55 protein-coding genes, 1 tRNA gene and 1 pseudogene (2 of these 57 cut by a window edge) are annotated in these 55,426 nt (G+C 68.0%); 35 read left to right on the top strand and 22 right to left on the bottom strand.

The genetic code is table 11. The annotated features are described in order from the left end of the window. From ATK74_RS06840 to rsrA, 3 genes are all read left to right on the top strand, one after another. Positions 1-302, top strand: the 3' end of a protein-coding gene (locus tag ATK74_RS06840) for an SOS response-associated peptidase (protein WP_098460335.1). The gene continues 394 nt to the left of window position 1, outside the view; 302 of the gene's 696 nt are visible here — the last part of the coding sequence; its start codon lies off the left edge, out of view; it ends in the stop codon at positions 300-302. A 106-nt stretch (positions 303-408) separates the two neighbouring features. Further along, positions 409-1,035, top strand: a complete 627-nt coding sequence (locus tag ATK74_RS06835) for a sigma-70 family RNA polymerase sigma factor (protein WP_098460334.1) — start codon at positions 409-411, stop codon at positions 1,033-1,035. Beyond that, positions 1,028-1,288 carry a mycothiol system anti-sigma-R factor gene (gene rsrA / locus ATK74_RS06830; RefSeq protein WP_098460333.1) on the top strand — a complete coding sequence of 87 codons (261 nt, stop codon included), beginning with the start codon at positions 1,028-1,030 and terminating at the stop codon, positions 1,286-1,288. The genes ATK74_RS06835 and rsrA overlap by 8 nt, the downstream gene beginning before the upstream one ends. A 77-nt stretch (positions 1,289-1,365) precedes the next feature. On the opposite strand, the gene ATK74_RS15735 is transcribed toward rsrA, so the two are convergent. Then, on the bottom strand, positions 1,366-1,440 hold the full coding sequence (locus ATK74_RS15735; RefSeq protein WP_425440112.1) for a 50S ribosomal protein bL37: 75 nt from the start codon (positions 1,438-1,440) through the stop codon (positions 1,366-1,368). 104 nt (positions 1,441-1,544) lie between these two features. Here ATK74_RS15735 and ATK74_RS06825 point away from each other — a divergent pair, with 104 nt between their 5' ends. Next, complete coding sequence (locus ATK74_RS06825; protein WP_098460332.1) at positions 1,545-2,996, top strand: sensor histidine kinase; 1,452 nt, start codon at positions 1,545-1,547, stop codon at positions 2,994-2,996. Between the two features lie 3 nt (positions 2,997-2,999). Here the strand turns inward: ATK74_RS06825 and ATK74_RS06820 are convergent, their stop codons facing one another. The 3 genes from ATK74_RS06820 to ATK74_RS06810 form a co-directional block, all read right to left on the bottom strand. After that, a complete protein-coding gene (locus ATK74_RS06820; RefSeq protein WP_098460331.1) occupies positions 3,000-3,251 on the bottom strand; it encodes a WhiB family transcriptional regulator in 252 nt (83 codons plus the stop codon). 193 nt (positions 3,252-3,444) lie between these two features. Next, the gene (locus ATK74_RS06815; RefSeq protein WP_098460330.1) at positions 3,445-7,155 is read right to left on the bottom strand and encodes a multifunctional oxoglutarate decarboxylase/oxoglutarate dehydrogenase thiamine pyrophosphate-binding subunit/dihydrolipoyllysine-residue succinyltransferase subunit; all 3,711 of its coding nucleotides are present in this window, start codon (positions 7,153-7,155) and stop codon (positions 3,445-3,447) included. 137 nt (positions 7,156-7,292) lie between these two features. Further along, positions 7,293-7,364 (bottom strand) — tRNA-Arg (locus ATK74_RS06810). Between the two features lie 163 nt (positions 7,365-7,527). On the opposite strand from ATK74_RS06810, the gene lysA reads away from it, so the two are divergent. From lysA to ATK74_RS06780, 6 genes are all read left to right on the top strand, one after another. Then, a complete protein-coding gene (gene lysA / locus ATK74_RS06805; protein ID WP_098460329.1) occupies positions 7,528-8,946 on the top strand; it encodes a diaminopimelate decarboxylase in 1,419 nt (472 codons plus the stop codon). Continuing rightward, positions 8,943-10,238 (top strand): homoserine dehydrogenase, encoded by a 1,296-nt coding sequence (locus tag ATK74_RS06800; protein ID WP_098460328.1) that lies wholly within the window; start codon positions 8,943-8,945, stop codon positions 10,236-10,238. Before lysA ends, ATK74_RS06800 begins: the two co-directional genes overlap by 4 nt. After that, the gene (gene thrH, locus ATK74_RS06795) at positions 10,238-10,837 is read left to right on the top strand and encodes a bifunctional phosphoserine phosphatase/homoserine phosphotransferase ThrH (RefSeq protein WP_098460327.1); all 600 of its coding nucleotides are present in this window, start codon (positions 10,238-10,240) and stop codon (positions 10,835-10,837) included. The genes ATK74_RS06800 and thrH overlap by 1 nt, the downstream gene beginning before the upstream one ends. 302 nt (positions 10,838-11,139) lie before the next feature. Continuing rightward, a complete protein-coding gene (gene rho / locus ATK74_RS06790) occupies positions 11,140-12,852 on the top strand; it encodes a transcription termination factor Rho (RefSeq protein WP_098462089.1) in 1,713 nt (570 codons plus the stop codon). Positions 12,853-12,920: 68 nt separating this feature from the next. Next, on the top strand, positions 12,921-13,445 hold the full coding sequence (locus tag ATK74_RS06785) for an RNA polymerase sigma factor (RefSeq protein ID WP_098460326.1): 525 nt from the start codon (positions 12,921-12,923) through the stop codon (positions 13,443-13,445). After that, on the top strand, positions 13,442-14,020 hold the full coding sequence (locus tag ATK74_RS06780) for a hypothetical protein (RefSeq protein WP_098460325.1): 579 nt from the start codon (positions 13,442-13,444) through the stop codon (positions 14,018-14,020). Before ATK74_RS06785 ends, ATK74_RS06780 begins: the two co-directional genes overlap by 4 nt. 7 nt (positions 14,021-14,027) lie before the next feature. On the opposite strand, the gene ATK74_RS06775 is transcribed toward ATK74_RS06780, so the two are convergent. After that, positions 14,028-15,290 (bottom strand): GNAT family N-acetyltransferase, encoded by a 1,263-nt coding sequence (locus tag ATK74_RS06775; protein WP_211283303.1) that lies wholly within the window; start codon positions 15,288-15,290, stop codon positions 14,028-14,030. 347 nt (positions 15,291-15,637) lie between these two features. On the opposite strand from ATK74_RS06775, the gene rpmE reads away from it, so the two are divergent. The 16 genes and pseudogenes from rpmE to ATK74_RS06695 all read left to right on the top strand — a co-directional run bounded on the left by rpmE (position 15,638) and on the right by ATK74_RS06695 (position 27,638). Next, complete coding sequence (gene rpmE, locus ATK74_RS06770; protein WP_098460323.1) at positions 15,638-15,847, top strand: 50S ribosomal protein L31; 210 nt, start codon at positions 15,638-15,640, stop codon at positions 15,845-15,847. A gap of 75 nt (positions 15,848-15,922) precedes the next feature. Continuing rightward, positions 15,923-16,996 carry a peptide chain release factor 1 gene (gene prfA, locus ATK74_RS06765; protein WP_098460322.1) on the top strand — a complete coding sequence of 358 codons (1,074 nt, stop codon included), beginning with the start codon at positions 15,923-15,925 and terminating at the stop codon, positions 16,994-16,996. Then, a complete protein-coding gene (gene prmC, locus ATK74_RS06760; RefSeq protein ID WP_098460321.1) occupies positions 16,993-17,832 on the top strand; it encodes a peptide chain release factor N(5)-glutamine methyltransferase in 840 nt (279 codons plus the stop codon). The genes prfA and prmC overlap by 4 nt, the downstream gene beginning before the upstream one ends. A 5-nt stretch (positions 17,833-17,837) precedes the next feature. Continuing rightward, entirely contained in the window at positions 17,838-18,473 is a 636-nt protein-coding gene (locus tag ATK74_RS06755) for an L-threonylcarbamoyladenylate synthase (RefSeq protein ID WP_098460320.1), read from the top strand. Between the two features lie 2 nt (positions 18,474-18,475). Next, on the top strand, positions 18,476-19,585 hold the full coding sequence (locus tag ATK74_RS06750; RefSeq protein ID WP_098460319.1) for an MraY family glycosyltransferase: 1,110 nt from the start codon (positions 18,476-18,478) through the stop codon (positions 19,583-19,585). Further along, positions 19,572-20,030: a hypothetical protein gene (locus ATK74_RS06745; RefSeq protein ID WP_143483582.1), complete on the top strand. Its 459-nt coding sequence runs from the start codon at positions 19,572-19,574 to the stop codon at positions 20,028-20,030. The genes ATK74_RS06750 and ATK74_RS06745 overlap by 14 nt, the downstream gene beginning before the upstream one ends. 58 nt (positions 20,031-20,088) lie before the next feature. Beyond that, positions 20,089-20,283: an AtpZ/AtpI family protein gene (locus ATK74_RS06740; protein WP_098460317.1), complete on the top strand. Its 195-nt coding sequence runs from the start codon at positions 20,089-20,091 to the stop codon at positions 20,281-20,283. A gap of 29 nt (positions 20,284-20,312) precedes the next feature. Continuing rightward, complete coding sequence (atpB, locus tag ATK74_RS06735; RefSeq protein ID WP_098462087.1) at positions 20,313-21,104, top strand: F0F1 ATP synthase subunit A; 792 nt, start codon at positions 20,313-20,315, stop codon at positions 21,102-21,104. A 33-nt stretch (positions 21,105-21,137) separates the two neighbouring features. Next, positions 21,138-21,365, top strand: a complete 228-nt coding sequence (atpE, locus tag ATK74_RS06730; RefSeq protein ID WP_098460316.1) for an ATP synthase F0 subunit C — start codon at positions 21,138-21,140, stop codon at positions 21,363-21,365. A gap of 23 nt (positions 21,366-21,388) precedes the next feature. Then, on the top strand, positions 21,389-21,931 hold the full coding sequence (locus ATK74_RS06725) for a F0F1 ATP synthase subunit B (RefSeq protein WP_425440111.1): 543 nt from the start codon (positions 21,389-21,391) through the stop codon (positions 21,929-21,931). Next, positions 21,928-22,725 carry a F0F1 ATP synthase subunit delta gene (locus ATK74_RS06720; RefSeq protein ID WP_098460314.1) on the top strand — a complete coding sequence of 266 codons (798 nt, stop codon included), beginning with the start codon at positions 21,928-21,930 and terminating at the stop codon, positions 22,723-22,725. The genes ATK74_RS06725 and ATK74_RS06720 overlap by 4 nt, the downstream gene beginning before the upstream one ends. Positions 22,726-22,749: 24 nt before the next feature. Next, a pseudogene (gene atpA / locus ATK74_RS06715) lies at positions 22,750-24,238 on the top strand (F0F1 ATP synthase subunit alpha); the annotation flags it as partial. A gap of 158 nt (positions 24,239-24,396) precedes the next feature. Continuing rightward, the gene (locus tag ATK74_RS06710; RefSeq protein ID WP_098460312.1) at positions 24,397-25,305 is read left to right on the top strand and encodes a F0F1 ATP synthase subunit gamma; all 909 of its coding nucleotides are present in this window, start codon (positions 24,397-24,399) and stop codon (positions 25,303-25,305) included. 13 nt (positions 25,306-25,318) lie between these two features. Next, positions 25,319-26,770, top strand: a complete 1,452-nt coding sequence (gene atpD / locus ATK74_RS06705; RefSeq protein ID WP_098460311.1) for a F0F1 ATP synthase subunit beta — start codon at positions 25,319-25,321, stop codon at positions 26,768-26,770. A gap of 1 nt (position 26,771) precedes the next feature. Next, positions 26,772-27,179 carry an ATP synthase F1 subunit epsilon gene (gene atpC / locus ATK74_RS06700; RefSeq protein WP_098460310.1) on the top strand — a complete coding sequence of 136 codons (408 nt, stop codon included), beginning with the start codon at positions 26,772-26,774 and terminating at the stop codon, positions 27,177-27,179. An 18-nt stretch (positions 27,180-27,197) separates the two neighbouring features. Further along, positions 27,198-27,638 (top strand): DUF2550 domain-containing protein, encoded by a 441-nt coding sequence (locus ATK74_RS06695; RefSeq protein ID WP_098460309.1) that lies wholly within the window; start codon positions 27,198-27,200, stop codon positions 27,636-27,638. Here the strand turns inward: ATK74_RS06695 and ATK74_RS06690 are convergent. After that, positions 27,595-28,260, bottom strand: coding sequence for a cob(I)yrinic acid a,c-diamide adenosyltransferase (locus tag ATK74_RS06690; RefSeq protein WP_098460308.1), 666 nt, complete (start codon positions 28,258-28,260; stop codon positions 27,595-27,597). The genes ATK74_RS06695 and ATK74_RS06690 overlap by 44 nt on opposite strands. 62 nt (positions 28,261-28,322) lie before the next feature. Here ATK74_RS06690 and ATK74_RS06685 point away from each other — a divergent pair, with 62 nt between their 5' ends. After that, positions 28,323-29,000: a peptidylprolyl isomerase gene (locus ATK74_RS06685; RefSeq protein WP_245840794.1), complete on the top strand. Its 678-nt coding sequence runs from the start codon at positions 28,323-28,325 to the stop codon at positions 28,998-29,000. Here ATK74_RS06685 and ATK74_RS06680 read toward each other — a convergent pair. After that, positions 28,987-29,778: an alpha/beta fold hydrolase gene (locus tag ATK74_RS06680; protein ID WP_098460307.1), complete on the bottom strand. Its 792-nt coding sequence runs from the start codon at positions 29,776-29,778 to the stop codon at positions 28,987-28,989. The genes ATK74_RS06685 and ATK74_RS06680 overlap by 14 nt on opposite strands. Next, complete coding sequence (locus tag ATK74_RS06675; protein ID WP_098460306.1) at positions 29,778-30,053, bottom strand: hypothetical protein; 276 nt, start codon at positions 30,051-30,053, stop codon at positions 29,778-29,780. Before ATK74_RS06675 ends, ATK74_RS06680 begins: the two co-directional genes overlap by 1 nt. Before the next feature lie 61 nt (positions 30,054-30,114). Here ATK74_RS06675 and nucS point away from each other — a divergent pair, with 61 nt between their 5' ends. Beyond that, positions 30,115-30,819, top strand: a complete 705-nt coding sequence (gene nucS / locus ATK74_RS06670; RefSeq protein WP_098460305.1) for an endonuclease NucS — start codon at positions 30,115-30,117, stop codon at positions 30,817-30,819. Between the two features lie 3 nt (positions 30,820-30,822). Here the strand turns inward: nucS and ATK74_RS06665 are convergent, their stop codons facing one another. From ATK74_RS06665 to pgm, 4 genes are all read right to left on the bottom strand, one after another. Beyond that, a complete protein-coding gene (locus tag ATK74_RS06665; RefSeq protein ID WP_098460304.1) occupies positions 30,823-32,049 on the bottom strand; it encodes an AI-2E family transporter in 1,227 nt (408 codons plus the stop codon). Next, complete coding sequence (locus ATK74_RS06660) at positions 32,046-33,182, bottom strand: DivIVA domain-containing protein (protein ID WP_169923765.1); 1,137 nt, start codon at positions 33,180-33,182, stop codon at positions 32,046-32,048. The genes ATK74_RS06665 and ATK74_RS06660 overlap by 4 nt, the downstream gene beginning before the upstream one ends. Before the next feature lie 85 nt (positions 33,183-33,267). Further along, positions 33,268-33,708 carry a methylmalonyl-CoA epimerase gene (gene mce / locus ATK74_RS06655; RefSeq protein WP_098460302.1) on the bottom strand — a complete coding sequence of 147 codons (441 nt, stop codon included), beginning with the start codon at positions 33,706-33,708 and terminating at the stop codon, positions 33,268-33,270. Positions 33,709-33,730: 22 nt separating this feature from the next. Then, a complete protein-coding gene (pgm, locus tag ATK74_RS06650) occupies positions 33,731-35,359 on the bottom strand; it encodes a phosphoglucomutase (alpha-D-glucose-1,6-bisphosphate-dependent) (RefSeq protein WP_098460301.1) in 1,629 nt (542 codons plus the stop codon). 86 nt (positions 35,360-35,445) lie between these two features. Here pgm and ATK74_RS06645 point away from each other — a divergent pair, with 86 nt between their 5' ends. Continuing rightward, positions 35,446-36,333 (top strand): tetratricopeptide repeat protein, encoded by an 888-nt coding sequence (locus ATK74_RS06645; protein ID WP_143483581.1) that lies wholly within the window; start codon positions 35,446-35,448, stop codon positions 36,331-36,333. Here ATK74_RS06645 and ATK74_RS06640 read toward each other — a convergent pair. From ATK74_RS06640 to ATK74_RS06605, 8 genes are all read right to left on the bottom strand, one after another. Then, the gene (locus tag ATK74_RS06640; protein ID WP_098460299.1) at positions 36,330-36,911 is read right to left on the bottom strand and encodes a DJ-1/PfpI family protein; all 582 of its coding nucleotides are present in this window, start codon (positions 36,909-36,911) and stop codon (positions 36,330-36,332) included. The genes ATK74_RS06645 and ATK74_RS06640 overlap by 4 nt on opposite strands. 12 nt (positions 36,912-36,923) lie before the next feature. Next, positions 36,924-39,338, bottom strand: coding sequence for an MFS transporter (locus ATK74_RS06635; RefSeq protein WP_098460298.1), 2,415 nt, complete (start codon positions 39,336-39,338; stop codon positions 36,924-36,926). A gap of 171 nt (positions 39,339-39,509) precedes the next feature. Then, entirely contained in the window at positions 39,510-41,402 is a 1,893-nt protein-coding gene (gene glgB, locus ATK74_RS06630) for a 1,4-alpha-glucan branching protein GlgB (RefSeq protein WP_098460297.1), read from the bottom strand. Then, positions 41,402-42,718 (bottom strand): phosphotransferase, encoded by a 1,317-nt coding sequence (locus ATK74_RS06625; protein ID WP_098460296.1) that lies wholly within the window; start codon positions 42,716-42,718, stop codon positions 41,402-41,404. Before ATK74_RS06625 ends, glgB begins: the two co-directional genes overlap by 1 nt. Next, positions 42,702-44,762, bottom strand: a complete 2,061-nt coding sequence (locus tag ATK74_RS06620; protein WP_098460295.1) for an alpha-1,4-glucan--maltose-1-phosphate maltosyltransferase — start codon at positions 44,760-44,762, stop codon at positions 42,702-42,704. The genes ATK74_RS06625 and ATK74_RS06620 overlap by 17 nt, the downstream gene beginning before the upstream one ends. A gap of 106 nt (positions 44,763-44,868) precedes the next feature. After that, the gene (locus ATK74_RS06615; RefSeq protein WP_098462083.1) at positions 44,869-45,135 is read right to left on the bottom strand and encodes a cytochrome C oxidase subunit IV family protein; all 267 of its coding nucleotides are present in this window, start codon (positions 45,133-45,135) and stop codon (positions 44,869-44,871) included. A 2-nt stretch (positions 45,136-45,137) separates the two neighbouring features. Then, a complete protein-coding gene (locus ATK74_RS06610; RefSeq protein WP_169923764.1) occupies positions 45,138-45,767 on the bottom strand; it encodes a cytochrome c oxidase subunit 3 in 630 nt (209 codons plus the stop codon). Beyond that, complete coding sequence (locus ATK74_RS06605) at positions 45,754-46,539, bottom strand: hypothetical protein (RefSeq protein WP_098460293.1); 786 nt, start codon at positions 46,537-46,539, stop codon at positions 45,754-45,756. Before ATK74_RS06605 ends, ATK74_RS06610 begins: the two co-directional genes overlap by 14 nt. A 90-nt stretch (positions 46,540-46,629) precedes the next feature. On the opposite strand from ATK74_RS06605, the gene ATK74_RS06600 reads away from it, so the two are divergent. After that, the gene (locus ATK74_RS06600; protein WP_098460292.1) at positions 46,630-47,193 is read left to right on the top strand and encodes a TetR/AcrR family transcriptional regulator; all 564 of its coding nucleotides are present in this window, start codon (positions 46,630-46,632) and stop codon (positions 47,191-47,193) included. Between the two features lie 58 nt (positions 47,194-47,251). Here the strand turns inward: ATK74_RS06600 and glgX are convergent, their stop codons facing one another. Beyond that, positions 47,252-49,354, bottom strand: coding sequence for a glycogen debranching protein GlgX (gene glgX / locus ATK74_RS06595; protein WP_098460291.1), 2,103 nt, complete (start codon positions 49,352-49,354; stop codon positions 47,252-47,254). Between the two features lie 105 nt (positions 49,355-49,459). Between glgX and ATK74_RS06590 the strand changes: the two genes are divergently transcribed. Genes ATK74_RS06590 through ATK74_RS06570 form a run of 5 tightly spaced genes read left to right on the top strand, consistent with a single transcriptional unit; the run spans position 49,460 to position 55,025 of the window. After that, complete coding sequence (locus ATK74_RS06590) at positions 49,460-50,584, top strand: cysteine desulfurase family protein (protein ID WP_098460290.1); 1,125 nt, start codon at positions 49,460-49,462, stop codon at positions 50,582-50,584. A 37-nt stretch (positions 50,585-50,621) separates the two neighbouring features. Then, on the top strand, positions 50,622-51,698 hold the full coding sequence (gene mnmA, locus ATK74_RS06585; protein ID WP_098460289.1) for a tRNA 2-thiouridine(34) synthase MnmA: 1,077 nt from the start codon (positions 50,622-50,624) through the stop codon (positions 51,696-51,698). Then, positions 51,698-52,717, top strand: a complete 1,020-nt coding sequence (locus tag ATK74_RS06580) for a uroporphyrinogen decarboxylase/cobalamine-independent methonine synthase family protein (RefSeq protein ID WP_098460288.1) — start codon at positions 51,698-51,700, stop codon at positions 52,715-52,717. Before mnmA ends, ATK74_RS06580 begins: the two co-directional genes overlap by 1 nt. A gap of 37 nt (positions 52,718-52,754) precedes the next feature. Then, a complete protein-coding gene (gene ligA / locus ATK74_RS06575) occupies positions 52,755-54,809 on the top strand; it encodes an NAD-dependent DNA ligase LigA (RefSeq protein ID WP_098460287.1) in 2,055 nt (684 codons plus the stop codon). 9 nt (positions 54,810-54,818) lie between these two features. After that, the gene (locus ATK74_RS06570; protein WP_098460286.1) at positions 54,819-55,025 is read left to right on the top strand and encodes a hypothetical protein; all 207 of its coding nucleotides are present in this window, start codon (positions 54,819-54,821) and stop codon (positions 55,023-55,025) included. A gap of 20 nt (positions 55,026-55,045) precedes the next feature. On the opposite strand, the gene ATK74_RS06565 is transcribed toward ATK74_RS06570, so the two are convergent. After that, positions 55,046-55,426, bottom strand: the 3' portion of a protein-coding gene (locus ATK74_RS06565) for an ACT domain-containing protein (RefSeq protein WP_098460285.1). 258 nt of this gene lie beyond the right edge of the window; only the last 381 of its 639 coding nucleotides appear in the window; its start codon lies beyond the right edge, outside the window; its stop codon occupies positions 55,046-55,048.

The following is a 55,426-nucleotide window of genomic DNA, read 5'->3' as shown; positions in this document are numbered from 1 at the left end:
GTGAGCTGCTGGTGATGGCCGGTCTCTATGAGTTCTGGAAGGCCCCGGACGCTAGCTGGCTGGTCACCGCCACGGTGCTCACCACCAGTGCCACCGACGAACTGGGACGCCTGCACGACCGGATGCCGATGGCGGTGGCCCGGGAGAACTGGACGCCCTGGCTGGACCCCGCCTTCGACGGCGAGCCGCGAGCTCTGCTGGACGTCCCGGTGGCGGCGATGCGCTACTACCCGGTCTCCCGGCTGGTGAACCAGGTGGCCAACAACGGCCCCGAGCTGATCGAGCCGCAGGAAGCGGAATAGGTGAGCCCCGATTCGACGTTTTGCAGAGGTGATCACAACAGCAGCTGAGCGTGGCGTCGGTACTGGCACCTTGAGCCGTCCGGGCCACCCGCTAGGCTCGTTCGTGATGAACCTGCCGACCTTGCACGATGAAGACGTGGCGGTGCCCGTCTTCCAAGAGACCGACGCCGAGTTGTCCGCGCGGTTTGAGGCTGAGGCGTTGCCTTTCCTCGACCAGCTCTACGGTGCTGCGCTGCGGATGACCCGCAACCCCGCCGACGCCGAGGATGTCGTTCAGGAGGCCTACGCCAAGGCGTACGCCTCGTTCCGTCAGTTCACGCCGGGCACCAACCTCAAGGCCTGGCTGTACCGGATTCTGACCAACACCTTCATCAACACCTACCGCAAGCGTCAGCGGCAGCCGCAGACCTCCGGCCAGGAGGTCGAGGACTGGCAGCTGGCCCGCGCCGAGTCGCACACCTCTGAGGGACTGCGCTCGGCCGAGATGGAGGCGCTGGACCGGATGCCGCATTCGGCGGTGACCGAGGCAATGAACGCGCTGCCGGCCGACTTCCGGCTGGCCGTCTACCTGGCCGACGTCGAGGGTTTCTCCTACAAGGAGATCGCCGAGATCATGGGCACCCCGATCGGCACGGTGATGTCCCGGCTGAACCGCGGACGCACCCAGCTGCGCAACCGGCTGGCCGACTTCGCCGTCGAGCAGGGCCTGATCGTTCGGAGCGGTGATGAGTGAGCACCAGCACGACCTGCACGACTGCAGCTCGGTGATCGAACAGGTCTACGCCTTCCACGACAACGAGCTCAGCGCCGAAGAGGCCGACGAGATCCGTGAGCACCTGATGGCCTGCGAGCCCTGCCTGGACCGGTTCCAGGTCGAAGAGGCCATGCGGGTGCTGATCCGCCGCTGCTGCCGCGAGGATCTGGCCCCGGACGGCCTGCGGGTCCGACTCCAGGCCAAGTTCAGTGTCGAGCAGGACGTCGACTGAGCCCACACCTCAGCCCGGAAACAGCAACGAGCCCCCGCCATGAAGGCGAGGGCTCGAGTTGTTCGAACAGGCGAGCGTCAGGCGTTGGGGCGCTTGCCGTGGTTGGCGCTGTTCTTCCTGCGGGAACGGCGCTTGCGGCCACCCTTACCCATCTCGGTCTCCTCGATCGTATCGGCTTGCGGCGTCGGACGACGCGGGGACCCATTCTGCCAGTCGCCGGAGCAGCGGTCCAACTTGGGTAAGTAGGGTGGTCTCCATGCGTAACCGCGATCGGGTGATGGCCGAGCATTGTGACCTCACGGAAGTCGACCGGGCCTGGCTCGATCAGCTGATCGACGAGTGGTCATTGCTGGCCGATCTCGCCTTCGCGGATCTCATCTTGTGGGTCCCCGGCGTGGACGACAACATCTTCTGGGCCTGCGGCCAGGTGCGTCCGACCACCGGCCCGACCTCGCTGGAAGACGACGTGGTCGGCGAGGACATCAGCTACGACCCCGAGCACCTGGTCACCGAGGCCTACCTGTCCGGCGAGATCTGCCACACCAGCGGCAACAAGCTGCACGCCGGCATTCCGGTGGACGTGACCGCGATCCCGATCATGGACGACGAGCGCTGTGTGGCCGTCGTGGAGATGCACACCAACCAGATGGGCGTCCGCGCCCCCGGAGCGCTCGAGGACGCCTATCTGGAGGCCGCCCAGGTGCTGATCGGGATGGTGCACCACCATCAGTTCCCACTCGGCGGTGACCGCCGGGTGCCGTGGGTGTCGCCCCGGGTCGGGGACGGCATGCTGCGAGTCAATGCCAACGGGATGATCTCCTACGCCAGCCCGAACGCCATGAGCGCCTATCGGCGGCTCGGCCTGACCAGCGACCTGTACGGTGAGGACTTCGTCTCGGTGACCAAGTCGCTGCTGAAGGAGCGCGGTCCGGTGGAGCGTCCGCTGGCCGCCAGCCTGGCCGGACGTGGCTCGGCCGAGGTCGATCTGGAGTCGTCCACGGCGAACGTCCGGCTGCGGGTGCTGCCGCTGATCCACGAGGACCGGCCCGACGGGTTGCTGGTGCTGTGCCGCGACACCACTGAACTGCGTTCCCGGGAACGTCAGCTGGTCACCAAGGACGCCACCATCCGGGAGATCCACCATCGGGTGAAGAACAACCTGCAGACTGTGGCGGCGCTGTTGCGCCTGCAGGCCCGGCGAATCTCCTCACCGGAGGCGAAGGGTGCCCTCGACGACGCCATGAAGCGGGTCGCGGCCATCGCCGTGGTGCACGAGATCCTCAGCCAGGACTTCGACTCCACAGTCTTCTTCGACGACGTCGCCGATCGGCTGCTGCGAATGGTGGGGGACGTGGCCGCGACCGGCGGCAAGGTGCGGATGGTGCGCCAGGGGTCGTTCGGCTCGGTTCCGGCCGATGTGGCCACCAGCCTGTCGCTGGTGCTCACCGAGGTCTGTCAGAACGCCGTCGAGCACGGTCTGAAGGACACCTCCGGAGAGGTGTACGTCCGTCCGCGGCAGGAGGACGGGATGCTGATCGTCGAGGTCGAGAACCATGGCGAGCCGCTGCCGCCGGACTTCACGATCGCCGGCTCGAACAGCCTGGGCCTGTCGATCGTCAGCACACTGGTGGCTGACCTGAAGGGTGAGTTCAGCCTGGCCTCGGACGCGGAGCGCACCGTGGCAACGGTGCGGGTGCCGCTGAGCTGAGTCTTAGTTGTTGCGGACCCGCATCCGGGCCGCACGGCGCTTCATGGCGCGGCGCTCATCCTCGCTGAGGCCACCCCAGACGCCATGGTCCTGGCCTGCGTCCAGGGCCCACTGCAGGCAGGCTTCACGTACGTCGCAGCGACGGCAGACCTTCTTGGCCTCCGCAATCTGCATCAGTGCCGGGCCGGTGTTACCGATCGGGAAGAACAGCTCCGGATCCTCGGTCAGGCAGGCTGCGCGATGGCGCCAGTCCATGAACTACCCACTCCTCATACTTGGTGAAGCCGCGAGTTGCGAGCAAACGCACTCAGGCGCGCCATCCATTCGGCCCGCGTCACAGCCTGACAACTTTAGCGTGCCCAGACAAGATACGCACGGGTTTTGCACGCCTTGCCATCAATAAGACCCGGTGACGAACTGATTCACAAGGCCAGATGGGCACTTGACACTACTCGGTAAGGGCTCGATCGAGCAGTTCGGCCTCCTGCGCCTGGTGCGCCTTGACCGATCCGACCGACGGCGCGGACGCTGCCGGCCGGGTCACCCCCTGCAGTTTCAGCTGGTAGCCGGGGATGACATCGGCGATGGCCTGCGGCAGATGCAGCTGCAGGAACCACCATGCGCCCTGGTTCTCCGGCTCGTCCTGAACCCACCGGATGTCGCTGACCTGAGGGTACTTGGCCAGTTCGGCAGCCAGTTCGGCGGTCGGCAACGGGTAGAGCCGCTCCAGCGACAGAATCGCCACCTGCTCGTCCAGTCCGGCGCGTTCCCGGGCGGCGATCAGTTCCCAGCGGATCTTGCCCGAGCAGAGCAGGACTCGGCGGACCTTGCTGGGATCGGTGATGGTCGGGTCGCCCTGAGCCGGACGCCACTTGCCCTGGGTGAACTCTTCCACCGGCGAGACGGCCATCTTGTGTCGCAGCATCGACTTCGGAGTGGCCACCACCACCGGACGGTGCCAGTTCACGTAGGCGTGGGTGCGCAGCAGGTGGAAGTAGCTGGCCGGGGTGGACGGGTGGCAGACCGCCAGTGCGCCTTCGGAGCACAAGGTGAGCCACCGCTCGATCCGGGCCGACGAGTGGTCGGGGCCCTGGCCTTCGTAGCCGTGGGGGAGCAGCAGCACCACGCCGGACTTCTGGGTCCACTTGGCGTTGCCGGCCGCGATGAACTCGTCGGCGATGGTCTGGGCACCGTTGGCGAAGTCGCCGAACTGCGCTTCCCACAGCACCATGGCATCCGGTGCGGCCACCGAGTAGCCGTACTCGAAGCCCATCCCGGCGTACTCGCTGAGCAGGGAGTCGAAGATGTGGAAGGCGCCCTGCTGTTCGCTGAGGTGCTTCAGCGGCACGTAGGTCTCGGCGGTCACCCGATCCACCACCGCGGCGAAGCGCTGGCTGAAGGTGCCCCGCCGGGTGTCCTGGCCGACCAGTCGGACCGGACGTCCCTCCATCACCAGCGAGCCCAGAGCGAGCAACTCGGCCGTGGCCCAGTCGATCGGGCCGGTCCGAATGGCCTCGGCCCGGCGCTCCAGCTGCGGCAGCACCTTGGGGTGCACGGTGAAGCCCTCGGGGAAGCGCAGGTGGGCGGCGGCGATCGCCTCCATCTGCTCGGAGGTGATCGCGGTGCCCTGATCCTTGCCCAGCTTGGCCGGGTAGTACGGGGTCTTCGGCTCCTCGGCTGGAGTGGTGGCCGCCTCGCGGACCTCCTTGAAGACACCCTCGAGCCGCTCGCGGAACCGGGCCAAGACCTGGTCGGCATCGTCGGTGGTGATGTCGCCACGGCCGATCAGCGCCTCGGTGTAGAGCTTGCGGACGCTGCGCTTCTGCTCGATCAGGTCGTACATCTGGGGCTGGGTGAAGCTCGGGTCGTCGCCCTCGTTGTGGCCGCGGCGGCGGTAGCAGACCAGGTCGACCACGACATCGCGTCCGAACCGCTGGCGGTAGTCGAAGGCGACCTGGGCCACCCGGGCGACGGCCTCGGGATCGTCCCCGTTGACGTGGAAGACCGGGATCTGGAAGCCCTTGGCCACGTCGGTGGAGTAGACGCTGGACCGGGAGTCCATGGGTGCCGTGGTGAATCCGACCTGGTTGTTGACCACCAGGTGGATCGTGCCGCCGGTCTTGAAGGCGCGCAGCTGGCTCATCTGCAGGGTCTCGTAGACCACGCCCTGTCCGGAGAAGGACGCGTCGCCGTGCAGCAGGACGGCCATCACCGGCCAGTCCGGACGCTTGCCGATCCGATCGATCTTGGCCCGGACGATGCCCTCGACCACCGGGTTCACCGCCTCCAGATGGGACGGGTTCGCGGCCACAGAGGTCTTGATCACCTTGCCGCTGGCTGCGGTGAACTCGCCCTCAGCGCCCAGGTGGTACTTCACGTCGCCGCTGCCGGTCTGCAGCCGGGGATCGTAGTTGCCCTGGAACTCGCGGAAGATCTGCGCGTAGGACTTGCCGACGATGTTGGCCAGCACGTTCAGCCGGCCGCGGTGCGGCATCCCGATGACGACCTCTTCGACGTTGTCGTCAGCGGCCCGCTCGCAGAGTTCGTCGAGGAACACGATGGCCGACTCGCCGCCTTCGAGGGAGAACCGCTTCTGGCCCACGAACTTGGTCTGCAGGAAAGTTTCGAACACCTCGGCCTCGTTCAGCCGGTCGAGGATGCGCAGGTGCTCCTCCTTCGGCCAGGCCTGGAAGGGCCGCTCGAACCGCTCCTGGATCCAGGTGCGCTGGGTGTTGTCGGAGATGTGCATGTACTCGAGGCCGACGGTGCGGCAGTAGGAGTCGCGCAGTCGGACCAGAATCTCGCGCAGCGGGATCACCTGGCCGGTGAGTCCGCCGAAGCCGCCCACCGGGAACTCGCGATCCAGATCCCAGAGGGTGAGCCCGTGGAACTCCAAGGTCAGCTCGGGGTGGGTCCGCTGCCGGTACTCCAGCGGATCGATGTCGGCCATGTAGTGGCCGAGGTTGCGGTAGGCCGAGATCAGCGAGAAGACCCGAGCGCTGCGTGGGATCGAGCCCAGCTTCTCGTCGCTGATGTCGCTGGCCCAGCGGATCGGGGTGTAGGGGACCCGCAGCGAGTCGAAGATCTCGTCGTAGAAGTCGTGCTTGCCGATCAGCAGCTCGTGGATCCGCTTGAGGAACTCCCCGGACTGAGCGCCCTGGATCACCCGATGGTCATAGGTCGAGGTGAGCGTGGTCACCTTCGACACGGCCAGCTGGTTGATCCGGGCCGCGCTGGCGCCCTGGAACTCCGGCGGGTAGTCGATCGAGCCGACTCCCAGGATCACGCCTTGTCCGGACATCAGTCGCGGCACCGAGTGGTTGGTGCCCAGACCGCCGGGGTTGGTCAGCGAGGCGGTGGTGCCGGCGAAGTCGTCCACGCCGAGTGCGCCCTCGCGGGCCTTGGCGACCAGCCGCTCGTAGGCGGCCCAGAACCCGGCGAAGTCCAGGTCCTCGCAGTGCTTGATGTTGGGGACGAGCAGCTGCCGGGTGCCATCGGGACGCTTGGAGTCGATGGCCAGGCCTAGGTTGATCGTCGCCGGGGTGACCAGGAACGGCTTGGACTCGATCAGCTCGTAGGAGTTGTTCATCTCCGGGAACGCCTTCAGCGCCTGCACCATGGCCCAGCCGATCAGGTGGGTGAAGGAGACCTTGCCTCCGGTGCTGCGGGACAGGTGGGAGTTGATCATCTCCCGCTGGTCGATCACCAGCTTCATGGGCACGTCACGGACGCTGGTGGCGGTCGGCACGGTCAGCGACACGTCCATGTTGGCCGCAGTCCGGGCCGGGGCGCCGCGCAGCGGAGTCTTGGTCGACTCGGTGGCGGTCTTGGCGACCGGCTGCGGGCTGCGCGGGCGGTCAGCCGACACGCCGCGACCTGAGCCGGGGCCTTCAGGGCTGGTGTGGCCGGTCGCCTCCGGCGTCGGTTCGGCGGTCAGCGGACGGCTGGGAGCCGGGCTGGCCTGCTCGACGACCGGGCTGGCCGGTGCCGCCGCGGCCGAGCTGGTCGGGCCCTCGGCGGCGAAGAAGGCCGCCCAGGCCGGTTCGACGGAGGTGGGATTGGCTCGGTACTGATCGCGCAACTCCTCGATCAGCCAATCGTTGGCCCCGAATTCATCGCCCGTGGCGGACGGCGCGGACTTTCGCGGCGCTTGAGTCACTTTCGTTATCTCCTATGGCGGCATCGATGCACTTCCGCTCGATGGTACTCACCAGGTACCTACTGACGGGGGTGCCAGAGGGGGTAATTGGAATAGGAAAGGGCTAAGCAGTTTGGCCAAGGCCGGCGCCACAAGGGCGCCCCCGGCGCGATTCGAACGCGCGCTCCCGCCTCCGGAGGGCGGTGCTCTATCCCCTGAGCTACGGGGGCCCGGCCCCAAAGGGCCGAAGGTGACTGTAGCAAACCCCGGCCCCAGAAGCCGCATCGTCGATCAGGGCGTCGACTCGACGGCTCAGAACGCGGGCGCGGGCAGGCCGTCCAGATCCGACCGCGCAGCCGGTGCGGGGGCCCCCGATCTGGCACAGTTGCGGCCATGACCCACATGCACGTTGCCGGCGCGATCCACGCCGACGTCGCCTCACCGGCCCCGGTGTGGCTGACGCGGCCTGACGACGTCAACGAGCTGACTACCAAGCTGTGGAGCAGCAACACCAAGCGCGAAGAAGACGGGGTCATTTCGATCGCCGGAGTACGGGTCACCGACCTGGCCGAACAGGTCGGGACGCCGGTCTACGTCCTCGACGAGGACGACTTCCGCACCCGCGCCCGGACCTGGCGGGAAGCCTTCGCCGGTTGGACGGTCTACTACGCCAGCAAGGCGTTCATTTCCACCGTGGTGGCCCGCTGGCTGGCCGAAGAAGGCCTCAGCGTCGACGTTGCGTCGCTGGGCGAACTGACCGTTGCTCTGCGCGGCGGCGTCGATCCGGCCCGGATCGCGCATCACGGCAACAACAAGTCCGATGCCGAGCTGCGGGTCTCGCTGACCAGCGGCGTCGGCCGGATCGTGGTGGATTCCTCCGACGAGATCACTCGGCTGGAGCGGCTGTGCGCCGAACTCGGCGTCACTGCGAAGGTGATGGTCCGAGTCACCACCGGCGTCGAGGCGCACACCCACGAGTACATCGCCACCGCCCACGAGGATCAGAAGTTCGGCTTCTCGATCGGCGGCGGCCAGGCGCTGGTGGCGCTGTTCCGCTGCCAGAACAGTCCTCACCTGGACCTGGTCGGCGTGCACTCGCACATCGGCAGCCAGATCTTCGACACCAACGGCTTCGAAGTGGCTGCTCGGCGCACCCTGAAGCTGTTCGCCCAGTTCCGGGAGGCGACCGGCCAGGAGCTGCCCGAGCTGGATCTGGGTGGTGGCTTCGGCATCGCCTACACCAAGGAGGACACTCCGTCCTCGGCGGCCGACCTGGCTGCCGGGCTACGCGAGATCGTCCGTCATGAGTGCGCCGGCTATGGGTTGAACGTCCCGCGGCTGTCGATCGAGCCGGGCCGCGCCCTGATCGGTCCGGCCGGGACGGCGCTGTACCGGGTCGGCACCGTGAAGCCGGTCGAGCTGGGCTCGGGCTTCAGTCGGCGCTACCTGTCGGTGGACGGCGGAATGAGCGACAACATCCGTCCGGCGCTCTACGCGGCCGAGTACTCCGCGGCGCTGGCCAATCGAGTCTCCGACGCCGAGCCGGTGATCTCCCGGGTGGTCGGCGTGCACTGCGAGGGCGGCGACATCCTGGTCCGCAACGAGTTCCTGCCCGGTGACACCGGGGTCGGGGATCTGCTCGCTGTGCCGGCCTCCGGCGCCTACAGCCGGGCCATGGCCAGCAACTACAATCACACGCCGAGGCCGCCGGTGGTTGCGGTGAACCACGGTCGGATCACCACCATCCTGCGCCGCGAGACGCTGGACGATCTGCTCGCGCTGGATGCCGGGCTGGAGAAGAGCGAGTCATGACGAGGTCGGAGTCGGCGCCACTGAAGGTGGCGTTGCTGGGTTGTGGAGTCGTCGGCTCCCAGGTGGCCCGCCAGCTGATCGAGCAGGCCGAGGACCTGCGAGCCCGAATTGGCCGTCCGCTGGAGCTGGTCGGGATCGCGGTGCGCCGCCTGGAGATCGAGCGGCCCGGGATCGATCGGGCGCTGCTGACCGATGACGCCTTCGCACTGGCCTCGCGCCCGGACGTCGATCTGGTGATCGAGCTTCTGGGCGGCATCGAACCGGCCCGCAGCCTGATCCTGGCCGCGATCGCCGCCGGTTCTTCGGTGATCACCGCCAACAAGGCCCTGCTGGCCGAAGACGGTGCGACCATCTACAGCGCGGCCGAGGACGCCGGCGTCGACCTCTACTACGAGGCCGCGGTGGCCGGCGCGATTCCGATCGTCCGTCCGTTGCGCGAGTCGCTGGTCGGTGACGAGGTCACCGCCGTGGTCGGCATCGTCAACGGCACCACGAACTTCATCCTCGATCAGATGCACACCGAGGGCACCGACTTCAGCACCGCTCTGGTGCAGGCTCAGCAGCTCGGCCTTGCCGAGGCCGATCCGACCGCGGACGTGGAGGGCTTCGACGCCGCGTCCAAGGCTGCGATCCTGGCCAGCCTGGCCTTCCACACCCGGGTGCGGCTCTCCGACGTCGATCGGGAGGGGATCACCGGGGTCACGGCGGCCGACATCGCTGCCGCCAAGGAGCGCGGCTGCGTGATCAAGCTGCTGGCCCGCTGCTCGCTGAGTGCGGACGGCTCGATTGCGCTCGGGGTGCACCCGACCATGGTGGCCAAGGCCCACCCGCTGGCCTCGATCCCGGGTGCCTACAACGCGATCTTCATCGAGTCGCGCAATGCCGGACAGCTGATGTTCATGGGACCGGGCGCCGGCGGTTCGCCAACCGCGTCCGCCGTGCTGGGTGACCTGGTCACCGCGGCCCGGAACCGGGTCCGCGGCGGACTCGGCCCGGGGGAGTCGCACTACTCCGAGCGCGGGATCACCCCGGCCGGGGAAATCAGCTCGCGCTACTACGTCTCGATGACCGTCCACGACGAACCCGGCGTGCTGGCGGCCGTGGCCACCAGCTTCGCCGAGCATGGGGTGTCGTTGCAGGCGGTCCGTCAGGAGAGTCAGGGCGCCGAGGCGCGTCTTGGGGTGACCACGCACCTGGCCAAGCACCACCAGGTGATCGAGGCCATCGCCGAACTGGACCGAATGCCGGAGGTCCACGCCGGCATCTCGTTGATGCGGGTGGAGGGCGCCTGATGAAGTTGGCCTGCCTGGACCTGGAAGGGGTCCTTGTCCCCGAAATCTGGATCCGGGTGGCCGAAGCCACAGGCATCGAAGAACTGCGGCTGACAACGCGGGACGTGTCCGATTACGACGTGCTCATGAAGCACCGGATCACCACGCTCGAGCAGCACGGGATCGGGCTGTCGCTGATCCAGCAGGTGATCGCCGAGATGGGGCCGATGCCCGGGGCCGCGGAGTTCCTCGACCAGCTGCGCAGCAGCTTCCAGGTGGTCATCCTCTCCGACACCTTCTATGAGTTCGCCATGCCGCTGATGGCGCAACTGGGATACCCGACGCTGTTCTGCCATCGGCTGCTGGTGGAGAACGACCGGCTGGTCGGCTACCAGCTGCGCCAGCCCGACTCGAAGCGGGCTGCGGTCAAGGCCTTCCACGGGCTGAACTTCCAGGTGGTCGCCTCGGGTGATTCCTACAACGACACCGCCATGCTGGCCGAGGCCGATGCCGGGATCCTCTTCCGGCCGCCGGCCAATGTGATCGCCGAGTTCCCGCAGTTCCCGGTCACCACCGAGTACACCGGCTTGCTGGAAGCGTTCACGAGCGCGCTGAGCTGATCCTGCTCGGGTTTACTGCCACGCCGGAAAGTCGGTGCTACAGTTTTGTATGCGCCAGTCGGCGCCGCCCCCAGATCGGGCAGGACGAACGCAGTCAACTTACGCGTTACGTCGAGAGATCCCAGCCGTGAGATCCGATCAACTGGCATTTCAGATCTGGCAGTCAATCCCCGTAGCTCAGCTATGAGCAAGGCCGAGCCCGTTCAGACGTAACGGAGCCCTGCCGATCCGAAAGGACTTCCGTGACCGACACCGTCGACGCCACGACCACCGCGCCCCGCAAGCGTTCGGGGCTGGACAGCATGCTGCTGCCCGAACTCAAGCAGCTTGGCGCCTCGCTCGGCGTCAAGGGCGCCAACGCCATGCGCAAGGGCGACCTGGTCGCCGCCATCAAGACCGCTCAGTCCGGTTCCCGTCCAGCGTCGGACGAGGCCAGGAGCGAGCAGCCGCGTACCGAGTCCAGCCGCTCTGGCTCCCGTCGCCGTTCCTCGGCCAAGACCGAAGAGTCGGCCGGAGAGCAGGTCACGGCGCCCGCCGTTGAGCCGGCCCGGACGGCTCCGTCCGCCGAGCCCGAGCGCAACGCGTCCGCCGGTGACGTCGACGACGTCGCTTCCCGGCTGGAGGCACTCAAGTCCGGCGGTGAGGGCGGCGGACGCAACCGTCGCCGTCGCGACAGTGGTGACGACGAGCAGCGCTCGGCCGAGCCGCAGCGCCAGCCCCAGCTGCCCAGCAACGACAGCGACGACCTCGGTGGCGGTGGACGCCGCAGCCGCCGGCGCCGCAATCGCGATCGTCAGCAGAACAACCGTCGCCGTCCCGGCAGCGGTGGCGGCGGGCTGCCCGGCCTGGACCGGATGGAAGCCGACCCGGTGGTCAACGAGGACGATGTCCTGCTTGAGATCTCCGGCATCCTCGACGTGCTCGACAACTACGCGTTCGTCCGCACCACCGGCTACCTGCCCGGCCCGAACGACGCCTATGTCTCGCTGTCTATGGTCAAGAAGTGGGGCCTGCGCAAGGGCGACATCGTGGCCGGAGCGATCAAGGCCCCCAAGGAGGGCGAGCGGCGCGAGAAGTTCAACCCTCTGGTCCGGATCGACGCCATCAACGCCGACGCCCCGGAGAAGGCCAAGGACCGTCCCGAGTTCCAGAAGCTGACCCCGCTGTACCCGCAGGAGCGGTTCCGCATGGAGACCACTCCGCTGAACATGACCGGCCGGATCATCGACCTGGTCTCGCCGATCGGCAAGGGCCAGCGCGGTCTGATCGTCTCCCCGCCCAAGGCCGGCAAGACCTTGGTGATGCAGGCCATCGCCAACGCCATCACCGCCAACAACCCCGAGGTGCACCTGATGGTCGTCCTGGTGGACGAGCGTCCCGAGGAGGTCACCGACTTCCAGCGGACCACCTCCGGCGAAGTGATCGCCTCCACCTTCGACCGTCCGGCCGATGACCACACCACGATCGCCGAACTGGCCATCGAGCGGGCCAAGCGCCTGGTCGAGCTGGGCCGCGACGTGGTCGTCCTGCTGGACGGCATCACCCGCCTGGGCCGCGCCTACAACCTGGCTGCCCCTGCGTCAGGACGCATCCTGTCCGGTGGTGTCGACTCCGCAGCCCTCTACCCGCCGAAGAAGTTCTTCGGTGCGGCCCGCAACATCGAGGACGGCGGCTCGCTGACCATCTTGGCCACGGCGCTGATCGAGACCGGTTCGAAGATGGACGAGGTGATCTTCGAGGAGTTCAAGGGCACCGGCAACATGGAGTTGCGGCTGCGTCGTGAGCTCGCCGACAAGCGGATCTTCCCGGCCATCGACCCGGTGGCCTCCGGCACCCGGCGCGAGGAACTGCTGCTGGGCCGCGAAGAGCTGGCGATCATCTGGAAGCTGCGCCGCGTGCTCAGCGCTCAGGAGCCGCAGGCCGGCCTGGAGATGCTGCTCAACCGGATGCGCAAGACCCAGAGCAACCGCGAGTTCCTGATGGTGATCTCCAAGACCACTCCGAACCCGGAGTAGTCGACCAAGACGGGGTTGTCCGGCGGAAAGTCGAAGGACTGAGCCGGACATAGCCAAGAGTGGATTCCATGGACGAGCGCCGGCAGCGCTTCGAGCAGCTGGCCCCGGCCCTGATCGGCGATGTACGCCGTTTCCTGGCTCGACGCACCGATCCTGCGACCGCAGAGGACGTGCTCGCCGAGACCCTGTTGGTGTGCTGGCGACGCCTCGACGATCTGCCTGACCCGCCGACCCCGTGGGCCTACGGGGTGGCGCGCAACTGCCTGGCCAATGCCGAGCGCTCACATCGTCGGCGCGGACGCCTCTTCGCCCGACTCGCCGTGGTCGATCCACCGCGGCCGATCCCGGCCCCCGAGCCGGCCGACGTCGACCTGATCGCGGTCCTGGACCGGCTGCGTCCGGTCGACGCCGAGGTGTTGCGGCTATGGGCCTGGGAGGATCTCGGCCCGTCCGAGATCGCCGAGGTCCTGCAGATCTCGGTCAACGCGGCCAATCTGCGACTCCACCGAGCCCGAGCGCGGCTTCGCGACGAACTCGGAAAGCCTGACCAGGCGTCCGGACATATCGAGACGACAGGAGGGAGCAGGCAATGAACGATTCGGAGTTGCGCGAGCAACTGCGCGCGGCCGACCCGGCCAACGAACTCACGCCGCTTGCCCCCGATCAGCTTGATCGTCTGATGGAGGACACCATGGCCCAGAGTTCACCCACGTCCGGCTCGCGCTGGCGCATTCTCGTTGCCGCTGCTGCGGTCCTCGCCGTCGGCGGCGGCGCCTGGCTGTTCGGCAGCCTGCCCGGCACCCAGCAGCAGGCTCCGGCCACGCCGGCGGCCGCGATCCGGCTTACTGCGGGCTCGGCCATGGCCAAGTGCATCCCGCCGCAGGCCGCGACCCTGGCCGCAGAGGCCGACTACGCCTTCGCCGGCACGGTGACCGCGGTGTCCGACGGCGTGGTGACCTTCCAGGTGTCAAAGACCTACCGCGGCGCACCCGCCGAGCGGGTCGAGATCGCGGTGGCCGGTCACAGCGAGTCGCTGATGGGCGGGGCCAGTCCGACGGTGGGCGGGCAGTACCTGATCGCGGCCACCCACGGTGCGGCCATGGGCTGCGGCTACTCAGGTACCGCCGACACCCCGGGGCTGGCCGAGCTCTTCGCGCAGGCCTTCTAGACCGAACCTAGAAGACCCAGCTCGCGACCGGAGCCGTCGGCCAACCGAAGGCCACCGAGGTGCTGGCCAGCTTCGTCCCGGTCAGATCTGCGACCAGGCCGGCGCTGGCCAGTTCGGTCAGCGAGGTGCCACCCAGATAGACCGCGCCCAGTTCGCGGATGTCCAGCCGCAGGTCGGCCGGCCGATCGGTGCGCTGGACGGATGCCTGAGCGAACGGCTCGGCCCGCAACTGCCAGCGTCCGGCGTTGTCCGGTAGTTCGGCATCGCTCACCTCGAGCACCACGTCCAGCCCGGCCTGGTACTGGCGTCCGGCCAGCGCAGTGGGCAGGTCGAGCAGGCGCAGCCACAGCTGGTCGGACCAGGTCGGGTTGGCGGCCCGGACGTCCACCAGCAGGCTGAGCAGGGGATCGTCGAGGGCCAGCATGCCGGTCTGCACCTTGGTGGTCAGATCCAGGTCCAGCAGCTTGGACCAGATCAGGTGCGCGACCGACGCCTCCGGGGTGACCAGCTCCAGCACTCCCACCTCGTAGTCGGGATTGCCGCCGTCATTCCAGCTCGGCTTGCGGCGGAAGATGGCGTAGCCGACCGGGGTGGCGTCGCGCTCGGCGATCAGAATCCGCTGGGTCTCGCGGCCAGCGTGGAAGCTGGGGGAGTTGCACAGCCAGCGGCGCTGCTGCTGTTCGGTGCTGCGGGTGACCCAGCCGGGACGATCCACGCTGCCGTGCAGGTCCGCCACCAGCTGGGCATGGGCGTCATAGCTGACCGTCTCGATCCGGAAGGTCAGGTCCTCGGTTGGCACCGGACGCAACTCGGCCCCACGCGGGACGGTCAGCGTTGTGCTCCGGGCGGCCAGGCCGTAGCCGAAGCGTCCGTAGATGGCCGGCTCGGCCGCGAAGAGCAGGGAGATCGGCTCCTTGCGGGCCAGCGAGTGGGCGAAGTGGGAGGAGATCATGGATCTGAGCAACCCGCGGCGGCGCCACTGCGGATGCACGCCCACCCAGGTCAGACCGGAGATGTCCAGGCGTCCGCCGGGAACCGGGGTCGAACCGAACGGGTAGGAGGCGTGCAGGGCCGCCAGCTGGTGCCCGTCCGGCGACATGGCCCAGGTGCGCTCCCACGGCAGCGCGTTGGGCAGCTCCAGCATCGACTCGATCGGGTCCGGGTTCGGGAAGGCCCACGTGTCCAACTCGAGCACGTCCCGCAACCGGTCCTCGCCGAGAGCGAGTTCGTGGAGGCCTTCGGGGACCATGCGGTGCGCAGATGGAGTCATACGTCCACTCTGCCGGTCCGAGGGCGCCGCTCGCCACATCTCCGCGTCCGCCGCTATCACCGGTGCTGCCGGTCGCCGGCTCGTGGCCGTGCTACCGGTTCGTCGCCGTGCTACCGGTTCGTCGCCGTGCTACCGGTGGACGGGTAGCGCGGTGGGGTGACCGGTAGCGTCGTCTGTGGAGCCGGTAGCGTCGCGCACCGAGCGGTAGCGCGGGCTGGGTGGGGGACGGTTTGGTTCGGCGGTGTTGATCGGGCACAATAGACCCTTGGTTCCGGTTCACGCCGCGGGGCAGATCCAGCCCCACCTTCACAGATGGCGACCCGGTGCCCTTGAAACCAGGAGAAGACATGAAGCAGGGCATTCATCCCGATTACGTTGAGACCCAGGTGACGTGCACCTGTGGCAACACCTTCACCACCCGGAGCACCTCCAAGAACGGCGTCATGCACGCCGAGGTGTGTGCGGCCTGCCACCCGTTCTACACGGGCAAGCAGAAGATCCTCGATACCGGTGGTCGAGTGGCGCGCTTCGAGAAGCGTTACGCCAAGAAGAAGTAGCTTCGTCAACGCCGGGTACCAGGTCCGTCCTGGTGCCCGGCGTTTGTCGTTGTCAGGGCCGACCAAGGAGGACCGATGTTCGAAGCTGCCGCAGGGATACCCGAGGAGTTCGCCGCGCTGGAGGCGCAGCTGGGCGACCCCGCCGTGCATGCCGACGTCGCTCTGGCCCGAAAGATCGGACGTCGCTACGCCGAACTGACCCCGATCGTGAAGGCGCTGAACGCCCACGAGGAGCTCAGCGCCGACCTGGTGGCCGCCCAGGAACTGGCCACCGAGGACGCGACCTTCGCCGTCGAGGCCGAGCAGCTCAGCGCCGAACTCGCGCAGCTGGAGGAACGGCTGGCTCGGTTGTTGGCTCCGCGTGACCCCAACGATTCGGCGGACTGCCTGATCGAGATCAAGTCCGGTGAGGGCGGCGAGGAGTCGGCGCTGTTCGCCGCCGACCTGTTGCGGATGTACGCCAAGTTCGCCGAGACCAAGGGCTGGCGGCTGGAGATCCTGGACGCGCAGGAGACCGACCTGGGCGGCTACAAGTCGATCACGGCAGCGGTGAAGGCCTCCGGCAATCCCGGTCCGGACAACGCTCCTTACGGAGTGTTGAAGTTCGAGGGCGGCGTCCATCGGGTGCAGCGGGTGCCGGTCACCGAGTCGCAGGGGCGCATCCACACCTCCGCAGCCGGCGTGCTCGTGATGCCCGAGGTCGAGGCCACCGAGGTGGAGATCAACGAGGACGACCTGCGGGTGGACGTGTACCGCTCGTCCGGTCCCGGCGGTCAGGGCGTGAACACCACCGACTCCGCGGTCCGGATCACCCACCTGCCCACCGGCATCGTGGTGTCCTGCCAGAACGAGCGCTCCCAGCTGCAGAACAAGGAGACCGCCATGCGCATGCTGCGGGCTCGGCTGGTCACCCGCGCCGAGGAAGAGGCGGCGGCCTCCGCCTCGGCCGCCCGGCGCTCGCAGGTGCGCACCGTGGACCGCTCGGAGCGGATCCGCACCTACAACTTTCCGGAGAACCGGATCGCCGATCACCGGATCGGCTTCAAGGCCCACAACCTGGACCAGGTGCTGGCTGGCGACCTCGGCCCACTGGTCGAAGCCCTCCAGGCCGCCGAACTCGCCGAGCGGCTCGGCACCACCGCCGGATGACCGGGGTCGGGGCGGTACTGGCTTCGGCATCGGCCAGGCTGGGCTCACCGGCCGAGGCCCGGACGTTGCTGGCCCACGCTGCCGGCGTCGAGCCGTCGCGGCTGATTCTGCTGGGTGCGGTCGAGCCATCGGTTGAGGCGGACTTCGCCAGGCTCGTGGAACGCCGAGCGGCCGGCGAGCCGCTGCAGTACCTGACCGGTGTGGCCTGGTTCCGGACGATCTCGGTCCAGGTGGCCCCCGGAGTGTTCATTCCGCGTCCGGAGACCGAGGTGATGGTCGGCTGGGCCCTGGAGCAGCTGGCCGGACGCGGTCCGCAGCCCATCGTGGTGGAACTCTGCGCGGGCAGCGGAGCCATCTCGGCGGCCATCGCCGCCGAGCATCCGGGCTGTCGGCAGTACGCCGTCGAGCTGTCCGAGGACGCCTACCGGATGGCCCAGACCAACCTGGCCGGGACCGAGGTCGACCTCCGGCTCGGCGACATGGCCGATGCGTTCCCCGAACTGGACGGCCAGGTGGACCTGGTGATCGCCAACCCGCCCTACATTCCGCTGCAGATGTGGGAGCACGTGGCCGCCGAGGTGCGGGCGCACGAGCCCGAAATCGCGCTGTTCTCCGGCCTGGACGGGCTGGACGCACTGCGCGTGGTGGCGAAGGTGGCCGGCCGACTGCTGCGGCCCGGCGGTGCCGTCTGCGCCGAACATGCCGAAGTCCAGGGCCAGGCCGTGCAGGAGGTGTTCGTCGAGGCCGGCAGTTTCGTCCGGGTCGGCGATCATCGTGACCTCAATGACCGCCCCCGGTTCGTCACGGCCATCCGGGCCGGCAACCTGGCAGGATGAGACCTATGTCCGAGACCCTCGACATTCGCACCGATCCCGAAGCCGCAATCCAGGCCGCAGTGGACGCGGTGCGCGACGGTGAGTGCATCGTGCTGCCGACCGACACGGTCTACGGAATCGGTGCTGATGCCTTCTCCGCCGACGCGGTTCGCGGATTGCTCGAGGCGAAGGGACGGGGTCGCGACATGCCGCCGCCGGTACTGATCGCCGATGCCAGCGTGCTGCGGTCGCTGACCGACGAGCTGGCCGACGAGGTGCTCGCCGTGGCCGACGCGTTCTGGCCGGGCCCGCTGACCCTGATCCTTCCGCTCCAGCCGGAGCTTGGCCTGGACCTGGGCGACCTGGGCGACACCATCGCGGTCCGGGTGCCCGACCATGACTTCACTCGCGAGCTGCTGCGGGCCACCGGCCCGCTGGCCGTGAGTAGCGCCAACACCACCGGCAACCCGGCGGCGGCCTCCATCGCCGAGGCCATCGAACAGCTGGGGGACTCGGTGGCGGTTTACCTCGACGGTGGCCCGGCCAGCGGCCCGGTGCCGTCCACGATCGTAGATCTCACCGGCCAGCCCACCATCTTGCGAGCTGGCCGGATCAGCGCCGAGGCCTTGGCTCAGCATCTCCCCGGCCTGACCGAGGGCTGAGCATGCGCGTCTACCTCCTGGTGGCGCTGGTCGCCGCGGCAGTCACCTACTTGCTCAGTGGGTTGGCTCGTCGGTTGGCCTTCCGGTTCAACGCGGTGGCAGCGGTCCGGGATCGCGATGTGCACACCCGTCCGGTGCCGTACTTCGGCGGTATCTCGATGTGGTTCGGACTGGCGGCCGCCTTCCTGGTGGCCACCAAGCTGCCCTGGCTGGGCGGCTTCGCCGCGGTCACCCATGACGCCGGCGTGGTCCTGCTGGCCGGGGGAGTGATCTGTGCGGTCGGCGTCCTGGACGACCTGTTCGAGCTGAACGCCCTGGCCAAGATCGCCGGGCAGCTGTTGGCCGCCGGCATCGCTGTGGCCAACGGGGTGAAGGTGTTCTGGATCCCGCTGCCGGACGCCATCATCTCGCTCGATGACGGCAGCTCGATCGTGGTCACCGTGGTGCTGATCTTCATCGCCGTGAACGCCATCAACCTGATCGACGGTCTGGACGGCCTGGCCGCCGGTGTGGTGGCCATCGGTGCCGGCGCCTTCTTCGCCTACGCCTACCTGCTGGCCTGGGATCAGGAACTCGTCCGAGCCACCACGGCCAGCCTGGTCACTGTGGCCACCGTGGGCATCTGCCTGGGCTTCCTGCCCTACAACCTGCACAAGGCCCGGATGTTCATGGGCGACTCCGGCTCGATGCTGCTCGGCTTCCTGCTGGTCACCTCGATGATCAGCCTGACCGGCCAGCTCGACCCGTCCCGGCTGACCGCCTTCGGCGCCAACACTGCGGCGGCCTATCTGCCGCTGCTGCTGCCGCTGGCGGTGATGGCGTTGCCCTTCCTGGACCTGGTGATGGCCTACGTCCGCAGGACCCTGGCCGGGAAGCTCTGGTATCAGGCTGACAAGCAGCATCTCCACCACCGGATGCTCAACCTCGGCCACAGTCACCGGGGGGCAGTGGCCCTGCTCTGGCTCTGGTCGGCCGTGGTCGCCTACGGAGTTGTGCTTATTGGCTTGTTCCCGCTTCCGCTGACCTATGTGGGCGTCCTGATCGGGATCGCCCTGGCCGCGCTGCTCACCTGGGGGCGGCGACCCCGTCGATCCGGCGATGCCAAGACCTGACCGAGTGGCGCGCCGAGCCAGCGTGCTGCAGTCCAGAGCGGCCCGGCTGTTGCGGGCCGGGCTGATCGGTGGACACCTGGCTCTGCTCGCCTCCGCAGTGGTCTTCGGGGTGCTGCACGGCTTCTACGGCGCTCTGTGGTCGGTGCTATCCGGCCTAGTCACAGTCCTTTTCTTCACCATCGGCCAGGGGATCCAGGTGGTGGTGGCCGATGCGGATCCCAAGGTCGTGTTCGCCGCCTCGATGACGTCCTATGTGCTCCGGGCGGCCGGATTGGGCCTGCTGCTGGCGGCGGCGCAGGCCGCGAACGGGCGCCTTGTCGGGCTGGATCCGATGGCGATCGCCATCACGGCGATCGCAGTCGTGATCGGGTGGCTGGCGGTGGAGATCTTCGTCTTCACTCGGCTGCGAATCCCGAGCTTCGATCCACCTGCTGACCCTCGGTGAGAGGTGGCTTGGCCGGTGGTAAAAGCCCCCGGCACTGGCTGCTAGAGTCAGGTAAACCATGGACGAGCGCAGCGGCATGGACGCCGGGATCCGGGCAGTGAGTCTGCTGATTTCGGGTCTGCTCTGCTACGGAGGGCTGGGTTGGCTCCTCGATAGCTGGCTGCACACGTCCTGGCTGCTACCAGTGGGTCTGATTCTCGGCGCGGTGGCCGGGATCTACCTGGTCATTGTGCGGTATGGACGTTCGGTTTGATCGAGCAGACAGGAGGTTCGGTGTCCGCGATGATCGGACTGCTGATCCCACTAGAGGGCTTCCCGCCCGGGGTGCACAGCTTCGACTCCAAACCGCTCTTCCCCGAATGGGGTCCGGCCTGGTTCTGGGTGAACAACCACTTGGTGCAGGCCGTGATTGCTGCCGCTTTGGTGATCGGCTTTTGGATGTGGATGTCGCGCGGCCACAAGGTGGTGCCGGGCAAGCGGCAGTTCCTCGGCGAGCTCGCCTACAACCTGGTCCGCAACAGCATCGCCCGGGACATCCTCGGCCACGAGTACCGCAAGTTCCTGCCCTATCTGCTCGCCCTGTTCAGCTTCATCCTGGTGAACAACCTCTTCGGCGAGTTCTTCCTGTTCATGTTCCCGACGTTCTCCAAGATCGGCTACGTCTGGGGCCTGGCGCTGTGCTCGTGGATCCTCTACAACGGCGCCGGCATCTACAAGTACGGGCTGTTCACCTACCTGCGTAAGGCCACGCTGCCCGAGGGCGTCCCGGTGCTGCTGTGGCCGCTGATCATTCCCCTGGAGTTCCTGTCGAACTTCATCGTCCGCCCGGTCACGCTGGCCCTGCGTCTGTTCGCCAACCTGTTCGCCGGACATCTGGTGATCCTGGTCTTCATCCTGGGTGGCACCCTCCTGCTCGAGTCGGGCCAGCTCGGCCTGATGGCAGCCGGTGGGGTATCGGTGCTCTTCAGCTTCGCCATCTTCGCCCTGGAGCTTTTCGTAGGCTTCCTGCAGGCCTATATCTTCACCGTCCTGACCGCCCAATACGTCTCCTCTGCAGTCGCCGAGGAACACTGACCACGCTTGTAAACCACCGAAAGGAAAGCGCAAATGCTGCCTCTGGAAGCCGTCCTCAACGGTTCGCTGAACATGATCGGCTACGGCCTGGCCACGCTCGGCCCGGGCCTCGGCGTCGCCTGGATCTTCTCCTCGGTGATCAACGGCACTGCCCGCCAGCCTGAGGCCCGCGGCGCGATGCTGAGCACCGCCTGGATCGGCTTTGCCGTGGTCGAGGCGCTGGCCATCATCGGCATCGCCCTCGCCTTCGTTATTCAGTGAGGCCGGTCGGCATGTTGCCGCTGCTGACTCCACTGGAATCCGATTCCGGAGGCGGAATCGCCGTCTTGCTGCCGGCTCTGCCGGAGCTGTTGGCTGGAATCGTCCTGTTCGGCATCATCTGGTTCGTTGCGGCGAAGAAGGTGGTCCCGATGTTCGAGGCCACCTACGCAGAGCGCACCGCTGAGATCGCCGGTGGTATCGAGAAGGCCGAAGCCGCGCAGAAAGAGGCTGCCGCCGCTCTGGCCAGCTACACCGAGCAGCTGTCCGGTGCCCGGGCCGAGGCGGGTCACATCCGCGAAGAGGCCAAGGCTCAGGCCGCTGCCATCGCCGCCGAGATCCGGCAGCAGGCGCAGGCCGACTCCGAGCGGATGCTGGCTAGTGCCAAGGCCGCCATCGAGGCCGAGCGGATCGCCGCCATGCACCAGCTTCGTTCCGAGATCGGCGGGCTGGCCACCGAACTGGCCGGCCGGATCGTGGGGGAGTCGCTGGAGTCCGAAGAGCGTGCTCAGCGCACCGTTGACCGGTTCATCGCCGAACTGGAGTCCCAGCCCGAGGTGAGTGCATGAACACAGCCACCCTGGCCAGGCAGTCGGAGTTGGATCGCTGCGTGGACGCGGCCGAACTGACCACGACCCTGGCCGCGGAGCTGTTGGAGGTGGCCGACCTGCTGGCCGGCGAGCCGCGATTGCGCAATGCCCTCTCTGACCCGACGACTGCGGATCAGCGGCGCCGGGATCTTGTCGAGGCGGTGCTGGGCGGCAAGCTCAGCGCCGGCACGCTGACCGTGGTCGGCCAAGCAGCAGCCCTGAAGTGGGGCAGCGGCGGACGGCTGATCCAGGTGCTGCGCCGCCAGGCGCTGCGAGTTCTGCTCGGCCTTTCCCAGCAGGACGGACGGCTGGACCGGGTCGAGGAGGAGCTGTTCCGCCTGGGCCGGACCGCCGTGGCCAGCCACGAGCTGCGCAAGGCCCTGGACGATCACAGCACGCCGGTGGCGGCGCGCCGTCGGCTGGTGGCCGAGCTGGTGTCGGCCAAGGTCGATCCGATCACCTTGGCCCTGGCCGAGCAGGCCGTCCCGGCCGACGAAGGCACCTTCGCCTTCGGCATCGATGAGGTGCTGGCGCTGGCTGCCCAGGCCCGCCAGCGCTCGATCGCAACGGTGACGGTGGCCCGTCCGCTCACCCAGGAACAGCACGACCGGCTGGCCGCGGTGCTGGTGCGCCAGCTCGGCCGGCAGGTGAACCTCCAGGTCGTCATCGACCCGAACGTGATTGGCGGAGCTCGAGTCCAGGTGGGTGACCAGGTGATCGAAGGAACCCTGGTCAGCCGGCTCGCCGCTGCCGCACAACATCTGACCAAGTAGAGACCGAAAGCAGAAGGTAACCAAATGGCGGAACTGACCATCAGCCCCGAGGAGATCCGGGACGCGCTGGACAAGTTCGTGTCGGAGTTCCACCCCGACGTTGCGGCCACGGACGAGGTCGGCACCGTGGTGACTTCCGGTGACGGCATCGCTCGGGTCGAGGGGCTGCCCTCGGCCATGGCCAACGAGCTGCTGGAGTTCTCCGACGGCACCTTGGGCATCGCGCTGAACCTGGACGTCCGCGAGATCGGCGTCGTGGTGCTGGGCGACTCCGACGGCATCGAAGAGGGCTCCGTGGTCAAGCGGACCGGCGAGGTGCTGGCCGTCCCGGTGGGCGACGGCTACCTGGGCCGCGTGGTGGACGCCATGGGCAACCCGATCGACGGTCTGGGCGAGATCAAGGACATCACCGAGCACCGGGCACTGGAGCTGCAGGCGGCCGGCGTGATGGATCGGCAGAGCGTGAACGAGCCGCTGCAGACCGGAATCAAGGCCATCGACTCGATGACCCCGATCGGTCGCGGCCAGCGTCAGCTGATCATCGGCGACCGCAAGACCGGCAAGACCGCCATCGCCATCGACACGATCATCAACCAGAAGGCGAACTGGGCCACCGGCGACCCGAAGAAACAGGTGCGCTGCATCTACGTGGCCATCGGTCAGAAGGGCTCCACCATCGCCTCGCTGCACACCGTGCTCGAAGAGGCCGGCGCCATGGAGTACACCACCATCGTGCACTCGCCGGCTTCGGACCCGGCCGGCTACAAGTACATCGCGCCGTACACCGGCTCGGCCATCGGTCAGCACTGGATGTATGGCGGCAAGCACGTCCTGATCATCTTCGACGACCTGACCAAGCAGGCCGAGGCCTACCGCTCGATGTCGCTGCTGCTGCGCCGTCCGCCGGGCCGCGAGGCTTACCCCGGCGACGTCTTCTACTTGCACAGCCGTCTGCTGGAGCGCTGCGCGAAGCTGTCCGATGAGCTGGGCGGTGGCTCGATGACCGGCCTGCCGATCATCGAAACCAAGGCCAACGACGTCTCGGCCTACATCCCGACCAACGTGATCTCGATCACCGACGGCCAGATCTTCCTGCAGTCGGACCTGTTCAACGCCAACCAGCGTCCCGCCATCGACGTGGGCATCTCGGTCTCCCGAGTCGGCGGCGCCGCCCAGGTGAAGGCCATGAAGTCGGTGGCCGGCACCTTGAAGATCGGCCTGGCCCAGTACCGCGATATGGAAGCGTTCGCCATGTTCGCCTCCGACCTGGACGCCGCCTCCCGGCGCCAGCTCGATCGTGGCGCCCGACTGGTCGAACTGCTCCGCCAGCCGCAGTACAGCCCCTACCCGGTCGCCGATCAGGTGGTCAGCGTGTGGGCCGGCACCACCGGCAAGTTCGACAACGTTCCGGTGGCCGAGGTGCTCGCCTTCGAGCAGGAGTACCTGGCCTACCTCAAGCACAACACCAAGGTGCTCGAGGTGATCGCCGAGACCGGCCAGTTCACCGATGACACCAAGCAGGCCGCCGAAGACGCTCTGGCCGCTTTCCGCACGCAGTGGGTGAGCAAGACCGGCGACTCGCTGGTGGAGGGCGATCCGGCCGCCGACGCCATCGAGGACGCCGATCTCAGCCACGAGCAGATCGTGGTGAAGAAGAAGCGGAGCTGATCGATGGCGACCAGCCTTCGCGAGCTCCGACAACGCCGCAAGTCGGTCACTGCGACCAAGAAGATCACCCGGGCGATGGAACTCATCGCGTCCTCGCGGATCATCAAGGCGCAGCAGGCCGCCGCCCGGGCGCTGCCGTACACCCGCGAGCTGAACCGAGCGGTCTCCGCGGTGGCCAACTACTCCCATCAGGATCATCCGCTGACCCGCTCGGTGGAGAACCCCAAGCGGGTCGCGGTGCTGTTCATCACCTCCGACCGGGGCATGAACGGCGCCTACTCCTCGAACGTGATCAAGACCGTGGCCCAGATTCGGCAGCGGCTCACCGAAGAGGGCAAGGAGATCGTCCGCTACGTGGTGGGACGCAAGGGGATCGGCTTCCTCAACTACCGCCAGCTCCCGATCGAGGCGTCCTGGGACGGTTTCTCCGACTCGCCCACCTACGACCGGGCCGTGGAGATCTCCGACCGGCTGCTGGCCGACTTCCTGCGCCCGACCGAAGAGGGCGGTGTGGACGAGATCTGGGCGGTCTACACCCGGATGGAGTCGATGCTCTCCCAGGTGCCGCGAGTGCGCCGGGTGCTCCCGCTGGAGGTCGTCGAAGGCGTCCACGAGGTCGGCGAGGCCGAGGCCGTGCCGCTCTACGAGTTCGAACCCGACCCCAACACCGTGCTCGATTCGCTGCTGCCGCTCTACATCCGCAGCCGAATCTGGTTCTACCTGCTGCAGTCGGCGGCCTCCCAGCTGGCCAGCCAGCAGAAGGCCATGAAGTCGGCCACCGATAACGCGCAGCAGCTGATCGAACGACTCACTCGGCAGGCCAACCAGGCCCGTCAGGCCGAGATCACCCAGGAAATCACCGAGATCGTCGGCGGCGCGAGCGCGCTGGCCGAATCCGTCGAGAACGACTAGGCAGGCAATAGCGATGACTGTGACCCAGACCGACAAGACCACCGCAGCAGCCGCGGCCGCCGGACGGGTGGTACGGGTGATCGGACCGGTGGTGGACGTCGAGTTCGCCGCCGATCAGATTCCGGCCATCCACAACGCGCTCCTGATCGACATCGAGTCCAGCGAGGGCGTCCACACCATCACCGCCGAGGTTGCTCTGCAGGTCGGTGACAACACCGTCCGGGCCATCTCGCTGAAGCCGACCGACGGTATGCGCCGCGGCGCCACCGTGGTCGACACCGGCGCGCCGATCTCGGTGCCGGTGGGCGATGTCACCAAGGGCCGGGTCTGGAATGTGACCGGGGAGTGCCTGAACGAGGATCTCGACAAGATCACCGTCACTGAGCGCTGGCCGATCCACCGCGACCCGCCGGCCTTCGACGCGCTGGAGCCGAGGACCGAGATGCTCGAGACCGGCATCAAGGTGCTCGACCTGCTGACCCCGTACGTCAAGGGCGGAAAGATCGGCCTGTTCGGCGGTGCCGGCGTCGGCAAGACCGTGCTGATCCAGGAAATGATCTACCGGATCGCCCACAACTTCGGTGGCACCTCGGTGTTCGCCGGTGTCGGTGAGCGCACCCGTGAGGGCAACGACCTGATCCACGAGATGATCGAGGCCGGCGTCATGAAGGACACCGCCCTGGTCTTCGGTCAGATGGACGAGCCGCCGGGCACCCGGCTTCGGGTGGCGCTGTCGGCGCTGACCATGGCCGAGTACTTCCGGGACGTCCAGAACCAGGACGTGCTGCTGTTCATCGACAACATCTTCCGGTTCACCCAGGCCGGCTCCGAGGTGTCCACCCTGCTCGGCCGGATGCCGTCCGCGGTGGGCTACCAGCCGAACCTGGCCGACGAGATGGGCCAGCTGCAGGAGCGGATCACCTCAACCAAGGGTCACTCGATCACCTCGATGCAGGCCATCTACGTCCCGGCCGACGACTACACCGACCCGGCCCCGGCCACCACCTTCGCCCACCTGGACGCCACCACCGAGCTCTCCCGTGAGATCGCCTCCCGCGGTCTGTACCCGGCCGTGGATCCGCTGTCCAGCTCCTCGCGGATCATGGACCCGCAGTTCATCGGCAAGGAGCACTACAACACCGCCACCCGGGTGAAGCAGATCCTGCAGCGCAACAAGGAGCTGCAGGACATCATCGCCATCCTCGGCGTCGACGAGCTGAGCGAAGAGGACAAGATCATCGTGGCCCGGGCCCGCCGGCTCCAGCAGTTCCTGAGCCAGAACACCTACATGGCCGAGAAGTTCACCAACGTGCCCGGATCTACGGTCCCGCTGGCCGACACCATCGAGTCGTTCAAGATGATCTGCGACGGCGAGGCCGACCACATCGCCGAGCAGGCCTTCTTCAATGTCGGTGGGATGGATATGGTTCTGGCGAACTGGGACCGCATCCAGAAGGAAGGCTGACGTGGTCGATGTCCTGCGCGTCGAGGTGGTGTCCTCGACCGGAATCGTCTGGGAGGGCGATGCGCGTAGCGTGATCGTCCGGACCAGCGAGGGCGACATCGGCATTCTGCCCAACCACGAGCCGCTGCTGGCCTCCTTGGTGCCGTGTGCGGCTGAGGTGCTCAGTACGGCCGACACCCGCGAAGTGGTGGCCATCGATGGCGGCTTCGTCTCGGTGGCCGACAACCGGGTCTCTCTGCTCAGTCAGTTCGCGAAGATCGCCGAGGAGATCGATCTGGTGGCTGCCGAGCACGAACTGGCCGCCGCCGAGAAGCGGATCAACGCCGGTGAACTCGATGAAGAGACCCGCCACCACTACCTGCGAGCCCAGGCCCAGGTACGGGCGGCTCGAATGGCCCGCGAGAACTGAGCCGGGGAACTCGCGACGATGGACTGGTTCGGATTGGCGGAAACCGTCGCCCTGATCGTCGTCGTGGCGCTTCTCCTGCCGGTGCTCTACCTGGGTGGACGCCGTCGCTGGCTGTCTCGCCAAGGCGGACTGTTCGACTGCAGCCTGCGGCTGTCCAGCAAGGGACCCGGCGCCGGCTGGGCGCTCGGGGTGGCCCGCTACAGCGGGGACAACCTGGAGTGGTTCCGGGCGTTCTCGGTGGCGCTGCGGCCGAAGGTGATCTTCCCGCGATCGATCTCCCGGGCCGGAGTGCAGCGGGATCCGGACCCGATCGAATCGGTGCTGCTCTACGACGACCAGCGCATTCTCACCATGGAGCTGTCCGACGGACGCAGCTGGGAGATGGCCATGTCGGTGGCCTCGCTGACCGGCCTGCTCAGCTGGCTGGAGTCGGCTCCTCCGGGGGCTCGCTACCGCTGATCTTCTCGCGCTGGCGGCGTCCGCGCGGGTCGAGGACCTCGCGGTCCTTGCCGGGGATCCAGAGCACCTCACCGGAGGCCTGGCCGACGATGCGGCCCAGGATGAACAGCAAGTCCGATAGCCGGTTCAGGTAGGTGATGGCCAGCGGGTTGACCCCGCCCTCCTGGCCGATGCCGTGTACCTCTGCGGCCCGCCAGGCCGTCCGCTCGGCACGGCGTACCACGGCGCGGGCCAGCTGCAGCCAGGACGCGGCCGGGCCGCCGCCGGGCAGGATGAACGACTGCAGCGGCGGCAGCGGATCCCCGAACTCATCGCACCAGCCCTCGAGCCGGTCGATGTACTCCTGAATCACCCGCAGCTGCGGATACGGCGGGTTGTCGGTCAACGGAGTGGCCAGGTCGGCGCCGGCGTCGAACAGCTCGTTCTGCAGATGCGCGATCACCGCCGCCACGGCGGGCGGCAGGTCGGGCTGGGTCGCGGCCAGGCCGAGCAGGCAGTTGGCCTCGTCCACCTGGCCATAGGCCTCGACCCGCAGGTCGGTCTTGCTCGCCTCGGACAGGTCGGCCAGCCGGGTGGTGCCGGCATCTCCGGTCCGGGTATAGATCTTGGTGAGTTTGACCATGGCGTCCAATCAACACCGCGCCGTTGGCGCTGTCAAACGCTCATACCTGGCACAGTGTCAGGGTGAACAAAGCCTGGATCATCACCGCAACCACTGTCGCCTTCGCCCTGACCGGCTGTGTGGCGCCGATCACCGCAACGCCCCAGCCGAGCGCCAGTTCCGCGGCCGCAGCGCCGGGTGTGAGCTGCCAGTACGCCGCCGGAGGGGACGCCGCCGGCAAGGTGAAGCTGCCCCCGACCAGCGGGGTGGCGAACACCGGCAGCGTCGATCTGACGATGACCCTCAGCGGGTCCGCGGTCGGCCTGACTCTGGATCGAGTGCGGACGCCGTGCACGACCAACTCCTTCGTGTCCCTGGCCGCCCAGGGCTACTTCAACGGCACGTCCTGCCACCGCCTGGTCGACTCGGGGATCTTCGTTCTGCAGTGTGGCGATCCGACCGGAACCGGATCGGGTGGCCCCGGCTACCAGTTCCCCGATGAGCTGACCGGTGACGAAACCTATGGCGCAGGCACGTTGGCCATGGCCAATGCCGGCCCGAACACCAACGGTTCGCAGTTCTTCATCGTGTACGCCGACTCGTCGCTGCCGCCCAGCTACACGGTGTTCGGCAAGGTGGACGCCGCCGGGCTGAAGGTGGTCGAGAAGATCGCCAAGGCCGGCCAGGACAACTCCTTCGGCAGCGCCGGTGGCGGGAAGCCGAAGGCGCCGGCCGTGATCGAGGCGATTACGCCTCGCTGAGCTCGGCCAGCCGGACCAGGGCGCCGATCACGGCGTCCGGGTTGTCGGCGTGCACCCAGTGCCCGGCCCCGGGGATGACGACCTGCTCGACGGCAGGGAAGAGTCGCCGCATGGTCGGCAGGTGCTCGGGACGGCAGTAGCGGGACCGTTCACCGGTCAGCCACAGCGTCGGGCCCGGGTAGCTGACCGGCCCGGGGTCGGGCCAGTCGGCGATGGCGTCCAGGGACGAGCCGAGCAGGTCGAGGTTGAGCTGCCAGTGCCAGCCGCCGCGCCGGCGCAGGTTCTGCAGCAGCAGACCGCGGCTGGCGTCGTCGGAGATGCTGGCGGCCAGCAACTGATCGGCCTCGGTGCGCGACTCCAGCCGGGTCAGGTCGAGGCCGCGCATAGCCGCGACCAAGGGGGCAAAGCTGCTCACCTGGTCGGAGACTGCCGGAGCGATGTCCGCCACGCCGAGGCCGGCCACCAGGCCCGGATGCCGCAGCGCGGTGAGCATGGCCACCTTGCCGCCCAGGGAGTGCCCGACCAGGATCAGCCGCGCGGCCGAGCCGAGTCGCAGCTCTATCTCCTCGGCCACCTGGTCGGCCAGCGCGGGGTAGCTGAAGGTGTCGGTCCAGCCGCTGCGTCCGTGGTTGGGCAGATCGAACAAGACGGTGGGGTAGCCCTGCTCAGCCAGCGCGGCGGCGATGCTCGACCAGTTGCGGCCGCGTCCGAACAGGCCCGGCAGGATCGCGAAGCGTGGGCGTCCGCTGCCCACCAGCTCGGTGTAGATCGTCGTCATCAGCGCCGCCGAGCCCAGCAGGCGGTGTGCCAGTGCCGGCGTTCTTCCACGGCCGAGGTGAAGCCCAGGCTCGGCTCCCGCGGCCAGGACACCAGATGCGCGGTGCCCGGCGGGAGCTGCTGGTTGCAGCCCGGGCACAGGTAGGTCTTGTCGGCCGCGTCGGACGGCATTGTCTGCACCATCCAGTCGCCGTCGGCCTTGTGCTCCAGCCGGGCGAAAGCGCCGCTGGACAGGGGCCGAGCCGGCCGCAAGTGCTTGGAGGGTCGCTTGGCCATAGAGAAGTCCTATGCCAAGCTCCGCGCTCAGGCAAGTCGATGGTCAGGGTAAGTTGTTCCGGTGCGCTTGTTGATTGCCCGATGTCAGGTCGACTACGCCGGACGATTGTCCGCTCATTTGCCGATGGCGTTGCGGCTGATCATGGTGAAGTCGGACGGCTCGGTCTCGGTGCATGCCGATGATCGTGCCTACAAGCCGCTGAACTGGATGAGCGCGCCGTGCACGCTAACGGTGCACGACCCGGCCACCAGTGAGCTGGCCGAGGGGCTGCCAACCGAGCTCAGCGAGCTCTGGGAGGTCCGCAACAAGGACGGCGACCGGCTGCTGATCTCGATCGGCGAAGTGGTGCACGACTCGAACCATGAGTTGGGAGTCGATCCGGGGCTGCAGAAGGACGGGGTCGAGGCCCACCTGCAGCAACTACTCGCCGCGAACCCGGAGACCTTCGGGCCCGGCTGGACACTGGTCACCCGCGAGCACCAGACCCCGATCGGTCCGGTCGACCTGCTCTATCGGGACGCGACCGGTCGCTACGTGGCCGTCGAGGTGAAGCGGAGGGGCGAGATCGACGGGGTCGAGCAACTCACCCGCTACCTCGAACTGATGAACGCCGACCCGCTGCTGCACCCGGTGCGGGGAGTGTTCGCCGCGCAGCAGATCAAGCCGCAGGCTCGCACCCTGGCCGGCACCCGCGGGATCGACTGCGTCCTGCTGGACTACGACGGGCTGCGCGGTCTCGACAACGCCGACGAGCGGCTGTTCTAGGCCTCAGCTGCGGTCCAGGTGGGGGACCAGCACCTCTCGGTAGAGCAGGAGCAGTGCGGCCATGGTCGGCACCGCGAGGATCGCGCCTACGATGCCCAGCAACAAGCCGCCGGAGATGGCAGCCAGCATCACCAGGATGCCGGGGATCTGTACCGACTTGGCGAAGACCCGGGGCTGGATGAAGTACGCGTCGAACTGCTGGTAGCAGAGGAAGAAGATCAACGTGATCAGGCCGGTCGTGGGGTTCGACGCAAAGGCCACGATCGAGATGATCACCGTCGAAATCGTGGGACCCACCAGCGGAACGAAGGCGAACAGGCCGACCACAACGGCGAGTGCCAGCGCGTACTGGGAGAGCCCGATGATGTTCAAGAAGGTGAAGGCGACGGCCATGGCGATCGCGACCACCGTGAACAGCCCGGAGACATACCCACCAACCCGCTTGAACATCTCGTTGGCCAGGTAGCGCACTCGCGGACGCCGCGATGCGGGCGCCAACTGGTAGATGACGTCCTTGATCGACGGCAGCGCGGTCAGGAAGTACAAGGTGAGCACGACGGTGATCGTCACCGAGAACACGGTGTTCGCCAGGGCTTGCCCGGCGCCGACCAGGCCGCCGAACAGCCCGCTGATCAGGTCGCCGGAGGTCAGGAAGCTGATCGCCTTCGAAATCAGCCCGAACTGGGCGTCCAGGGCGGCGATCTGCGGGTTCTGTCGCAGGTTCTGCAGCAATGACGGTGCCTGGGTCATCAGGGTGGACACCTGATCGCTGACCAGCGGGAAGAGCGCCCACCCGGCCAGAGCGAGGATGATCAGCAGCACGAGCGCGACGATCAGCACCGCCAAGCCGCGGCGCAAGCCGTGGTTGTGCAACCAGCTGACCATCGGGTTCAGCCCGAGCGCGATGGCGAAGGCCAGACAGATCAGGATCACCACCGAATGGACCCCGACGACCAGGTTGACCACGCCGATCGCAGCCAGGACGCCGATGGTGACCTCGAAACCGAGCCGAATGGGGTTCCGGTTGAGCAGCGAGATCCGCTGCTCCGGTTCCCCACCCATGGCGCCGGGGAAGTCCGGCGGCGTCGGCTGGGTGATTCGCCGCCAGCGCCGCAGCCAACTCCGACTGGCGCCGGGAGCAGCCGAGGGCGTCCTCGCCGAACTCGCCGGGATCGGACCCTGCGGGGGGACGGGAGGAATCGCCTGCGGCTGCCCCTCAGCGTTGGTCATGACGCGGGGGTCGCCTCAGCGTCGGTGGCGACGGCCGGCGGCTCCGGCTGCGCCTCGGCCGGGCTGGCCGGGGTGGCCGGAGTGCCTGCGGACGCCGAGCCCTGCGGCTCCTCGTCATCGGCGTACTCGACCATGCTCTTGCCAGCCAGCGCGGAGAGCTCGCCCAGCTGGCCGAGGATCGCCCGCTGGCGTCCCTTGAGCAGCTGCACCCGGGCCTCGATCTCGTTCCGCTTGGCTTCGGCCGCCTCGACCGCGGCAGTGTGAATCGCCTTGGCCTTGTTGTTCGCGGTGGCCACGATGTTGTCGGCCTGCGTCTTGGCGGCGGCCACGATATTGGCCGCCTCGTCGATCGCCGCCTGGCGCCGCTGGCTCCAGGTCACCGAGTCGGAGGTGATCTTGGCCTGGTACTCCTCGGCCTGGGCGCGGGCGGTGGCCACGATCCCGTCCAGTTGCGCCGAGGCGGCGTCCTGGGCCTGCTTGAGGGCGGCCAGGGCGGCTTCCTTCTCGGCCTGGGTCTTGGCGGCCTGCTCGGCGGCGAGCCGCTCCACCTCGGCCTGACGGGCCTGTGCGGCGGCTGCGGCCTGCTCGCCCACCAGGGCGGCCTTGCTCTGCGCTTCGGCGATGATCTGCTCGGCCTCGCGCTGGGCGGCGGCGCGGATCATGCCGGCCTCGTCCTTGGCTTCGCTGAGCTCGGTGGCCGTCTGCTCGCTGAGTCGCTTACGCAGTGCGGCCAGTTCTTCGGTGGACGCGTCCCGCGAGGCGTCCAGCTGCAGCCGGGTCTCGCTGGTCAGCTTTTCGGCCTGCTTCTTGGCATCTCCGAGGAGCTGGTTTGCTTGTGCCTGGGCAGTGGCAATGAGCTCTTCGGCTTGAGACTCGGCGGCACGCAGCATCCCCCTGGCGTGCGACCCGAGCTTTGAGAAATCGGTGTTCTCGGCATTGGCGGTCGCCGTGGTGATTTGCTTGTGCTGTTGGCGCAGTTGCGCCTTCGCCTTGGCCAGCTGGGCCTCAACATCCCGGACGTAGGCATCAACGGCGCCCTTGTCGTAGCCGCGCAGTGCTGCAGGGAAGTTGCCGACCGCGGATGCGGTCTCGTCGAAAAGGTCCAGACCGGTGGTGGTCTCGTCATTGCTCACTGTTGTGATCCCTTTCACATTCGACTGCAAATGCTACTGGCCCGGACCGCCAAAGACAGTGCCGGGCCAGTGCCAATCTCAGTTCTTAGTGACCTGCGACCGGCTGGGTGATTTCCAGCAGGACGCCGCCGGTGTCCTTCGGGTGCGCGAAGTTGATCCGGGCGCCGCCGGTGCCGGTCTTCGGCTCCGGGTAGAGCAGCCGGACGCCACGCTCGCGCAGCTTCGCCGAGACCGCGTCGATGTCGGCCACGCGGTAGCACAGCTGCTGCATGCCCGGACCGTTCTTGGCCAGGAACTTGGCGATGGTGGAGTTCTCGTTGAGCGGAGCCAGCAGCTGGATCTGGGCGTTCTCGGCCAGCTGATCACCGGTTCCGATCATCGCCTCCTCGACACCCTGCTCCTCGTTGGTCTCGCGGTGCAGCACGCGCCAGCCCATCACCTCGGTGTGGAACTTGATCGCCTCGTCCAGGTCGGGCACGGCAAGCCCGACGTGGTCGATGCAGATGAAGAGATCGTCGTTGTTCATACCTTCAGCCTCTCACAGTTGGTCAGACCAGAACTGCGTCGACCACCTGTTTGGCCTCGTCCTGAACCTGTGCCAGGTGGGCGGGGCCGAGCAGCGATTCGGCGTAGATCTTGTACACATTCTCCGTCCCCGATGGACGTGCGGCGAACCACGCCGAGGCGGTGGTCACCTTCAGACCGCCGATGGCGGCTCCGTTACCGGGGGCATGAGTCAAGGTGGCGGTGATCGGCTCACCGGCCAGGGTGGTGGCAGCCACGTCCGAGGCGTTCAGCTTGGCCAGCTTGGCCTTCTGCTCGCGGGTGGCGGGGGCATCGATCCGGGCGTAGCTGGACGCTCCGAACCGGGCTTCCAGCTCGGCGTAGTGCTGGCTGGGGGTCTTCCCGGTGACCGCAATGATCTCAGAGGCCAGCAGGGCCAGCAGGATGCCGTCCTTGTCGGTGGTCCAGGTGGAGCCGTCCTTGGCCAGGAAGGACGCCCCGGCTGACTCCTCGCCGCCGAAGCCGAGCTCGCCGCTGATCAGCCCGGGGACGAACCACTTGAAGCCGACCGGCACCTCCACCAGCCGGCGGCCCAGGTCGGCGGCCACCTTGTCGATCAGGGACGAGGAGACCAGGGTCTTGCCGATGGCGGCGTCCGCGCGCCAGTGCGGACGGTTGCGGTACAGGTAGCCGATCGCCACCGCCAGGTAGGCGTTGGGGTTCATCAGGCCGGCGTCCGGGGTGACGATGCCGTGCCGGTCGGAGTCGGCATCATTGCCGGTGGAGATGTCGAACCGGTCCCGGTTGGCGATCAGGCTGGCCATGGCATAGGGCGAGGAGCAGTCCATCCGGATCTTGGCGTCCCAGTCCAGGGTCATGAACCGCCAGGTCGGATCGACCGTGGGGTTGATCACTGTCAGGTCGATGCCCAGCCGCTCGGCGATATAGCCCCAGTACTGGACCGAGGCCCCACCCAGCGGATCGGCGCCGATCCGGACGCCGGCCGCGGCGATGGCGTCCAGCTCGATGGCATTGCGCAGGTCCTCGCAGTAGGCACCCAGATAGTCCTCCCGGACGACGTCAGCGGCGGCGCGGGCATACGGCGTCCGGGCGATGGCGGACGGGTTGGCGAGCAGCTGATTGGCCCGGGCGGCGATCCATCCGGTGGCGTCGGTGTCGGCCGGGCCGCCGTGCGGCGGGTTGTACTTGAAGCCACCGTCGCGGGGCGGGTTGTGCGAGGGGGTCACCACGATGCCGTCGGCGCGCGGACCCTCGTGGGTCTTGTTGTAGACGATGATGGCCCGGGACACCGCCGGGGTCGGGGTGTAGTCCTGGTCCCGCTCGGCGCGGATCGCAACGCCGTTGGCGTGCAGCACCTCGATGGCGGTCCTCCAGGCCGGCTCGGACAGGGCGTGGGTGTCCTTGCCGATGAACAGCGGGCCGGTGATGCCCTGGGCGGCCCGGTACTCCACGATGGCCTGGGTGGTGGCCGCGATGTGAGCGTCGTTGAAGGCGGCGTCCAGGCTGGAGCCGCGGTGCCCGGAGGTTCCGAAGACGACCTGCTGATCGGGATTGGCCGGGTCGGGCACCAGGTCGTAGTAGGCCCCGATCAGAGCATCGACATCGATCAGATCTTGTGGTCCGGCAAGGAGTCCGGCGCGGCTGTCAACCATGAGCCCATCTTGCCAAGTCGCGGCCCGGACGGCCATGTGACCGGCCCAGATGAGCAGGGTTTCGCGACGACTGGCACAATGCCTAGGTGACTCCTGCTGGTTTCAACCCGACTCGGGCAATGGATCTGTCGTCGATCGTCGCTGCGGCCAAGGCGCCGCCGCCTCCGCCGGGGGCGAGCTACGTGATGGAGGTCGACGAGCGGAACCTCGAGCAGGTCATCTCGCTCTCGCTGCGCTTCCCGGTGGTGCTGGAGCTGAACTCGCCGCGGGCCAACGCGGACGCCCTGTCGCAGACGCTCACCGAGCTGGCCAATGCCGCCGGCGGTGCCTGGTTGCTGGGACGGATCAATGTGGACGCATCGCCGCAGGTGGCGGCCGCTTTCGGGATCCAGGCCGTGCCGGCTGTGATCGGCGTGGTGGGTGGTCAGCTGGCACCGATGTGGCAGGGCACCAAGGACAAGGTGGAGGCGCAGGCCTATCTGGACCAGTTGCTCCAGGTGGCCGCCGCCAACGGCGTCGTCGGACGCGCCGAGCCGGTCAGCGTGGACAGTGAGGCCGGCCCGGATCCGCGCTTCGCGGCAGCCGACGCGGCCCTGGCCGAAGGCAACTTCGATGCAGCCGTGGCCGAGTTCGACAAGCTGCTGGCGGCGTCCCCCAATGACGCCGAGGCCAAGGCCGGACGGGCCCAGGCGGCCCTGCTCGGCCGGGTCAGCACGGCCGACCCGGCACAGGCGCTGCAGCGGGCCGCCGCCGCGCCTGCTGATGTCGAGCTGCAGCTGGCCGCTGCTGACGCCGAAGTCTTCGGTGGCGCTGCCGAGCAGGCCTTCGCCCGGTTGATCGAGGTGATCCGGATCACCACGGGGGACCAGCGCGAGCAGGTCCGGCTGCGGTTGCTGGAGCTCTTCGAGACCGTCGGTGGCACCGACCCGGCAGTGCTCAAGGCGCGCCGGGACCTGATGAGCGCTCTGTTCTAGACCGGCGGCTCGGGGTCGTACTGGATGGCGCGGCGCACCTGGCGAGCGCGTTCGGTGCCGGCCAACCGGTCCACCAGATGCAAGGCCATGTCGATCCCTGCGCTGACTCCTGCCGAGGTGACCACGTCGCCGGAGTCCACCCACCGAGAATCCCGGTCGGGGCGGCAGTCCGGAGCGAGTTCGAGAAGTTCGTCGTAGGCGGAGTGATACGTGGTCACCGGTCGGCCGGCGAGCAGTCCTGCGGCCGCCAGCACGAGAGCTCCGGTGCAGACGCTGGTCACCAGCGCACCGCGTCGATGCGCAGCCCGTACCCACTCCAGGGTGGCCGGCTCCCGCAGGATCCGTCGGGTGCCCTGGCCACCGGGAACCACGATCAGTTGGTAGTCGTCGGTGCGGACCTCATGCGGGGTGAACACTGCGGTCTTGGCTGCGGTGACCGGGCCGGCCTCGGCCGCGCAGAGCGCCACCTCCCAGCCGTCCTCGGGGAACTGCAGGCTCCAGGCGGAGAGCACCTCCCATGGGCCGATCGCATCGAGTTCTTCCACGCCGTCGAACAACAAGATTCCCGCTCGGTTCATGACGGCATTGTGTCACTCGGTCTTGGCGCGCCTCGGGTAGAGGACCAGCAGCCCGGCGGCCAGCAGGGCGGCAACCAGGGTGGATAGGTAGATGCCGCGGAAGCCCTCGTTGAGAGTGCTGGCGAAGGTCGACTGCAGGGTGGGGCCGAGTTCGTCGATCTTGGCCAGGTACTGGGTGCGGGAGGTCTCGAAGGCGCCGGGGACGGCGTCGCGGAGCACCACCAGCTTGGCCCGGCTGTCGGCCAGCTCCGCCTGGGCGCCGGCCAGCTCGTCGCGGGCGTTGATCAGCTTCGTGCGGTCCTTCCCGGCCTTGGCGAGCTTGCCGTCCAGAGTGTGCAACGACGTGCGCAGTGCCGCTCGCTTGCCGACCAGCGTGGCCCGTTGGGCCTTCAGTGCCTTCTGCTTGTCGGCCAGGGCGGCTCGGCCCTGCCCGGCGCCGGCGATCGCGGCATCGAGCTCGGTGAGCTGGGCGTGGAGCTGCTGGGCGGGTGGCGGCTCGGGTGTGCCCGGCGGAAGTGCGTCCATGATCTGGTCGTAGGCAGCCTGCACCCCGGCCCGGGCTTGCCGCAGCCTGGCCAGGTCGGAGTCCAGCTTGCGCAGCCCCCGGGACATCCCGTCGATGCCCTTGGTCATCCCGTTGATGGCCTTGGTCATTCCGGCCACGCCCGAACGCATCCCGGTCCGGGCCTTCTCCATCCCGTCGATGCCCTTCTGGATCCCGTTCACCGCCTTGGTCAGCTTGGCGTGAGCCTTGTCCAGGTCGGTGGCTGCCTGATCCAGACTGGCCAACCCGGTGTTCACTCCGTCGGTGATGTCAGCGATCACCGACGGGGTCTGCTGAGCGAACATCCGATCGGCCACGGTCTTGGTCCGCTCGGTGATGGTGGTGACGTCGGCGGTCTTGAGCAGCTCGACCAAGTCCGGCGGCAGCGAGCCGCCGCCGTTGATGTCGATGGTGACGCTCTGTCCGCCCAGATCAGGGAAGTTGACGCCGGCCAGCTTGTCCTTGAGGTTCGGGTCCTTCTTGAGCTGGCTGAACCTCTGCTCCAGCTCGCTGGCGTAGGGCAGGGTCGGCGCGTCGAGTTTGGTCGGCAGCTCGGCGGTGAGCGCAGCCTGCAGTCCGGTGCCGGCATGGGCCAGGAAGCCGATCAGGAAGGCCGGGGCCAGGGTGGTGCCGATCGAGCGAACCAGGGACAAAGTGGCCAACGCCGAGTTCGCCTCGGCAGCCGGCGTCCGGTCCAGCATCATGTAGTTCAGCGGCGAGCCGATGGTGAAGCCCAGCCCCAGGCCCATCAAAGCCAGCGTGATGCAGACGCTCCACCAGGACGGAGAGGGGATCGCCCACCAGGCCCCGACCGCCGCGGCGATGGCCGAGGTGATCACGCCGAAGCCGAGCACGACCTTGGGCCCGAACTTGTCGGTGAGGGTGCCGGACAGCGGTGCCCCGATCCCGGAGAACAACCCCAGGATGATCACGAAGTAGCCGCCCTGGCCGGTCGGGATGCGCAGCGCGTTTTCGGCGAACTGCGGAACGAAGATCACCCCCATCAGGATCACCCCGGACAGCAGCGCGAGCAGCAGGGTGACGCCGATGGCGAAATCGGTGAAGTAGCCGAGGTTCAGCACCGGGTCGGCGGCGCGCCGCTCAGCGAGGACGAACACCGGCGCTAGCAGGACGAAGGCCAGCAGGAACGGGTACACGTCCAGGCTGGACAGGCTGGACAGGTCGAAGAAGTCGATGTTCCGCAGTCCGTAGAGCAGCGACAAGATCATGGCCACCAGCAGGGTGATGCCCAGCAGGTCGATCTTGGCGACGCTTTCGGCCTTGTGGTTAGGCAGCAGGATCAGCCCGGCGACGATGATCACCACGCTGATCGGGACGTTCACGTAGAAGATGTATTGCCAGTTGTGGGCGCCGAAGGCGTCAAGAATCAGGCTGCCGGCGCTGGAGCCGAAGATGTTGGCCACCCCGTAGACGCCACCGACCAGGCCCAGCGCCATGCCACGCTTCTCGGCCGGCACCGAGGTGCCGAACTCGGCGGTGGCGATTGGGACGATGCCGCCGCCACCCAGCGCCTGGATGGCCCGGGCCGCGATCAGCAGTTCGAAGCTGCCGACGTCCTGGCTGAGTCCGCACAGCAGTGAGCCGAGTCCGAACAGGGTGATCGAGATCAGGTAGATCGGCTTGCGTCCGTAGCGGTCGGCCAACTTGCCCATCACCGGGATCGAGGCCGCGTAGGCGAGGGTGTAGATGGTCAGCATCCACACCCCGGTCTTGTCGTCGACGCCCAGATCGTTCTGGATCAGAGTGCGGGCCGGGGTGACGATGCCGGTGTCGATCGCCCCCATGAAGATGCCCAGCAGATAGATGGCCAACAGCGCGCCAAGACGAGTGGTCTTGGCCGGCACCGTCCCCGGAAGGGTCATCGCGGCACTCCTGAGCGAGTAGTTAGCGTCTGGCTAACCATACTCATAGGGCGAAGTATTCCCGCAATGAGTTGTTTTGACCCCTCTTCGCCACATTCGGAGCCGCAGAAAGGGGGGACTGTCCCTTTCCTGCGGGACGAGGGGCGGCCCGGGCCGACGGAACGTTCCGGACTAGCCCCGATGTCGCAGGTACACCGTCCCCAGCGGCGGTACCACCAACGTGGCGCTGGCCGGCTGTCCGTTCCAGGGGACGGCCGTGGCAGTGATCTGGCCGAGGTTGCCGAAGGTGCCGGTGCCGTCGTAGAGCTCGGCGTCGGAGTTCAGGATCTCCTCCCAGGCCCCGGCCGCTGGCAGCCCGATCCGGTAGGACGTCCACGGCTCGGAGGAGAAGTTGGAGATGACCGCCACCTGGTTCCCGGCCTCGTCGCTGCGCAGCCAGGAGAAGGTGTTGGCACCGCGATCGTCGGCGTTGATCCAGCGGAAGCCGGCCGGCTCACTGTCCAACTGCCACAGCGCCGGGTTCTCCCGATAGATCCGGTTGAGGTCCTTGAACAGCAGCTGCAGGCCGCGGTGGCCCCACAGGTCGCTGACCCACCACTCCAGGGCGACCGCTTCGTTGAACTCCGAGCGCTGGCCGAACTCGCAGCCGGCGAAGATCAGCTTCTTGCCCGGGAAGCCCCACATGAAGGAGTAGAAGCTGCGCAGGGTGGCGAACTGGCGCCAGCTGTCCTGCGGCACCTTGTTGATCATCGAGCCCTTGCCGTGGACCACTTCGTCATGGGAGATCGGCAGGATGAAGTTCTCCGAGTAGGCGTAGACCATGGCGAAGGTCATCAGGTCGTGGTGGTACTGCCGGTGGATCGGCTCCTCGGCCAGGTAGCGCAAGGAGTCGTTCATCCAGCCCATGTTCCATTTGAACCCGAAGCCCAGCCCGCCGGCATGGACGGGCTTGGTGACCCCATCGAATGAGGTGGACTCCTCGGCGATCATCACGACGCCGGGGACCCGCTCGTAGAGGTGGGAGTTCACATAACGCAGGAAGTCGATGGCTTCGAGGTTCTCCCGGCCGCCGTAGATGTTGGGCACCCACTCGCCCTCGTTGCGCGAGTAGTCCAGATAGAGCATGGACGCCACCGCATCCACCCGCAGGGCGTCGATGTGGTACTCGGTCACCCAGTACAGGGCGTTGGAGACCAGGAACGACTTCACCTCGTTGCGGCCGTAGTTGAAGATGTAGGTGCCCCAGTCCTTGTGCTCGCCCTGGCGGGGGTCGGCGTGCTCGTACAGCGCCGTCCCGTCGAAGCGGCCCAGCGCCCAATCGTCCTTGGGGAAGTGGCCGGGCACCCAGTCCAGGATCACCCCGATGCCGGCTTGATGCAGCCGATCGACCAGGTGCCGGAACTCGTCGGGATGGCCCAGCCGCGACTGCGGAGCGAAGTAGTTGGTCACCTGGTAGCCCCAGGACGGCTCGAAGGGGTGCTCGGTGACCGGCATGAACTCCACGTGGGTGAAGCCCTGCCAGGTGACGTACTCGACGATCTCGTCGGCCAGCTCCCGGTAGGACTTGCCCTTGCGCCAGGAGCCCAGATGCAGCTCGTAGATCGACATGGCCTCGGCGTGCGGTTGAGCCGTGGCGCGCCGGGACAGCCAGTCCTGATCCGACCACTGGTAAGTCGAGCTGTAGACGATCGAGGCGTTGTTCGGAGCCTGCTCGGCGAAGAAGCCGACCGGGTCGACCTTCTCGTGCCACACGCCGTCGGCGCCCAGCACGTTGTACTTGTAGAGAGCCCCGGTGCCGACCCCTTCGACGAACAGCGCCCAGACCCCGGAGCCGGGGATCAGGTGCATATCGTCCCCGGTCCACCAGTTGAAGTCGGCGTTCAGCCGCACCTGGGTGGCGTTCGGTGCCCAAACGGCGAATCGGGTGCCGTGGATCTCGCCGCGCTCGTCATCGAAGAGGACCAGCTCGTGAGCTCCCAGCCGGCGCCAACACTCGGTGTCGCCGCCGGTGTGAAAGCCTTCCAGGTCGGTTCCGGTGAGGCCGCCGGTCAGATCGTGTGCCATCAGAACTCCTTCGGTCTGATAGTGGGCCCGCCCTGAGCTCTCACAAGCTCATCTTGGACCGCTCGGAGCGGAATGTGGGCCCAACCCGGCCGATTCCGCACTTCATAAACAACTTCGTAGATTGCCTTGTCCAGCAGGTAAGCCTGGAGAATGGCGGGCTGAACCGGACGGTGCCGACCGTAGCCGTCCAGGAAGGCGCCGGTGGCCTCGGCGGTCCAGCCGAGGGCCGCGCTGGAGTCGGGATCGGCGGCCGCGCTGCGGGCGTAGTCGAGGCTGCGCAGGGCTCCGGCCACGTCACGGACCGGGGTGTCGAACTCCCGGCGTTCGGCCAGCGACTTCAGTGGCTCGCCCTCGAAATCGATGATCACCCACGGCGACTGGCCGTCCGCGGCCGGGCGATGCAGCGCCTGGCCCAGGTGGAAGTCGCCGTGCACGCGCTGGGTCGTCAGGCGTTGGCCGCGCAGCCGATCGAAGACTTCGGTCACCGCAGGGGCGTGGACGGCCAACTCGGGGACCGCCTCGGCGGCCACCTGGTAGCGGTCGAGCATCACCTCGGCCAGCTCGTCCCCGCTCCGCTCGGCCGTGCCGAAGGCGGAGGCCAACTCGTCGTGCAGCACCGCCAGCGCGTGACCGAGATCGGCGGACGCCTCGGCGAAGCTGCTCGTCGCCGCCGCGGCCGAGGTGGCGAACACCCAGCCATCAGTGATGCCGGTGATCCGCTGATAGAACATGCCCAGGTCGTAGTCATCGGCCCGCAGGACGCCGAACAGTCGCGGAGTGATCTCGCCGGGCAGCCGCTCGAGAACTTCGGCGTCCAGGTTCGCCCCGGGCTCCAGCTTGCGGAACAACTTCAGCAGGGCGCCGTCACCGAGCACAACGGTGGTGTTGCTCTGCTCGCCGCGGTAACGCCGCATCCGCGCCCCGGGATCGACTGCGGACGGCTCCAGCCAGCGCATGCCCGGCGGCGGTGAGGTCAGCAGGGCGTCGACCAGCGCCGTCAACGAGCCGCCGTCCTCGGTGGCATCGAAGAACTCCACCTCGCCCAGATCGTCGAGGCGTACCCGACCCAGCGGGGCCGGGACGTCCGCGGTTCCCGGCCGGACGTAGCCGACCAGCAGCTGGAAGACCTCGTCCGGGCCGTCCGGATAGCTCACGGTGGCCAGCTCGGAGCGCACCGCTGGCCAACTGCCGGCCGGGGTGTACCAGTCCAGCGCGGTCAGGGCGCTGACTCGTGCTGAGCGGCCCTTGCCGGAGAACCAGCGGGCCTGCTCGAGATGTCGCTGCCAGGCAGCGGCGGCGTCAGCGGCCCAGGACATGCAGGATGTGGGCGGGGTTGGTCGGAGTGAGCCGGACGAAGTTGAGCCCGCCCCAGGTGAAGTTCGCCCCGGTGAGCTCGTCCCGCAGGTCGACGGTGTCGGAGCTGATGCCCAGCGCCGGCAGATCCAGGTAGAGCTCGCTCTCCACGGTGTGCTCGGGGTCCAGGCTGCAGATCACGATCACGGTGTCGTCGCCATCGTTCTTGGCGAAGGCCAGCACCTGATCATTGGCCGTCGAGATGAAGCTGATCCGGCGCAGCTGCTGCAAGGCCGGATGATCGCGGCGAATCCGGTTCAGCTTGCCCAGCAGCAGGTTGAGGTTCGGCTCGGCGTGGTAGTCGCGGGGCCGGTACTCGTACTTCTCCGAGTCCAGATACTCCTCGCCGCCCTCGCGAAAGGCCTTGTGCTCGAACAGTTCGAAGCCGGAGTAGACCCCCCAGCTGGGTGAACCGGTAGCGGCAAGGATGGCCCGGATGGCGAAGGCGGCCGGGTTGCCCGACTGCAGGAAGAAGGGGTTGATGTCCGGGGTGTTCACGAAGAAGTTCGGACGGTAGAAGGCGTCGGTGTCCTGGCTGAGCTCGGTCAGGTACTCCTGGAGTTCTCGCTTGTCGTTTCGCCAGGTGAAGTAGGTGTAGCTCTGGTGGAAGCCCACCTTGCCCAGCGTGTGCATCATCTCGGGACGGGTGAAGGCCTCGGCCAGGAACAGCACGTCCGGGTCGCTTTCGCGCAGTTCGCGCAGGATCCAGGCCCAGAACTGCACCGGCTTGGTGTGCGGGTTGTCGATCCGGAAAATCCGCACGCCGTGCGACATCCACAGCTTCAGGATCCGCAGGACCTCGTGGTAGATCCCGACCGGATCGTTGTCGAAGTTGATCGGGTAGATGTCCTGATACTTCTTGGGCGGGTTCTCGGCGTAGGCGATGGTTCCGTCCAGCCGGGTGGTGAACCACTCCGGGTGGGTGGTGACCCACGGATGATCGGGGGACGCCTGGAGGGCGAAGTCGAGGGCGATCTCCATGCCCAGGCTGCGGGCCTTGGCCACGAACCTGTCGAAGGAGTCCCAGTCGCCCAGATCCGGATGGATGGCGTCGTGGCCGCCCTCGGCCGAGCCGATCGCCCACGGTGAGCCCGGGTCGGCCGCGGTCGGAGTCAGGCTGTTGTTGCGTCCCTTGCGGAAGGCGGTGCCGATCGGATGGATCGGCGGCAGGTAGACCACGTCGAAGCCCATGGCGGCCACGTCCTCCAGGCGCTGATGGCTGGAGTCGAAGGTGCCCGAGGTCCACTTCTTGGTCTTGGGGTGATAGCTGGCCTGCTGGGAGCGCGGGAAGAACTCGTACCAGCTGGAGAACAGCGCGGTCCGGCGATCCACCTGGATCGGGTAGTCGGCGGTGGGGGAGACCAGCTCCCGCGGGCCGTAGGAGGCCATGGCCCGGGTGATCGCTTTGGCCGCCACCGCGTCCAGCAGATCGGCCGGAGCCCGGTTGGGTAGCAGCAGGTCGGCCGTGGATCGCAACACCGATGCGTCCAGCTGATCACCGGTCTCCAGTGCCCGGGTGGCCGCATCGTTGAGCAGGTGCCGGCCTTCCAGACAAACCAGCTCCACGTCGATCTCGGCGGGCAGCTTGGCCTCGGCATTGTGGAGCCAAGTGGCCCACGGGTCGGACCAGCCCTCCACCCGGAACCGCCAGTGGCCGGGCTGGTCGAGCCGCACCCAGGCCTCCCACGGGTCGAGGCCTCGTGGCTCGACCGCGATCATCGGGTGACGCTGCTCAGTGCCGTCCGGGGTGGTCAGCACCACTGAGGCATTGACCGCGTCGTGGCCCTCCCGGAAGACCTTGGCTCGGATCGGGATCAGTTCACCGACGCTGGCCTTGGCCGGGTAGCTGCCGGCTTCGACGACCGGGCTGAGCCCGGCCACCGGAATCCGGCCGAAGCCGAGACTCGGCACGCTGGGCGCGGTCAGGACGAGGCTGGTCGGGGTCACCGCTGCAGGGGGCTCGACCGGGGGGCTGGCGGGGCGCTTGCGCGACGGGCTGCTGCTCACGGCCCAAACCTAGCCCCTGCTCCGGGCGCAAAGCACCTACCGGGATCCGGTTCGCAGGATTGCGGCAGGGACGGCTGCGGTGGCACCGGGGAGGGGCGCCGCACCGTCACGGGGTGGCCAGGTGGAACGCGAGGATCATGCCGGTGACCGCAACGATCCAGCCCAACGCGATGGCCTGGATCAGCCGTGGCGCGGTCCGCAGTTCCATGAACTCGAACGCAACGAGCGTGGCTTTGACCCCCGCCACGAGGATTGTGACGGTGAGCGCCACATTGACCGGCAACCCCAGCAGGGTGACCGCCCAGGTGACCAGAACGGTCGCGGAGAGGAGGACAACCCACACCCGGGTCTGACGTCGAGGAATCGTTTGCATGATCACTTCAGCAGGTAGAGCAGCGGGAAGATGACGATCCACAGCACGTCCACGACGTGCCAGTAGAGGGTGGCGGTCTCGAACCAGCGCACGGTCAGCGCCCGGGCCGGGTCGCGGAGTCGGAGCCAGTAGATGGCGAAGATCACGCCGCCGCCGATCACATGGAGCAGATGCAGGCCGGTGATCAGGAAGTAGTACTGGAAGAAGAGATCGGTTCCGATGTTGATGCCGTGCTCGATCACACCGGTGTACTCCGATGCCTTGAGCGCGACGAAGATCGCTGCCCCGAGAGCCGTCCCGCCTACCCAGCCGCGGACGTGTTCGCGCCGCCCATTCCGTGCCGCGTGCAGGGCGTTGGCCGCGAACCAGGAGCTGGTCAGCAGCAACAGCGTGTCGATGCCACCGCGAGTCGGATCGAGGAGTGCATGTCCGGTGGCGAAGGTGGCCGGCGCCTGGGCCCGGGCCAGGAGGAAGGCGGCGAACAGCAGGGTGAAGTTCGCCACGTCGAGGCCGAAGAGGGCCCATAGCTCTGGCACACCGGGGATCCGCCGATCGCTGCGAGGTGCGGTGGCCTCCTCGGCGGCGGGGACGCCGCGCGCCGAGGAGACCGTCAGCTGCTCAGAAGGTCGCAACGGCTTCCCTCTGGACGCGCTGTTCCGCCGCAGGCTCGTCGATCGCGCCGATCTCGATCGGAGCTTCGATGCCGTGCTTGTTGAGGAAGCGGATCGCGGAGATGTTGTAGACCAGGAAGAAGGCGAACCAGAACACCGCTGCGCCGAAGAAGTTCCACAGGCCTCCGTAGGCCAGCGGCCCGGTCATGAAGAACGGGAGCACCGTCTCGGTCGAGAAGGTCACCCCGGAGAAGAACGCGAAGATGGCCGCCCAGCGCGGGAAGATCAGGTTCTTCGACTTGTCGGCCAGGGTGAAGACGCCCAGGGCGAAGCACTGCATGGTGGTGATCGCATAGATCATGTTGATCATGTACCAGCCGAGGGTGGTCGCCATCTTGATCAGGTCCGGGTTGATCTCCGTGCCGGAGACCGATGCCGACCAGGCCCACAGCACCGGGCTCTGGATGAGCGTCCACGCCGTGAAGCACCCGCCGATGAGCTGCATCATCGAGAGCGTGTGATTGCCGCGCTCGCGCTTCCACATGAGCGTGGTGAGCAGGATGCTCAGCGCCGCGTAGAGGAAGCCGAAGAACGCGGCCAGGCTCATCCCGATCATGATCTGGGTGCGGTGCGGCAGGTAGAAGTTGTCGACGAGCTCCTGGCCGGTCCAGGACGCCTGGGCCGGCGGCAGGTTGTTACCGAGCACGATGAAGGTCAGCGCGTAGGTGATCACCCACGCGATGCCGAGCCAGGCCGACACCTTGTCGATCCTGAGCAAGGTCTTGTGATCCATTCCGGATTCTCCTCTCGCTAGCGGGGCGCTAGGCTAACGATCGGTAGCATAGCTCGCGAAACTACCGATCGGTAGTTTGAGGAGGTTGGTGTGTCGTCGGACAGCGCACTGCACGGCACTGGCGCCGCGCTGAAGCGGACGCGAGGCGGTCGCGATCGCCTGCTCCAGGCCGCGACGGAGTTGTTCAACGCTCATTCGCTGGCGGGGACGTCGCTGCAGATGATCGCGAACGCCCTCGGCATCCGAAAGGCGTCGATCTACAGTCATTTCGAGTCCAAGGAGGAGCTGATCAACTCGCTCCTGGTCCCGGTGCTCGACGAGGCCGAAGCGGCCGTGGGACGGCTGCAGGCCGGTCCGGATCGGGACCGCGCGGAGGCCGGTGCCCGGTTCCTGGCGGACTTCTATGTCGAGCATCGGCGGGTGGTCGGCCTGGTGCTCCTGGATCGGGGCGGACTCGACCCGGCACTCAACGCCCGCGTCGAGAGCCTGGTGGCCGCGCTGGGCGCCGTCCTGGCCGGCAACGCCGATCCGGCGGCGGCGGCGCGGGGCGAAGGCACGGTCTACGGGATGGCCGCCGTCGTCCAGCGGCGTCCGACGCTCAGCGATCCGGAGTTGCGTGACCTCTTGAAGGAAGTCCTCGGGATCGACGACTGACGGCCACGGTCGATGGCATCATCGCCGGCGGGTCGCGGCCCGGAGCCTGCGCCTGCCCCTACCGGGACCCGGTGCGGACCTTCACGGCCAGGACGGCCACTGTGGCGCCGGGCAGGGTGAGGGTGGATCCGGGTGCGATCGGCTCCTCGGGCAGTTCGCCGTCCGTGCCGCTGTGAGTGAGCACCTGGTACTCCAGAGCCCACGGGGCTCCCGGAAGGTCGGTCTCGATCGGATCGGCCCCGGCGTGGAACCAGATCAACAGGCCCTCGTCGGCGTTGGAGAGGTACATCCCCAGCGTGCGCCGTCCCTGGTCGTGCCAGTGATCGTTGGTCATCTCCCAGCCGGTCTCGTTGAACCAGGCGATCGGTGAGCGGCCCAGGCTCCGGCCGGCGGCGTCCACCACCTTGCCGTGCCGGCGCCAGCTGCCCGGGCGCAGCAGCGGATGCTCGGCGCGCAGCTTGAGCAGGCGTCGGGTGAACTCCTCCTGGTCGGGCCACTCCTGGCGAGTGTTCCAGTTCAGCCAGGAGATCGGCGAGTCCTGGCAGTAGGCGTTGTTGTTGCCGCCCTGGGTGCGTCCCAACTCGTCGCCGGCGGTGATCATCGGAACTCCCGCGCTGAGCAGCAGGGTCGCCATCAGGTTCCGGGCGGCCCGCTGCCGGGCGGCGATGATGCCGGGATCGTCGGTCTCGCCCTCGTAGCCGTGGTTCCAGGAGCGGTTGTCGTCGGCTCCGTCACGGTTGCGCTCGGCGTTGGCCTCGTTGTGCTTGAGGTCGTAGGTGACCAGGTCACGCATTGTGAAGCCGTCGTGAGCAGTGACGAAGTTCAGCGATGCGGTCACCGGACGTCCGTCGTGGTCGAAGATGTCGGAGGAGCCCGACAGCCGGGTGGCGAGCTCCTGGACGCCGCCGACCGCACCGCGCCAGAAGTCGCGGGTGAAGCCGCGGAAGCGGTCGTTCCACTCGGTCCAGTCGGCACCCCAGCGGCCGACCTGATAGCCGTACGGGCCCAGATCCCACGGCTCGGCGATCATCACCTTGCCGGACAGCACCGGATCGGCCGCGATGGCCTGCTTGAACTCGTGGTTCTGATCGACGTGGTGGGCGCCGTCGCGGATCAGAGTGGTGGCCAGATCGAAGCGGAAGCCGTCCACCCCCATCTCGGTGGCCCAGTAGCGCAGTGAGTCCAGCACCATTCGCAGCACGGCCGGCTTGGAGGTGTCCACGGCATTGCCGCAGCCGGTCACGTCGTAGTCGTTGCGGCGGTCCTCGGTCAGCCGGTAGTACTCGCCATGGTCGATCCCGCGCAGGCACAGGGTCGGACCCTCATGGCCGCCCTCACCGGTGTGGTTGTAGACCACGTCCAGGATCACGGCGATGCCGGCCTCGTGCAGTGCGCTCACCATGGCCTTGAACTCGGCCACCTGCTCGCCCGTGGTCCCGGCCGAGGAGTAGTGGCCGTGCGGGGCGAAGAAGCCCAGGCTGTTGTAGCCCCAGTAGTTGACCAGGCCGCGTCCGATCACGAACGGCTCGGAAACGAAGTGGTGGACGGGCAGCAGCTCGACGGCGTTGACCCCGAGGCCGACCAGGTACTCCACGACGCTGGAGTAGGCCAGGCCGGCGTAGCTTCCCCGCAGATGCTCGGGCACCTCCGGATGCTGCTTGGTGAAGCCGCGCAGGTGCACCTCGTAGACCACCAGCTCTTCCAGCGGACGCGGCTGGGCCAGCGGAGCCGGGGCCGGTGAGTCGGCGACCACCACGCTCAGCGGCACCGAGCCGAAAGAGTCGGTGGGATCGGGCTGGAAGTTCGACTCGGCAGTGTGGTCGGTGATCGGTCCGGAGTAGTCCACGCCACCGGTGATGGCCTTGGCGTAGGGGTCCAGCAGCAGCTTGGCCGGGTTGAACCGCTGGCCCAGCTCGGGCGCCCACTCTCCATGTACCCGGTAGCCGTAGCGCTGGCCACCGCCGACGTCGGGCAGATGTCGGCGCCAGACTCCGTCCGGGTACTGCTCGAGATCGTAGTTCTGCTGATCCAGTTGGTCGTCCACGAGGACCAACTCGACCCGGTTGGCGCGCGGCGCCCACAGGCTGAAGGAAGTTCCGGCATCGTCGACGTGGGCTCCCAGTACGGCGGTTACTGGCGGTTCACTGGCCGGATTGTCCATTGGGTTGGTCCCTTTCGTAGCCGTGACGACCTAATCTTGCTCGGGATGTACCCGACTTCCCAGCCGAAGCACTCCGGCCTGGGCTCGTGTTGATCGGAGGTAGGCGTGGACGAGCGTAGCTACCTCGACCATGCGGCCGGCTCGCCGATCCTGCCCGAAGTGCTGGACGCCATGCTCCCGGTGCTCTCCCTGGCCGGCAATCCGAACTCCACCCACGCCGCCGGTCGGCGGGCCCGACGGCTGCTCGAGGAGTCCCGGGAGGCGATCGCCGAGCGAGTCGGCGCACTGCCCGCTGAACTGATCTTCACCGCCGGCGGGACCGAGTCCAACAACCTGGCCATCCTGGGAGCCGTGGGCGACCCGGCGCGGCCGCGGTTGGCGATCTCGACGGTCGAGCACGCCTCGGTGGCCGCGGTCGTCGAGCGCAGCGCCGAGGTTGATCGGTTGCCGGTCGATGCCTCGGGTCATCTGGACGTGGCGGCCGCCGAACAGCTGATCACTTCGGCGACGGCCCTGGTCAGCGTGATCTGGGTGAACAACGAGACCGGTGCCATCCAGCCGATCTCGGCTGTCGCCGAGCTGGCACATCGGCACGGCGCGCTGTTTCACGCCGACGCCGTGGCCGCGCTCGGCCATGTCGAGATCGGGCTGGCCGGCAGCGGCGCCGACCTGATCTCGCTGTCGGCGCACAAGGTGGGCGGCCCGGTCGGCATCGGAGCCTTGGTGGTCCGCCGCGGAGTGCGGCTGCGTCCGGTCGGCTTCGGGGGTGGGCAGGAGGCGCGACTGCGCTCGGGCACCGTCCCGGTGGCGCTGGCGGTCGGCTTCGCAGCCGCAGTGCGGCTCGCTGTCGACCACCTCGAGGCTGAGGTCGAGCGGCTGCGCGGGCTGAGGGACCAGCTGATCGCCGAGCTGGCCAGGCTGCCCCAGGTGCGGATCAACACCGTCGAGCCGGCCGGTCCGGCCATCGTGAATGCCACCTTCTCCGGCACCCGGGCCGACGACCTGCTGCTCCTCCTGGATGGGGCCGGGGTCGAGGCGTCCACCGGATCGGCATGTTCGGCCGGGGTGCACCAGCCCAGCGAGGTGCTGTTGGCCATGGGACGCAGCCAGGACGACGCCTCGGCCAGCCTGCGGTTCTCCTTCGGCCCGAGTACCACCTCGACCGACATCGAGCGCGTGGTCGCGGTGCTGCCGACCGCCCTGGCCAGGGCTCGGCGGGCTCTGGGCTGACCCGTCCGCCTAGACTGCTGGCGTCGATAGGGGATGGATGCGGATTCTGGCGGCACTTTCGGGAGGCGTGGACTCCTCGGTGGCTGCGGCGCGGCTGGTCGAGGCCGGCCACGAGGTGGTCGGCGTGCACCTGGCGCTGGCCCGCAACGCCGAGCTGTACCGCAGTGGCTCGCGGGGCTGCTGTTCTCTGGAGGACTCCAACGACGCTCGCCGGGTGGCCGACCTGCTCGGCATCCCGTTCTACGTCTGGGATCTGTCTGAGCGGTTCGCGCAGGATGTGGTGGCCGACTTCCTGGCCGAGTACTCCGCCGGACGGACCCCGAACCCGTGCCTGCGCTGCAACGAGAAGATCAAGTTCGCCGCCGTCCTTGAGCGCGGTCTGGCGCTCGGCTTCGATGCCGTGGCCACTGGCCACTACGCCCGCCGGGAACTCCGGAACGGCCAGCTGCGGCTGCTGCGCTCGGTCGACGCCTCCAAGGACCAGTCCTATGTGCTGGGCGTGCTGACCGAGGACCAGTTGGCCCGCTCGCTGTTCCCGCTGGGCGACGCCATCTCGAAGGCCGAAGTGCGGGCCGAAGCCGCCGCCCGCGGCCTGCTGGTGGCCCAGAAGCCGGACAGCCACGACATCTGCTTCATCCCGACCGGAGACACCGCCGGCTTCCTGCGCGAGCAGCTGGGCTCCCATCCCGGCGACATCGTGGACGAGCGGGGCGAGGTGGTCGGAGCACACGCCGGCACTCAGCAGTTCACGGTCGGCCAGCGACATGGCCTGCACCTGTCGGTGCCGGCCGCCGACGGCCGTCCCCGCTATGTCACCGGCGTCGATCCACAGCGGCGGGTGGTCACGGTCGGACCGCACTCGCTGCTCAAGGTGCGCACCATCGAGGCCATCCGGCCCAGTTGGGCCGGGCCGGCCGCCCTGGGGACGCGCACCGGGCTGGTCCAGGTTCGGGCCCACGGCGAGCCGATGCCGGCCACCATCGTGGCCGAGGCCGAACGGATCCTGATCGAGCTGGACGAGCCCGCCTTCGGGATCGCCCCTGGTCAGGCCGCCGTCCACTACGACGGCGAGGTCGTCATCGGCAGCGCCACCATCGCCGCGACGAGGCCGTGATGGTTGCCGTCACCGGCCTGGGTTCGTTGCCGGGAACCGACTTCGGAGCCGCACTTCGCCTGGTGGTCGACAAGCTGCCCGACTTCGCGCACCTGCCCGAGCTGCCGGATCGAGGCCCGTGGGCGTCCTTCACCGGACGGGGGCTCGGCCTGCCGTCCGGACTGCCGGCCCAGTTGCTGGCCGGAGAGTGGCTGCTGGCCGACGCCGCCGGCGTCGACCAGCGCCGGGCGCGGTCCACCTGGCGTGACGATCTGGATCGGCTCGAGGAGGAGCTGTTCGACTACTCCGGGCGGTTCAAGGTGGCCGTGGCCGGGCCATGGAGCCTGGCAGCCACCACCGGAATCACCAATGCCGGGCGAGTCCTTGCCGACGCCGGCGCGCGCCGCGATCTGGCCCAGGCGCTGGCCGGGAGCACGGCCGAACTGCTGGTCGATATCGGACGACGGCTGCCCGGCGCCGAGTTGGTGCTGCAGATCGACGAGCCGGCGCTGCCGGCCGTGGCGGCCGGCGCCGTGCCGACCGCGGGAGGCTTCTTCCGGCATCGCCGGATCGACCTGCCCGAGCTTGCCGAGGGCATTCAGGCGGTGACCGCGGCCGCGTTCGATACCGGACGGGTGGCCGAGGTGGTCCTGCACAGCTGCGCGCCGTGGAGCGGACCGGGTACGGCCTGGCCGCTGCGTGGCCTGCGCGGAGTCGGCGCATCGAGTCCGCTGCTGGGCTTCTCCTTCGACCTGGACCAGCTGGCCACAGCCGACATCGACGCCATCGCCGAGCTGGCCGAGGCCGGGGGAGCGATCTATCTGGGCGTCCTGCCGACCGCGACGCCCGTCGTGGTGCGCAGCGATGACCTGCGCCGCCGCGCGCTGCGCTTCCTCGATCGGGTGGGTGGGGTTCCGGCCGGCCAGCTGGTGCTCACCCCTGCCTGTGGCCTGGCCGGGTGGCCGGCGGCGCTGGTCCCGTCCGCGCTGACCGAACTGGCCGCGGCCGGACGGCAGCTGGAAGAGGAGTTGGCGCGCTGAGCGAGGAGCTGTCGGCGTCGAGCGCTAGATTGCGGCCATGACGCAACCCAGCGAACGTCACGCCTGGTTGAGCGCCGAGATCATCGAGCATCGGCGCCGCTACTACGAGCAGGACGCCCCATCGGTCTCCGATGCCGAGTTCGATGCGCTGATGCGCGAGTTGGTCGCCCTCGAGGATGAGTATCCCGAGCTGCGCACCCTGGACAGCCCCAGCCAGCAGGTCGGCGGGGCGGTGGCCGTCGGCTTCTCGAAGGTGACACACCTGACTCCGCTGATGAGTCTGGGCAACGTGTTCTCGATCGAAGAACTCGATCACTGGATCGAACGAACCACGCGACTGGCCGGCCCGGCGCTGGCCGAGGCCGGCTACCTGTGCGAGTTGAAGATCGACGGGCTGGCCCTGGATCTGGTCTACCGGGACGGGGTGCTGGCCAGTGCGGCCACCCGAGGTGACGGCACGGTCGGTGAGGACGTGCTGGCCAATGTCCGGGCCATCGACGCAATCCCGTCTCGGCTGGTCGGCGAGCACGTCCCGGCTGTGGTCGAGGTGCGTGGCGAGGTCTTCATGCGGATCGAGGACTTCGCGGCCCTGAACGCCGGGCTGGTCGAGGCGGGCAAGGCCCCGTTCGCCAACCCGCGCAACTCGGCGGCCGGCTCGCTGCGGCAGAAGGATCCCACCGTGACTGCGCAGCGCCGGCTGCACTTCCTGGTCCACGGGATCGGCGCATTCAGTGGCGACGACCTTCAACTGCAGTCGGACGGCTATGAGCTGCTGCAGAGCTGGGGGTTGCCGACCAGCACCCACTATCGGCGTTGCCGCACCGCGGCCGAGGTGCGCGCGTACGTGGAGTACTTCGGCGAGAACCGGCACTCGGTCGAGCACGAGATCGACGGCGTCGTGGTCAAGGTGGACGACCGTGCTCTGCAAGATCAGCTCGGCCGGACCAGCAGCGCTCCTCGCTGGGCGATCGCATACAAGTACCCGCCCGAAGAGGTGAACACCAAGCTGCTCGACATTCGGGTGGGCGTCGGGCGGACCGGCCGGATCACCCCGTACGCCGTGATGGAGCCGGTCGTCGTCTCGGGCTCCACCGTCGAACAGGCCACCTTGCACAACGCCACAGAGGTGCGCCGCAAGGGCGTCCTGATCGGCGACACCGTGGTGCTGCGCAAGGCCGGCGACGTGATCCCGGAGGTGCTCGGACCGGTGGTCGAGCTGCGCACCGGGGCCGAACGGCCCTTCGTGATGCCGACTCATTGCCCCTCCTGCGGCACCGAGCTGAAGCACGAGAAGGAGGGCGACGCCGACATCCGCTGCCCCAACCGGCGGTCCTGCCCGGCCCAGCTGCGGGAGCGGCTGTTCCATCTGGCCTCTCGGCAGGCTCTGGACATCGAGGTGCTCGGTGAGAAGGCCGCCGACACCCTGCTCAGCGCCGGCCTGCTCACCGATGAGGGCGACCTGTTCAGCCTGACCGCCGAGCAGCTGGTGGCCGCCGGGGTCTTCGTCACCAAGGACGGACGGCTGTCGGCCAACGGCGACAAGCTGCTGAAGAACCTGGAGGCGGCCAAGGAACGTCCCTTCGCCCGCTTCCTGGTGGCCCTCTCGATTCGGCACATCGGCAAGGGGGTGGCTCCCGACGTGGCCGCCGCTTTCCCCAGCATCGACGCCCTGCGATCGGCCTCCGTCGAGGAGCTGAGCGCCGTGGAGGGCATCGGGCCGGTGCTGGCCGCCTCCATCGCGGAGTGGTTCTCGGTGGACTGGCACCGGGCCATCGTCGACAAATGGCTGGCCGCGGGCTGCCGGATGGCCGATCAGCCGGCCGCAGGTGAACAGCTCGAGCAGACCTTGGCCGGGCTGACCGTGGTGGTCACCGGTTCGGTGCCGGGCTACAGCCGTGACGGCGCCACCGAGGCCATCGTGGCCCGCGGCGGCAAGGCGTCCGGCTCGGTGTCGGCGCGCACCAACTTCGTGGTGGCCGGGGACGGCGCCGGCTCCAAACTGGACAAGGCGGTCGCGCTCGGCGTGCCGGTGCTGGCCGCCGACCAGTTCGATGCGCTGCTCAGCGGCGGACCCGCCGCGGTGGCTGGGTAGGCTGATCGGGTGCCCGAAGGACTGAACTCCGACCTGAACCTCAACCCCGGCGCGCCGCCGCGGGTGATGCCGCGGGTCGGCGAGTGGGGTCCGATCGATGTTCCCGCCACCCGCGCCAAGCGCCGCTGGCGCTGGTATGCGATCGGCGCCTTCTTGCTGGTGCTCTCCGTGGTGGTCGGCTACGGCTACTGGATCTACACCCTGATCAGGGGCTGAGCCGAAACGGCCGAGCGCTCCTAGTGGGCGAGTGCGGTCAGGTGGCGCAGCCGGGCCAACTCCGACTTCATGAACTCGGGGCCACCGTGACGGCCCAGCACGATCGTGGTGGAACTCCGGAATGGCGCCACTCCGATCAGCGTCTCGCCCCAGCCGGGCGTCCAACCCTCGGGCAGTTCGCGGACGTGCAACAGATCGAGTTCTCCCAGCGCGGCGATACCGGCCGCATCCAACTCGGGGGCCAGATCCGTGGCCGCGACCACGGTCGCAGAGTCTCGATCGATCAGCAGCGCCCAGGTGACGCGGAAGACTGCCGGGGCCTCGGTGGTGAGAATCTCCTCGGCATGCTCGGGGTCCTCGGTCATGGCGTCCAGCACGTCGACGTCGGCCTGCAGCCCCCA

Origin of the sequence: Propionicimonas paludicola, assembly GCF_002563675.1 — a bacterium.
In the GTDB taxonomy this organism is placed as follows: Bacteria; Actinomycetota; Actinomycetes; order Propionibacteriales; family Propionibacteriaceae; genus Propionicimonas; species Propionicimonas paludicola.
Note: the sequence above shows the minus strand (reverse complement) of the source record. Positions and strands in the feature narration are given on the sequence as shown.

What these genes read in the sequence shown, in the direction of transcription:
- glgB (WP_098460297.1), bottom strand. Translation starts at nt 41,402, where the DNA reads ATGGCACACGATCTGACCGGCGGCCTCACCGGAACCGACCTGGAAGGC.
- ATK74_RS06745 (WP_143483582.1), top strand. Translation starts at nt 19,572, where the DNA reads ATGCCAAGACCTGACCGAGTGGCGCGCCGAGCCAGCGTGCTGCAGTCC.
- atpB (WP_098462087.1), top strand. Translation starts at nt 20,313, where the DNA reads ATGATCGGACTGCTGATCCCACTAGAGGGCTTCCCGCCCGGGGTGCAC.
- ATK74_RS06775 (WP_211283303.1), bottom strand. Translation starts at nt 15,290, where the DNA reads ATGACTCCATCTGCGCACCGCATGGTCCCCGAAGGCCTCCACGAACTC.
- ATK74_RS06780 (WP_098460325.1), top strand. Translation starts at nt 13,442, where the DNA reads ATGAACGATTCGGAGTTGCGCGAGCAACTGCGCGCGGCCGACCCGGCC.
- ATK74_RS06625 (WP_098460296.1), bottom strand. Translation starts at nt 42,718, where the DNA reads ATGTCCTGGGCCGCTGACGCCGCCGCTGCCTGGCAGCGACATCTCGAG.
- ATK74_RS06665 (WP_098460304.1), bottom strand. Translation starts at nt 32,049, where the DNA reads ATGACCAACGCTGAGGGGCAGCCGCAGGCGATTCCTCCCGTCCCCCCG.
- rpmE (WP_098460323.1), top strand. Translation starts at nt 15,638, where the DNA reads ATGAAGCAGGGCATTCATCCCGATTACGTTGAGACCCAGGTGACGTGC.
- mnmA (WP_098460289.1), top strand. Translation starts at nt 50,622, where the DNA reads ATGCGGATTCTGGCGGCACTTTCGGGAGGCGTGGACTCCTCGGTGGCT.
- ATK74_RS06720 (WP_098460314.1), top strand. Translation starts at nt 21,928, where the DNA reads ATGAACACAGCCACCCTGGCCAGGCAGTCGGAGTTGGATCGCTGCGTG.
- ATK74_RS06710 (WP_098460312.1), top strand. Translation starts at nt 24,397, where the DNA reads ATGGCGACCAGCCTTCGCGAGCTCCGACAACGCCGCAAGTCGGTCACT.
- ATK74_RS06695 (WP_098460309.1), top strand. Translation starts at nt 27,198, where the DNA reads ATGGACTGGTTCGGATTGGCGGAAACCGTCGCCCTGATCGTCGTCGTG.
- ATK74_RS06580 (WP_098460288.1), top strand. Translation starts at nt 51,698, where the DNA reads ATGGTTGCCGTCACCGGCCTGGGTTCGTTGCCGGGAACCGACTTCGGA.
- prfA (WP_098460322.1), top strand. Translation starts at nt 15,923, where the DNA reads ATGTTCGAAGCTGCCGCAGGGATACCCGAGGAGTTCGCCGCGCTGGAG.
- ATK74_RS06820 (WP_098460331.1), bottom strand. Translation starts at nt 3,251, where the DNA reads ATGGACTGGCGCCATCGCGCAGCCTGCCTGACCGAGGATCCGGAGCTG.
- ATK74_RS06755 (WP_098460320.1), top strand. Translation starts at nt 17,838, where the DNA reads ATGTCCGAGACCCTCGACATTCGCACCGATCCCGAAGCCGCAATCCAG.
- ATK74_RS06800 (WP_098460328.1), top strand. Translation starts at nt 8,943, where the DNA reads ATGACGAGGTCGGAGTCGGCGCCACTGAAGGTGGCGTTGCTGGGTTGT.
- prmC (WP_098460321.1), top strand. Translation starts at nt 16,993, where the DNA reads ATGACCGGGGTCGGGGCGGTACTGGCTTCGGCATCGGCCAGGCTGGGC.
- ATK74_RS06785 (WP_098460326.1), top strand. Translation starts at nt 12,921, where the DNA reads ATGGACGAGCGCCGGCAGCGCTTCGAGCAGCTGGCCCCGGCCCTGATC.
- ATK74_RS06615 (WP_098462083.1), bottom strand. Translation starts at nt 45,135, where the DNA reads ATGCAAACGATTCCTCGACGTCAGACCCGGGTGTGGGTTGTCCTCCTC.
- ATK74_RS06835 (WP_098460334.1), top strand. Translation starts at nt 409, where the DNA reads ATGAACCTGCCGACCTTGCACGATGAAGACGTGGCGGTGCCCGTCTTC.
- ATK74_RS06690 (WP_098460308.1), bottom strand. Translation starts at nt 28,260, where the DNA reads ATGGTCAAACTCACCAAGATCTATACCCGGACCGGAGATGCCGGCACC.
- rsrA (WP_098460333.1), top strand. Translation starts at nt 1,028, where the DNA reads ATGAGTGAGCACCAGCACGACCTGCACGACTGCAGCTCGGTGATCGAA.
- ligA (WP_098460287.1), top strand. Translation starts at nt 52,755, where the DNA reads ATGACGCAACCCAGCGAACGTCACGCCTGGTTGAGCGCCGAGATCATC.
- atpE (WP_098460316.1), top strand. Translation starts at nt 21,138, where the DNA reads ATGCTGCCTCTGGAAGCCGTCCTCAACGGTTCGCTGAACATGATCGGC.
- ATK74_RS06740 (WP_098460317.1), top strand. Translation starts at nt 20,089, where the DNA reads ATGGACGAGCGCAGCGGCATGGACGCCGGGATCCGGGCAGTGAGTCTG.
- mce (WP_098460302.1), bottom strand. Translation starts at nt 33,708, where the DNA reads ATGAACAACGACGATCTCTTCATCTGCATCGACCACGTCGGGCTTGCC.
- ATK74_RS06635 (WP_098460298.1), bottom strand. Translation starts at nt 39,338, where the DNA reads ATGACCCTTCCGGGGACGGTGCCGGCCAAGACCACTCGTCTTGGCGCG.
- ATK74_RS06675 (WP_098460306.1), bottom strand. Translation starts at nt 30,053, where the DNA reads ATGGCCAAGCGACCCTCCAAGCACTTGCGGCCGGCTCGGCCCCTGTCC.
- ATK74_RS06680 (WP_098460307.1), bottom strand. Translation starts at nt 29,778, where the DNA reads ATGACGACGATCTACACCGAGCTGGTGGGCAGCGGACGCCCACGCTTC.
- ATK74_RS06640 (WP_098460299.1), bottom strand. Translation starts at nt 36,911, where the DNA reads ATGAACCGAGCGGGAATCTTGTTGTTCGACGGCGTGGAAGAACTCGAT.
- pgm (WP_098460301.1), bottom strand. Translation starts at nt 35,359, where the DNA reads ATGGTTGACAGCCGCGCCGGACTCCTTGCCGGACCACAAGATCTGATC.
- ATK74_RS06605 (WP_098460293.1), bottom strand. Translation starts at nt 46,539, where the DNA reads ATGGATCACAAGACCTTGCTCAGGATCGACAAGGTGTCGGCCTGGCTC.
- ATK74_RS06750 (WP_098460319.1), top strand. Translation starts at nt 18,476, where the DNA reads ATGCGCGTCTACCTCCTGGTGGCGCTGGTCGCCGCGGCAGTCACCTAC.
- thrH (WP_098460327.1), top strand. Translation starts at nt 10,238, where the DNA reads ATGAAGTTGGCCTGCCTGGACCTGGAAGGGGTCCTTGTCCCCGAAATC.
- glgX (WP_098460291.1), bottom strand. Translation starts at nt 49,354, where the DNA reads ATGGACAATCCGGCCAGTGAACCGCCAGTAACCGCCGTACTGGGAGCC.
- rho (WP_098462089.1), top strand. Translation starts at nt 11,140, where the DNA reads ATGCTGCTGCCCGAACTCAAGCAGCTTGGCGCCTCGCTCGGCGTCAAG.
- atpD (WP_098460311.1), top strand. Translation starts at nt 25,319, where the DNA reads ATGACTGTGACCCAGACCGACAAGACCACCGCAGCAGCCGCGGCCGCC.
- ATK74_RS06825 (WP_098460332.1), top strand. Translation starts at nt 1,545, where the DNA reads ATGCGTAACCGCGATCGGGTGATGGCCGAGCATTGTGACCTCACGGAA.
- lysA (WP_098460329.1), top strand. Translation starts at nt 7,528, where the DNA reads ATGACCCACATGCACGTTGCCGGCGCGATCCACGCCGACGTCGCCTCA.